The following is a 44343-nucleotide window of genomic DNA, read 5'->3' on the forward strand; positions in this document are numbered from 1 at the left end:
GCCGATGGCGGCGGGCCCACGGAGCAGGACCGGAGCGAGGGAATGCCGAGCCACGGCGAGGCACCGAATGTCAGGGGCAAATGCCCTTTGGTTACTTTGGGGCTTTTCCAAAGTGACCCGCCGTAAGGGCGGAACCCTAAGTAGCCGTTACCGCAGAAACGGATATGTACACCCTCAAAAAACCACGCCGCCTGCAACACCGCCATCGCGAGCAAGCTCGCTCCCACAGGGGGGATCAGCGGATGAAATGGATTTTGCCGCTGTCATCATTACCCATGTAAATGCCATACACCCCAGCCTGACGCTCCTCGATATAACGCTCAAGAATCTGCCGGATCGCCGGGTAGTAAATGCTGTCCCAGGGAATGTCCTCAGGCGCGAAGAACTTGTAGTCGAGGGTTTCCGGCCCGTACTGGCCGGTGATCTCCAGCGCGATGGCGCGGAAGATGATGTACACCTCGCTGATCTGCGGCACGCTGAAGATCGAGTAGGGCGAGACGATTTCCGCCCGTACGCCGCTTTCTTCCCAGACCTCGCGCAAGGCCGCCTGCTCGGTGGTCTCGCCGCTTTCCATGAAGCCCGCCGGCAAGGTCCAGGTGCCAGGGCGCGGTGGAATTGCGCGCTGGCACAGCAGATACTTGCCGTCCTGCTCGATGATGCAGCCGGCAATGATCTTCGGATTGATGTAATGGATGTAGCCGCAACCGCGGCACATCAGGCGCTCGTGCGTATCGCCCGGCGGCAGCTGTGACCTGAGGTCATTGCTGCCGCACTTGGGGCAAAAGCTCGGGCTGAACATTTCAGCGACCTATGCGCGGTTCTTTCAGCGCGATGGGCAGGGTGATCGCCGGGACGTCACCGGTTTCTTCCTGCTTGCGCTTGAGGTAGTCCAGGGCCACGGCAGCGGCAGCGCGCACGTGGTCGACGCAAGCCTGGTGGGCGGCCAGCGGGTCACCGCCCTTGATCGCCTCGACCATGCGTTCCATTTCCTGGTTGCTGGCGCCGCGACGGTTTTCCTGGGACACCGAGGTCGCGCGCAGGTAGCTGATGCGTGCCTGCAACTGGCGCAGCTGAGTGGCCGCGACATGGTTGCCCGAGCCTTCGAGCAGCACGTCGTAGAAACCCTGAACCGAGTCGATGACCTGTTGCAACTCGCCGTCTTTCAGCGCCTTGCGGTTTTCTTCCAGGGCTTTTTCCAGGGCCTTGATGTCTTTGGCCTTGGCGCGCAGGGTGAACAGTTGAACGATCAGCCCTTCGAGTACGCAGCGCAGCTCGTAGATGTCCACGGCGTCGGCCAGGGTGATGATTGCGACACGCGGGCCCTTGGCGTCGGCGAATTCCACCAGACCTTCGGATTCCAGGTGACGCAAGGCTTCACGCACGGAGGTACGGCTGACGCCCAGGCGATCGCACAGATCGCGTTCGACCAGACGGTCTCCCGGCAGGAGCTGGAAGTTCATGATGGCGCTTCGCAGTTTATCCAGCACGATTTCGCGCAGGGTAACGGGGTTGCGATTGACCTTGAAGCTGTCGTCGAGTGGCAGGCGTTTCATGGGGTCCGCTCTGATTGTGGCTGTCCATGCAAAAAGAGCACTTCGATTACGGGAATCTGGGTGCCCGGTCGGATCAAACAGCCAAGGGTTAACTGGAGGCCTCGGCATCGGCTTCGGCGAAGGCTTCACGGGCGAGCCGGAAACTGTCTACGGCAGCGGGGACACCGCAATAAATGCCGACCTGAAGCAATATTTCGCGTATTTGCTCACGACTCAGGCCGTTACGCAAGGCGCCGCGCACATGCAGCTTGAGTTCATGGGGCCGGTTGAGAGCCGAGATCATCGCCAGGTTGATCATGCTGCGCTCCTTGAGCGACAAACCCTCACGACCCCAGACATGACCCCAACAATATTCGGTGACCATTTCCTGCAAGGGGCGGGTGAAGTCGTCGGCGTTCTCGATGGAGCGATTGACGTAGGCTTCGCCCAACACCTGGGTGCGGATCTTCAGGCCTTTTTCGTATTTTTCGTTGTTCATCTGCGTAGCTCCCGTGGGCTCAAAGGCCGCCCATCAAGGTGTATTTGAGTTCCAGGTAATCCTCGATGCCGTACTTCGACCCTTCACGGCCCAGCCCCGAGGACTTGATGCCGCCAAACGGCGCGACTTCGGTGGAAATCAGCCCTTCGTTGATCCCGACCATGCCGTACTCCAGCGCCTCGCTCATGCGCCAGGCGCGGCCCAGGTCGCGGGTGTAGCAGTAGGCGGCCAGGCCGAATTCGGTGTCGTTGGCCATCTCGATGGCCTGGGCCTCGGTGTCGAAACGGAAAACGGCGGCCAACGGGCCAAAGGTTTCATCCCGGGCGACTTTCATCTGCGCGGTGACGCCGCTGAGCACGGTCGGCTGGAAGAAGCCGTTGCCCAGCGCATGACGTTCGCCGCCGCACAGCAGTTGTGCACCGTGTTCCAGCGCGTCTTGCACGTGGTCTTCGACCTTGGCCACGGCACGCTCGTTGATCAGCGGCCCTTGGGTGACGCCATCATCGAAACCGCTGCCGACCTTGAGTTGCGAAACCCGCTCGGCCAGGCGCGCCACAAAGGCGTCGTGGATGCCGTCCTGCACCATGAAGCGGTTGACGCAGACGCAGGTCTGCCCGGCGTTGCGGAATTTGGCGATCAACGCACCGTCAACGGCACGCTCCAGATCGGCGTCGTCGAAGACAATGAACGGCGCGTTGCCGCCCAGTTCCAGCGAGACTTTTTTCAGGGTCGGCGCGCACTGGGCCATCAGCAGCTTGCCGATGGCGGTGGAGCCGGTGAACGACAGTTTGCGCACCAGAGGGCTGGCGGTCAGCTCGGCGCCGATGGCGATGGCGTCGCCGGTGATCACGTTGAATATCCCGGCAGGAATGCCGGCCTGTTCCGCCAGCGCGGCCATGGCCAAGGCCGAGAAAGGCGTTTCCGGGGCCGGTTTGACAATGCACGGGCAACCGGCGGCCAGTGCCGGGCCCGCCTTGCGGGTGATCATCGCCGCCGGGAAGTTCCACGGCGTGATGGCCGCGACGACGCCGATCGGCTCCTTGGTGACCACGATGCGCGCATCGCCCTTGTGGCTGGGAATGGTGTCGCCGTAGATGCGCTTGGCCTCTTCGGCGAACCACTCGATGAAGCTCGCGGCGTAGAGGATTTCACCCTTGGCCTCAGCCAGTGGCTTGCCTTGTTCGAGGGTGAGAATTTCCGCCAGGGCGTCGGCATTTTCCAGCATCAAGGCATGCCAGCGCTTGAGCGTATTGCTGCGCTCTTTGGCGGTCAGTGCACGCCAGACGGGCCAGGCTTTGTTGGCAGCGTCGATGGCCAGGCGCGCGTGCTCGGCGCCGAGGTTCGGCACCTGGCCGATCAATTCGTCGGTGGCCGGGTTGAAGATGTCCTGACAGGCGCCATCCGGCGCGTCCAGCCACTGGCCATTGATATAGGCTTGCTGGCGGAACAGTAACGAGGCTGCTGGGCTCATGCCGGCTCCTAACAAAAATAGAATATGCACCGCGGTACCTGTGGGAGCGGGCTTGCCCGCGAAGGCGGACTGACATTCAACATCAATGTCGACTGATAAACCGCTATCGCGGGCAAGCCCGCTCCCACAGGGGGATTGTGTAGATCCATCAGGCCAGGGCGGGCAGCGGCCCCAGCTTGCCTTTGTGGTAGATCATCGGCGTGACCGGTTGCGCGGGCAGGATCAGGTTCTTCACCGCGCCGACAATGATCGCGTGATCACCGCCGTCGTATTCGCGCCACAGTTCGCACTCGATGATGGCCGTCGCCTTGGCCAGAATCGGGTTACCCAACTCGCTCAAGTGCCAGTCGATGCCTTTGGCCTTGTCCTTGCCTTTACCGGCGAAGGCATAGGCTTCGGCGGTCTGGTCGGCGGACAGCAGGTGAATCGCGAACTGCTTGCTGTCGCGCAGCACCGGGTAGGTGTCGGAACCGTAGTTGGGGCAGAACAGCACCAGTGCCGGGTCGATCGACAGCGCACTGAAGGCGCTGGCGGTGATGCCGACGATGCCGCCCTCCGGGTCGAGGGTGGTGACCACCGTGACCCCGGACGGGAACGAGCTCATCACGTCTTTGTAAATGCCGGGTTCGATCATTTTCCAGGACTCCTAGCGCATCACGAAGGGATCAGGCATCGGTGCCTGGGACAGGTTGATCCACACCGTTTTCAGCTCGGTGTAGGCCAGCACCGAATCGATGCCGCTTTCGCGTCCATAGCCGCTGTTCTTGAAGCCGCCGATCGGCGCCATGGCCGAGACCGCGCGGTAGGTGTTGACCCAGATGATCCCCGAACGCACGTCCCGGGCCAGGCGATGGGCGCGCCCCAGGTCGCGGGTCCAGATGCCGGCGGCGAGGCCGAACTGCGAGTCGTTGGCGATCGCCAGGGCTTCGTCTTCGTCCTTGAAACGGATGACCGAGGCCACCGGGCCAAAGACTTCTTCCTGCATGATCTTCATCGAGTTGCGGTCGCACTCGAACAGCGTCGGTTCGTAGAACCAGCCGTCGCCCAGATTCTCAGGGCGTTTGCCACCCAGGCGCAGGCGCGCACCTTCGGCGATGGCATCGGCCACCAGACCTTCGACCACCGCCAGTTGCTGTGCAGTAGCCATCGGGCCCATTTCGCTGCTGTCGTCCTGGGGGTTGCCGATGCGAATGCGTTGTGCGCGCTCAACCAGACGACCGACGAACTCGTCGTAGATTTCGTCCTGCACCAGCAAACGCGAACCGGAGACGCAGCTCTGTCCGGAGGCGGCGTAGATCCCGGCGATGGCGCCGTTGATCGCGCTGTCGAGGTCGGCGTCGGCGAAGATGATGTTCGGCGATTTGCCCCCCAGTTCCAGCGACAGCTTGGCGAAGTTCTCCGCGCTGCTGCGCACCACATGCCGCGCCGTGGCCGCGCCGCCGGTGAAGGCGATCTTGCGGATCAGCGGATGGCGGGTGAGGGCGGCGCCGGTGCTTGGGCCATAACCGGTGACAACGTTGACCACCCCCGGCGGAATCCCGGCTTCCAGCGCAAGGCGCGCCAGTTCGAGAATCGTTGCCGAGGCGTGTTCCGACGGCTTGATCACGATGGTGTTGCCCGCTGCGAGGGCCGGGGCAAGTTTGATCGCGGTCAGGTACAGCGGGCTGTTCCACGGAATGATCGCGGCGACCACGCCCATGGCTTCGTGCACGGTGTAGGCAAACAGGTCCGGCTTGTCCAGCGGCAGGGTGCCGCCTTCGAGCTTGTCCGCCAGGCCTGCGGTGTAGTGGAAGAACTCCGGCAGATAGCCGACCTGGCCACGGGTTTCGCGGATCAGCTTGCCGTTGTCGCGGCTTTCCAGCTGCGCCAGTTGTTCCTTGTTCTCGGCGATCAGGTCGCCCAGGCGTCGCAGCAGTTTGCCGCGCGCGGTGGCGGTCAGGCCGCGCCATGCCGGGCTGTCGAAAGCGGTTTGCGCGGCTTGTACGGCGCGTTCGACATCGGCTTCATCGGCATCGGGCAATTCGGCCCAAGGCTCGGCCAGCGCCGGGTTGAGGCTTTCGAAGGTCTTGCCGGACAGGGCATCGACCCATTCACCGCCGATGCACATCTGGAAGCGTGCGAGTGTCATGCAACGATCCCCTTGATCTGGTTTTGTTGGGAGTGCGCGGTCTGCAGAAACTCCAGCAACAGCTGGTTGACCAGGCGCGGAGACTCTACGGGCATCATATGCCGTTGCTCGGCGAGCACGGCAACGGTCGCGCCGGGAATGCGTTCGGCCAGTTGCCGGGCCATTTCCGGGGTCGAACCGGGGTCCAGTTCGCCGGTGGCGATCAGCGTCGGCACCCGGATGCCGGCCAGGTCGTCGGCGCGGTACATGTCCTGGGTGGCGAACAGTTCGTAAGTGGTCAGGTAACCCTGGGGGTCATTGCCGGCCAGGGTCTGGCGAATCGCGGCGATCTGCGCCGGGTTGGCCGCCTGGTATTCACGGCTGAACCAGCGCGACAGCGCCGCTTCGGCGTTGGCGTCCGGCCCGTGTTCGGCGGCCTGACTGGTGCGGGCGATGACTCCCGCGCGCTGTTCGGCGCTGCGGTTGAACACACTGTTGAGCACCACCAGGCCTTCCAGGCGTTGCGCGTAGTGCAGGGCAAACGCCCGCGCTACCAGCCCGCCCATGGAAAAGCCAATGACCGTTGCCTTGGGCAATTGCAGGTGGTCGAGCAGCTCCAGCAACTGGTCGGCATAGCCGAGCAGCGGTGTGCCACTCTCTGGCCGCGGACTCGCGCCATGGCCGAGCATGTCGTAGGCGATGACGCGGTACTTCGTGGCCAGGCCAACGATCTGGCCGCCCCACATTTCTTTGTTCAGGCCCACGCCGTGGATCAAGACCACGGGCTGGCCTTGGCCGGTCGCCAGGTAACTGGTGCCAGCCGGGGTGAGTTCAGCGGTGAGCCGAATCATGGAGCGCTCCTGCAATGCCTTCTTGTTGTCGTTCTGCTGGCCGGTTACTGGGCTTTTTCGGCGGCCAGTTCTTCCAGGTCGATGTAGCGGTTGCCGATGCGCGGGTGCAGGCGGCCGCCGTCGGCGCAACCCAGGACCACGACGATTTCGTCGGCACGGGGGGCGTCTTCGATCTGCATTTCCAGGGTGATGTAGTGCGAACGCAGGCCTTCGTCGTCCTTGTGCATCATCGGGATCTGGATCGAAGTGCCCGGGCCACCGCGCTTGTTGGTGAAGCTCAGGTAGCTCTTGGCCTTGACCGCTTCGCGGTAGTGGTTGCCGAAGCGCAGGGTGTGGATCACCGCCGAAGCGTGCTCGATTTCGCCATCGGCACCGACCACCGCAGCCTTGCCGTAAGCCTCGATCTTCTCGGCACCGCCGATGATGCCCACCAGGCGCTCGACCATCAGCGCGCCGAGGTCGGAGCAGTTGGCGCGGATCTGCGGTTTCAGGTCTTCGACGAAACCGTTGCCCAGCCAGGGGTTCTTCATCACCACGGCCAGACCGACCATGGTCACGGGCTTATCGGTGGCTTTGCCGCCTTCAATAAAGGTTTCTTCGACATAGCTGACGATCTTGCGGATTTCGAAACTCATGAGCTGCTCCGTAGAGGTTTGGGTGTCTGTGCGTCTGATGGTATACCATAATACCGGAAGCACAAGTCCCCGAACGGAGTTTCTGGCTGGATGGCGTGCAAAAGTGTGCGCCACCGGTCGCAGCGGACAAACGGCAGGCACGGGTTTACGTCGGGTGGGGGGAGTTTTGTTCAGGAAGGGATAAACACTTTATCTGTGGCGAGGGAGCTTGCTCCCGCGGGGCGCTTCAGTGCGAAGCTGCCAAAAAACAGGGACTGCTGCGCAGTCCAGCGGGAGCAAGCTCCCTCGCCACAGGGTAACTATTGATCTTTACAGGGGGGGTAGAAGGAGGGGGATGGCGTTACCTGCTGGTCGTCAGGACTTCGCTTCCTTGGTCCCCAGCACGTCGCGGATGTTGTCCACCACATTGCTGTCCTTGATCACATCGTTGAGCCAGCCCTCGAGCGGCATGTTGCCCCATTTGATCGCGCGTTCGATCAGGTAGGGGACAGGGCTCTGGGGTTCGGTCTGCTTGAAGAATTGCGCGATACCCGCCAGCAGGGTGAACGCCTCGTCGCGGGTCTGTGGCGTGGTGCGCAGTGGTGTGACTGGAATGTCTTGCCGGGTCTGGGTCATTGCAGCACCTGTGGGTTGTGCGCCAGCGCTTTCGGAGACGGCCGGGGTGGGCGCGGCAGGGGCCGGGTTCAGTTCGATGCCGCGATCCTTGAGCAGTTTCTCGGCCAGTTGGCCGGCGCGGGACAACACGTCGTGGAGCCCGGCAAAACTCGGCGCGTCATGGCCAAACAGCCTGTCGGCCGTGTTCTGCAGCCGTTGGCATGCGTTGAGGCTGGCGGCTATTTCGCCGGCCTTCAGGCGCAGGTGATCGGAGTCGGTCAGCACCACCGAACGCTGGAACACCTCGGCGTTGATCTTGCCTTCGTCGAGGGCGGCACGCATGGCCTGGGGGTTCTGCAACCCAAGGTTTTCCACGTGCCGGGATTCGTCATAGCGCAGCAGGCCGTACTGTTGGCCCTGGGTGATGGGCAGTCCGCCCACGACATCCGCCAGCGACGTTTTCATCCACGCCAGTCGGGCAGCGCGTTCATCGACCCCATCCTCGAGGGACGGGAAGAGGTCGGTCCAGAAATTGTCCAGTATGCGTTCGGCCAGGGTCAGGCCGAAGGTGATACCGGTGAAATGGTACTTGTGCGCCAAGGCTTCGCTGAGCCAGGCGACCAGCATCAGGTCCTTGCTCTGGCGAGCCAGGCCCTGTGCAGCCAGGGTGAGGGTCAGGTCCCAGTCGGATGACTTCAGGTCGGTTTGCCAGTCACCATGGGTCAGGTAGTCGGGGTCTGCTCGCCGTGCTTCTTTCACCTGATCGAACAAGGTGGAAAAGCTCAGGTCTTCGCCGCTCCCCTCGTTGATGGGCGCGGTCAGTTCGGCCAGCGAAAGGTCGTTGAGAAATTCAGACATGGGAAACTCTGATCAGGCTAAAAGAACACCGTGCCCGCCGGGCAGGCACGGTGCTGAAAACGAGCCGCTTGCGCGGCCCGTCGTTACCACGGTTTTATGCGAAAACCTTGTTCGAAGTGCGATCCCAGCCACCGGTGACGTTACCGCCGCCCTGGCCATCTGCACGGCTCTGCTGGGTGTAGGTGGTCTTGATGCGAGCGAAGTTGAAGCTGATTTCTTCGATCGGCAGATCACCAACGGCTTTGTCTTCACCGTTCTGGCTGCCGCCGGCGACCGCTTTCACGGACGACACCACGACTTCTTCCAGGTTGATGGTCAGGTAGGTCACCTTGTCGCCACCGGCGCGGTTCACGTTCAGCTGGATCTTGGAAATGTGCTTGCCATTGCAGCAGTGTTCGAACAGCTTGGCAGAAGCCTTGTCCACGGCTTTGCGGATTGTGAAGTCGCTCAACGATACACGCTCCGACGAAGCACCGCCCGACGAGCTGGCCGTCGCGGAAGTCGCTTGGGTGGCGCCGTACTCGTAGCCCAGCACTTCGATCCAATCCTTGTGTTTGTCGTCCAGAACTTCACCTGGAATGCCGTCGATCTGGATGTATGCGTCAAATGCCATTTCTATTTTCTCCTTACCTTCATTTAAAGGGCTGTGACTTGCGAGCAAGTCACAGCCCTTCGCTTTAACCTCTTTGAAACGATCAAGAGAGGTGTCTTATGCCGGCCCGGGCCTCTCGTCGAGATGACCCGGATGCCGGTATTTCTTCACAAGGCGCGCCTGCTCAGTTGAGTGCCCGCACTTCGATTTCTACCCGCCGGTTAGGCTCCAGGCATTGAATCAGCCGGGCCCTGGGTTGCTGCATGTCGCACTTGACCAGGGGCTTGGTGCTGCCTTCGCCGATCGCTTCCACCAACTCGCCGGGTACGCCTTTGCCCACCAGGTAGGTCTTGATGGTTTGCGCCCGCTCTCTGGAAACCTGCAGGTTGCCTTGGGGATCGCCGAGTTGATCGGCATGCCCGGCGATGATGATTTTTCCGATGTTGGGGGTGCTGAGCAGCTTGCCGGCGATCGCACTCAGCTGGCTTTGCCCTTCAGTCTTCAGGCTCTGGAAGTCGGCACGGGCGAAGGCGAACAGGGTGTCCGACTCCAGCGTGATGGTTTCGATCGAGCGCAACGACTGGGTCAGCAGGCTGTTGATGTAGTTGCGCGAGCTGGAGATCAGGAACGCGTTGTCGAGGATCCGCGGCACGTCCGGCTCGTGGATCTGGTCGCTGTAGAAGTTGATCTGGCGGCTGGCGAACTCATAGTCCGAGGCGGCGACACTGGCGTTGCCCACCTGACGGGCAATCGCCGGGTACCAGTAATCCGGGATTTTCGCTTTCAGGAACCCGGGGTCGGCCTTTTCACGCTGGGCGCGCGACAGCATGACGTAGGTGTCCAGCGTCGCCTTGCCGAAACCGGCGATGGACTGCGCCCGGTTGTCATTGGGCAGCGCCTTGGGTTCGACGCTGTCCACGCCGGTCACGGGCATCAACTCTTTGGCGTTGCGCTGATAGACCTTGAGGGTGGTCAGCAAATACAACGAGCGGGTCAGGTTGTCGGCCGTGGGCTTGAGCATCACGCTTTCCAGTCGCTCGAAATAGCGGCTGCGCACCAGTGGCTCTACCTTGTGGCCTTGATAGAGCCCCAGGCGCAGGCGCAGCGGTACACCCTGGTCGTGGTGTTGCGCGTAGTAGTGAGCAGTCCAGAAGCGCAGGCGATCCAGGGTTTGCCAGGCGGTGTACTGCCCGGTGGCCGAGTGATCGTCGGCGGCGGCTTGGGTCAGCTCTGTGGACAGGCTCTTCAGGGTGTTCTTGTTGTTGACGTACGACCAGCTCAGCAGGCTGCACAGCAACACAGCGACCAGTCCGGCACCGCCGATCCAGGCTGCCCTGCGCCGACGCTCGCGGTGGTTGGTGGTGTACAGCGCCACCAGGTGCTGGTCGGGAATGATGACCTTGCGGAACAGACTGTTGATGAACAACGGGCGCGGCTGCGCATTGCCGTCGGCGATCTCCCGGTCACCTTCCAGCGAGAAACGCTCTGTCACCTGCCGTGCATGACCGCCCAGTTCCGGCTGGTCGGCATCGAGGGCGCTGGTGAAATAGAAGCCGCGCAGCAGTTCTGCACTTTGATAAGGGTTGGCGCGCAGCAGGGCATCGACGAACAGTTGAAGCCGGGGCTTGAGGGCCGCCAGTTCCAGCGGAAACCGGTACACCGCCGAATCCTGCCGGGTGATCTGGATGTCCTGCGTGACCAGTTGCTGGCTCGCCACCTGTTGCCAATAGCTGACCAGTTCGTCCATCGCGACGCCGAAGCGCTGTCCCCAGTCGGCCTGCTCATAGCCTTTGTGGGAAAAGGTCTTGCCCATCACTTCGCCGCGGGCGGTCTCGTCCAGTTGGCGATAGAAGGGCGCAAAGCCCGGCACCAGGTCGCACTTGGTGAACACCAGGTAGACCGGCAGGCGCACTTCCAGCAAGGCATGGGTTTCCTGAATGCGTTCGCGCAGGCGCTTGGCGATGCGCTCCTGATCTTCGAGAGAGGCTTGCAGGATGTCGTGGATGCTCACCGTGACGATCAGGCCATTGAGCGGCCGTCGCTGGCGATGCTGGCGCAGCAGTTGCAGGAACGCGCGCCATTTGCCGGCCTCTTCCTGGTTGTTCATGTAGCGCCCGGCGGTGTCCAGAAGCACGGCCTCGGAGCTGAAGAACCAGTCGCAATTGCGCGTGCCACCCAGACCTGCGACCCGCACGCCTTCGCGCTCGGCGTAAGGGAAATTGAGCCCCGACTGGTAGAGCATGGTGCTCTTGCCTGCCGCGGGCTGGCCGACCACCAGGTACCAGGGCAGGGCATACAGCGCATCCTTGGGGTTGCTGCCCCGTGGCTTGTTGCTGTGCAAGCGCTCGATGCTCTGCAACAGGCGCTCGCGCAACAGGCTGACTTCCTCGCGATCCGCCGGGCTCGCGTTCAACACGGCCTGGTCGGCATCCTCGCGCAGCAGTCCTTCGAGGTTGTGATGCCGGGACACGCCGCGATAAAGCAGCAGCACATAGCCGGCGGACAGACCCAGGAACGCACCGATGCCGGTCAACAGGCTGTTGAGCGAACTGAAGCCGAACGCACGCCCGATGCCCCACACCACGAAGATCGTGAGGAAAAAGCACACCCCCAGGATGTAGGGTTGATAGCGCAAGAAGTAATACTTGATCTTGTTCATACGGACTTCGAATCCAGGGCATCGACAAAACGGTCGATAACGTCACCCAGAGGGCGGTCGATTTCGGGAAAGGCGTGTTTGCGGTGGTGCTCGTCAAAGGCATCGAATGACGCCAGCACGTCATAGCTCTGCGAGCGGTCATGGATGCCGGTCAGCAGGCGGTAGGCATCGCTGGTATTGCGTGAGGCAAAACAGATCAGCCGGGGGCGCATGAAGTCGTCCGCCAGCAGGTTGATCTGCGGCACGGCGCGTTCGGGTGTCATTTGCGTCAGCCAGGTGACCCACAAATCGGCGGTCGGGTTTTTCAACCCCCGTTCCGCCGGCAAGGGCAGGGTGATGCCGATCGGTGTGGCCTGATCGAGGTGCCTTCTCAGGGCCTGGAGCCGGGTCAGCACGGCGTTGGTGACGAACTCCGGGTAGGTGCCCTGCAGCGCGCAGGCGATGTCGCGCAGGTTGAAGTTCACCAGGAACTTGTCATGTACGCGCCGGAACAACTCGAAGTCCTGTCCTTGCAACGGGCGCAGGGCTTTGATGCGCTCGAACAGCACCGAAGTGCTTTCGCCCTGGACCGCCATGTGCAGCAGCGGTCTGATCTGCCCGCTGAACAGTTCGCCCAGGGTGAACGGATTGACCAGAGGTTCGGTTTCGCTGGCCTTGAGCGTCTGGAAAATGAAAAACGGATAGCGTCGGCCACTCGAATCCCTGGAGCTGATCAACCCACCCAGCAACCAGTTGCCGCTGCGCGCGCGATAGCTGAAAAAGCACACCGGCAAAGCGTCGAACAACGCCCGCCAGTCTTCGCGATGCTGCAGGGCGGCCAGCGCCCCTTGCAGCCAGCTATCGAACTCGCAGACCTCGTCGCCCGCACCTTGCAGGCTGACGAAGTCCGGGCTCGCGGGGACCTTGCCGAAGCAGCCGATCATTGGCCGGTTCCCGGGTTCAAGGTTCGACGGCTCACAGCGCTTGGCCTTCTTTGGCGTTGAGCGCGCTCAAGGCCTTGACGTTGGCCAGGTCGGTCAACTTGACGCCGCCGTAGTTGCGCACGGCGAGGCTGACCGGGCCGCTGCCGGTGTTCCAGCTGAAGCGTTGCTGGATGCCGTCCAGATCGCTGACCCGTGCGCTGTCGTTCATGCGCAGCAGGCCCCAGCGGCCCGGGTAGTCGAACACCGTGATGCGTTCGCCGGTCAGGGTCACCACATCCAGGCGTGCGCCCGGCGTGGTGGTGGTGCCCGGCCAGGAGAAGCGGCTCCAGCTGGTCTTGCCGTTGCGGTAGTGCTGCACCTGGCCATCGAGGGTGAAGATGATGTCGGTCAGGTTGGCCGAGGGCTCGAGCATGATCTCGAAGCCGTTGTCGCGGTCCGACAGGCTGGCGATCACCTGGCCCAACGAGCTGGCCTTGTCGATGCTGTTGACCATGTTCGGGTTGACCAGCGGCGTTGCCTTGCTGTTGCTGCTCATCCCCAGGCCTTCGCCACCGGACAGGTTGCCGATTTCGTTGCGCTTGAAGTTCGGCAGCAGCCCGGACTCCGGGTCGACGAAACGCTGCAGGTCCTTGACCGAGGCTTCATTGCGGCTGCCTGGCGCAATCGGGTAACGGTGCGCCATGACCTGTTCCCAGGGCTTGGCGATCTGCTGTGCCCAAGCCTTGGCAATCTGCTGGCCGGCCGGGTCGCGCAGGGTTTCCCAGGCAAACTGGATCGGCAGGCTGAACAGGCCCTGCAACGATTCGGACAGGCCACCCTGGCTGGTGTCGACGGTGGTCTCGACATAGTTGCGCACGCTGGTCACTTCGCTTGGCAGCCCTTCGAGGGTTTCGCTGATCAGTTGCTTGCTGCTCTTGCCAACGTCCTGGGAGCGCTGGATGTTGTTCATCCGCACCTTGAGCTTGCGCAAGGCCGCGAGGTAGCGGTCCATGATCGTGCTGTCGGCGCCTTCGGCGTTTTGCACGGCGAACACCCGCGACACAGGCTCGAAGCGCTTCGCCAGGCTGCCGTCATCGACCGCCGGCAAAGGCGAAATCAGCGTGCTGGGCGATGTGTTTTTGCCATCGAAAATCCCGCTGACGCCGCTCCAGAATCCGTCATCGGGCTTGACGCCCGCCGGCAGTGTTTCGCGGGGGGCCGGGACATCCCATTGGGTGTTGTCGTTGACCGCCGCCAGGAGGATTTTCACCGGCGAGTTTTGCACGTCGCTGAGCAGGGCCAGCTGTTGGGTCGCGTTGGCCATGTCGGTGAAATGACGAACACCGACGCTGTCGATCAGGGTGTACCAGGCCTGGGTGTAGTCGCGCTTGTAGCGCGTCATGAACTCGCGGATGAAATTGGCTTTCTGCACGATGCTGTCGCCGCCTTCGCCGTCGAGCACCCAGTCCGATTCGTTTTGCAGGTTGCCCGACACCAGTTTGATCAGCTCAGGCTTGACGAACTGTTCCCAGCCCTGGCGGGTGAAAATCGCCGGCACCGCCTCGGTGCCATACAGCAACTGCCGGCCGGGCATCGGCACCAGGTCGCTCAAGCCCACGGCCGGGAACTGACGGCTGGATTCGAGTTGCAGGCGCAGGTATTCACGGTCCACCAGCGAGCTGGAAATCATGAAGGACTTCAGGCTGTTGCGGGTTTCGCTGATGAGTTGCTCGTTACGCGACAAGGACGGTGCCTGGCCATTCTTGAGCAATTGCACGTAGACCGGCGAGTTGTCCTGAATCACCGCCGTGCTGACAGGATTGTCGGCACTGGCGGTATTGGCCCAGGCCACCGGCAACGCAGCACCGACGAACTCCGGGTCTGGATGGGTGCCGGGTTGCGTCAGCATCAGGTAGAGCTTCAGTGCGTTATAGGACTCGATGATGGACGCGACTTGTCGCTCATCCAGCCGCCCGAGCATTTCTTCGGACAACGACAGCCCGCCGGTGGTCGCCGACAAATCCGCGGCATCGCTCGCCGTGGCCGGGTTGCGCAGTGCTGCCAGCGCATCGCCGCGTGCCTTGCTGGCAGCGCCCTTGGCCGCGCCGCTCAGGCGACTGGCCGCATCACCGGTACTGCGCGGCAAGCCGTTCAGGCGGGTTGGCAGCTTCAGGCCTTGCGCACGGCCTTTGGCGGCGTCGGCCTTGGACGACGCCGACGCAAAGCTGTTCTGCGGGTCCATGGTTTTGGCGAACTCATTGAAGGCGCGCATCTGCAATTGCAGTTGCAAGGTGACAGGTTCCAGCGCCTGGGTACGCAGTTGTTGCAGATAGGCGGCTTGCGCGACGCGGTAGATGTCGTCACCGCGATACAGGCCTGCGCCCAACTGCAACGGCACGCCTTTGGCACGGTACTTCTCGATGGCCGAGAGCTGCTCACGCAACAGCTCCAGGCCTTGGCCCGAGGCGAGCAACCCGGCACGGTCCGGGGACTGTTGCAGCTCGGTCAGTTGCTCGCGCAACGTGGCCAGCCACTGACGGTTGTTCTGGAACGACAGGGCTTGCCAGCCAATGAACGCGACGCCGGCCAGTACCGCCAGACCCAGCAGGGCAGGGCTGACGGAGGTGTTCTTGCCAAGGCGCGACTGATAAAGGGTCAGGTCGCGATCCGGGAAGATCACCCGGCGGAACGTATCGGTAATGAAATAGCTGCGGTCGCTGATTTTCTTGCCGGTGCTTGGCGACCCTTGCTCATGTTCCGGTTGCTCATGTTCCGGTTGTAGGGCGAACGACTCGGCCAGGTCGTCTTCATACACCTGGCCCAACTGCTGGTCGGTCTGCAGGGCACTGGTGAAATACAGCCCGCGCAACAACAGTGGCGCACCGCTGCGACCGGTCTCGGCGAAGTGCTGGAGAAACTGCTCCAGCACCCCGGACAGTTCGGCGAAATAGTTCGGGAAGTTCAGCAGGGCGCTGTTGGCATCGGCACCCAGCGCAACCATCTGTGCGTCGACGTAGCGACGCACATGGCTGTGCAGGTTGGCCAGCTTGGCATCCAGCACCGGGCGCAGGCCCTGGTTGCGGATCTCGGACACACCGAAGGTCATGCCCAGCGGTTGCTGGCGCTCGTTCAGGTCCAGGCCTTCAAACGCCTGGCTGAAGCCCGGCAGTTGATCGGTCTTGCTCAGCATCAGGTAGATCGGTGGATTGGCCTCCAGGCAATCGTTGTATTCCTCGATGCGCGATACCAGTTGTGCGGCGAGTTTGTTGCGCTCGGCCGCGCTGCACGCCAGGAGTTCAGGCAGGCTCACCACCAACACCAGACCGTTGACCGCGGCCTTGCTGCGCTGCTTTTTCAGCAGCCGCAGGAAGGCGGCGAATTCACTGGCCGACGGGTCGTCCCGCAGGTAACGGCCGGCCGTATCGATCATCACGGCCTCGGGGCTGAAATACCAATCGCAATGCTGGGTGCCGCTTTCGGTGTCGTTGGCGCTGCTGGCAATGCTTGCGGAAAGGCCAGAGCGGGTCAGCAATGAGGTCTTGCCCGCCGCGGACATGCCGATGACCAGGTACCACGGCAAATCGTAAAGTGCCGACGAGCCGCCGCCACCGGCCGAGCGGTCGGTGCGCAGCATCGCAATCGCGTGCTTGAGGCGTTCGCGCAGCACTTGCTGATCGCGGAACTCGCCGGTGGATTTGAGCGAGCGATCGACTTCGATCTGCACCAGGTTTTCAAGGTTGTGCTCCGCCCGGATACGCTTGTACTGACGCAGCACAATGATCAGCAGGTAGAAGGCGCTGACGATCGCCATCGCCTCCGGCGCATAACCGCGCAGCCAGCTCACATGCGGCGCGACGAACCAGCAGACCGCCAGGCTCGCCAGCCACAGGGCGGGAACGAGGAACCAAAAGCTTTTCAACAAACGCAATAATGTCTTCATGTCTTCCTGACTCGGTTACCTGACCTGTGCTCAGGCACTGAACAGCTGGCTGATTTGTTCGGACAACGCGGCTACGTCCTTGGCCAGCAACCAGTCCAGCGTCAGGTAGACACCCGCGCAGACCAACGCAATCAGCGCCACGTAGAGCCAGAGGGGAACTTCATGGCGCAGCATTTGCGAGACCTGGTCGGGCAACGCCCAGTCAGGCGAGAGGGTCTTGGGCGTCTTGCGATAACGCGCGATGTCCTGGCCCAGGGTATTGGCCAGGTAACGCAGTTGATCCTTTTGCCCGAGGCTGAACTTGCCTTCGAAACCCAGGGCCAGGCACAGGTGGTAGACCTCGAGCACATCGAGGTTCTGTTTGACGTCGCCACGCAGTGCATCGATTTTTTCGAAGAAGCCTTCGCCGGCCAGGTGCACGCCGAAATAGCGGAACTGCAACGGCTGCAATTCAAAGTGCCGGCGCAACTCGTTATCCCCGGAGCGCAACACGCTTTCATCGAGGAACGCACACAAGGCGTACTGGGTGTCCTTCACCTGTTCGACGCTGTAGTTGGCGCTGCGGGCATCGCGTTCCAGTGCCTTGAAGAAGGTGTCGACACTGACCTCGAAGGCGCTGACCGACGTCACTTGCCGGCCCTTGCGCACGATCAGCGCCATGCTGATGAAGTCTTGCACCAGATCTTTGAGCGTCGGTTTTTCACGGGCGGCCGCAACGGCGCCTTGCAGTACGGCTTCGGTCATTTGAGTACCGCCATCAGTTCAAGCTTGAGGTTGGTGAAGGCGCTGGGCGCGTAGAAAGAGATGGCCTGGGCGCTCATCATTCGTTCATACACCCGGCCATGGGGCTCGATGGAGAAGTAGTGATTGTCCAGTCGCACCGGAATCGCATTGGGCAGGCGGGTCGAGTGATTGAGGGTGACGCCGGGCATGGCGCTGTTGACCACCACTTCGATGTCTTCCGGCGAGCCGACCTTGAACGCCCGTGGCACCAGCTCCAGCAGGCTTGCACCCGGCATGTCGGCGTGCACGGAGATGTAGAAGTCCGCCTCGGCCAGCCGTGGGTCGTGCAACTGCCCTTGCCAGTAAGAGGGTTTGGTCTGGGTCAGGTTGATCACCACACACTGGTTCGGCACGACGTTGTCGAGCAGCACGCGAATCATTTCATCGAGCTTGACCAGCGAGGCCGCCGGGTCGTGGTGGTCGTATTCGGGGATGTCGTTGAGCTGCGTATCCAGCGAGAACGTCAGCAAGCCGCCGGCGAGTTCGGCCAGGAACAGATACAAGCGCTCGGGGTGCAGGCGCGGATGCGCGAGCAGGTGCGCCAGGCTCGGGTGGGCACGGTTCACGGTGTTCAACAGCCAGAACAGGGTTACGTCGCTGGAGCCAAATTCGGCAATCTGGTCCGCGCGCTCGCGACGACGACCCGACAAGGCCTTGCTCTTGGATTGCAAGGCGCCGAGCAAACGCTTGCCCAGTCCGACCAGGGTGTCGTGGGTGCCCAGGTGCAGCGTCGGGTGCACGAAATGTCCGTCGAGGTTGAATCCGCCGATGTTGTTGCGCGACAGCCGGGCAATCGGGCACCAGGTGTAGCCATCGAGGTTGTCGCCGTCGATCAGCATCACCACGTTCAGGCGCAGGCTGGTGATTTCGTTTTCCAGGTCGCCTTCGTTGAGGTCCGGCAGGGTGTCGAACTGCTTGCGAAAGCGCCGCCCGGTCTTCTGCTCCTGGCCGTCCTCGACGTAATTGAGGCCGAATGGCTCGGGCAGTTTCAGCGCGGCGTAGACCTTCAGGTCGTTGCCCTTGAGCAGGTCTTTCAGGTCACGGGCCGCCGGCAGCGGGTCGTGCTGCGGTGCGTCGAACAGGCTGCCGTCGGGAAACACCAGCTTCAGTCGCTTGAGCTGCAGGGAGCCGGTGGCAAGGGCTTCCTCGTCCACTTCCAGCAACTGCACGCCCCAGTGAAAAGGCGTGTTGCGCAGGGTCGCCTGCGCCAGCTGATGCTGGTGGAACTCATCCTGATACTGGAAATGTTGTGGCAAAAGGAACATGCCTTCGGACCACATCACCCGGCTTTGCTTACTCATTGAGCGCTTTCCAATAATGAATTCAATTTCGACTCCACGGCTTTTTCCGCGGAGGCACTCGCCTGGTCCTGGGCTTTCTGCACCACGGCGTCCTGCACGCGCTCGGTCAGCGTGGGTTCGGCCGGCTGGTCGGGCAGGGCGGCGGCTTTTGCGAGCTGCTCCTGGGTCTTGGGTTTGTCCAGCACGTCGACGCCACTGACAGCGGAGACCGTGTTGTTGTCCACCAGCACACGCAAGCCGTCGGAGGAGAACCAGATGCCGTCCTTGCGCAGGGAATTGGCGTCGAACGCGACCTTCCAGCGGCTGTTCTCGTCGCTGCGGAAAAAAGCCGCGACGCCGACATAGCCTGCCGCCTTGTTCAGCGGCCACTTGTCGACTTGCCCCATGCCCGGCAACAAGGTGATTTCGCGGTTTTCGATCAGGGTATTGCCGAGGGCCTTTTGCGGGTCGTCCCACAGCGAGTCGGCATCCACCGACGCAAAGCGCTCCAGCGAAGTCAGCTGGTACACCCGCAACACCACCGAAAGCGGCTTGCCGGACGCGTCGGGATTGAGCTGGTTGCCGCCGTCGGACGTCAGGATGACCTTCTCGTTATCCTCGAACAGCATGTCGCCGGCCCAGGTATTGTCGACCCGCTTGCCGACCCGGTCGGTGACGCCGCAGGCGCTGAGTACCGTCATCATCGCCACCGCCGTCAGGCATTTGGCCAACGTCGTCCTCGCGGGACGCTTCCCTGAATATCTCTTGTCCATGACCACTACCTGTTAATGCCCGATCAGTTCAGGCGATAGGCGAAATCGCCGTCGCTGCCCAACTCGATGTTCAAACTCTGAATCGGTTTGTCCTGCGCCATGCGCTCCAGGACCCGTTGGGCCAGTTCCGGCATCAGGGTCTGGGACAAAATGTTGTCGATGTTGCGGGCGCCGCTGTCGACCTCGGTGCAGCGCGAGGCAATCGCCTTGACCAGTGCTTCGTCATAGCTCAACTGCGCTTGATGATTGCGCTCGAAGCGCTGGCGGATGCGCGCAAGCTTGAGCGCGACGATGCGCTCGAGAATCGCGTCCTTGACCGGGTAGTAGGGGACGATGGTCAGGCGGCCGAGGAAGGCGGGCTTGAACACCTGGTTCAACTCGTCACGCAGCCCTTCGACGATGTCCTGCGGCGCCGGTTGCGGCTGAGCATTGAGGCACCACTGCATGATGCGGTCGGTGCCGGTGTTGGACGTGAGGATGATCACGGTATTGCGGAAGTTGATCTCGCGACCTTCGCCGTCATCCAGCACGCCTTTGTCGAACACCTGGAAAAACAGTTCGAGCACGTCCGGGTGGGCTTTCTCCACTTCATCGAGCAGCACCACGCTGTACGGCTTGCGTCGCACCGCCTCGGTCAGCACGCCGCCCTCGCCATAGCCGACGTAGCCCGGTGGCGAACCCTTGAGGCTGGAGACGGTGTGGGCTTCCTGGTACTCGGACATGTTGATGGTGATGACGTTGCGCTCGCCGCCGTACAGGGTGTCGGCCAGCGCCAGCGCGGTTTCGGTCTTGCCGACGCCGCTCGGGCCGAGCAGCAGGAACACGCCGATCGGTTTGTTCGGGTCTTCCATGCGGGCGCGGGAAATCTTGATGCGCTTGCCGATTTCGTGCAGTGCGTGGTCCTGGCCGAGCACCCGCTCGCCCAGCAACGCCGGTAGGCGTTGCACGGTTTCGATTTCGTCGCGCAGCATCTTGCCCAATGGAATGCCGGTCCAGCCGGAAATCACTTCGCCGATGGTCCCGCCATCCACCAGGGCATGCACCAGCGGTTGCTCACCCTGGACACTGGCCAGTTCGGCGCGCACCGCGGCAATCTCCTGGGCATCCGGCGCCTGTTGTTCCGGGTGGCTGAGGGCGCCGAGTTTTTCCACCAGTTGCAGCTCGCGTTGCCACTGTTGTTCGAGGGCGTCGCGGGTCTGCTGTTCGCTTTGCAGTTCGGTATTGAGGGCGGTCAGGCGCCGGGCGTGGTCGCTGCCTTTTGCGGCTTCCTGCTGCAGTACCGCGATTTCCGCCTGCAGGTTGTCGATCTGGCGTTTGCAGTCTTCCAGCGGCCCCGGCTGCGCCGATTGACCGAGGGCCACCCGGGCGCAAGCGGTGTCCAGCACGCTGACGGCCTTGTCCGGCAACTGGCGGCCGGTGATGTAGCGATTGGACAGGCGCACCGCCTGCACCAGCGCCTCGTCCATCACCGTGACCTTGTGATGCTCCTGCATCCTGGCCAGCAGGCCGCGCAGCATGTGGATCGCCTTGTCTTCGTCCGGCTCTTCGACCTTCACCACCTGGAAGCGCCGCGCCAGTGCGGCATCTTTCTCGAAGTACTTCTTGTACTCGGCCCAGGTGGTCGCCGCGATGGTGCGCAGTTCGCCCCGGGCCAGGGCTGGCTTGAGCAGGTTGGCGGCATCGTTCTGCCCGGCCTGGCCACCCGAGCCGATCAGGGTGTGCGCTTCGTCGATGAACAGAATGATCGGGTGCAGGCTGCGTTTGGTTTCTTCGATCACCGACTTGAGGCGGTTTTCGAATTCGCCCTTCACGCCGGCACCGGCCTGCAACAAGCCCAGGTCCAGGGTGTGGATGGCGACACCCTTGAGCACCGACGGCACGTCACCCTGGATGATGCGCAGGGCCAGGCCTTCGACCACGGCGGTTTTGCCGACGCCGGCCTCACCGGTGAGGATCGGGTTGTTCTGGCGGCGGCGGGTGAGGATGTCGACCATCTGCCGCACCTCGAACTCCCGGCCCAGCACCGGGTCGATCCGGCCTTCGCGAGCGCTTTGCGTGAGGTTGATGGTGTATTGATCTAGGGCCGGGGTCTTGCCGTTGCCTTTTACCGTGCCGGCGCTGGCGATGTCGGATGTGCCCAGCGGCTTGGCCTGTTTCGACTCGGCGCTGCTTTCCACCAGCGCGCCGAGGTTGACGCGCAAGTCGTCAGCATTGATTTTCTCAAGCTCGACGGCGCTGGCGACCACCACGCGGCGCAGTTCGTCGTCATCGAGCAAGGCTTGCAACAGATGACCGGTGCGGATCTGCGCCTGGCCGAACTCGATGGACGCCAGGACCCACGCCTGTTCGATCATGCGGGTCAGGTGCGGCGACAGCGCCGGCGTGCGCGTATTGCCTTTCTTGAACGTCCCCAGTGCCGTCACCAGTTGCGCCTGCAAGCGTTCGGGCACCACGTCGTAATGACGCAGGATGGCCGGCAGGTCGTTGTCGTGGCTATCGAGCAACTGCAACAACAGGTGCTCGATTTCGACATCGTAGTGGTGTTCCGACAGGCACAAGGCCGCGGCGCTTTCAGTGGCGGTGCGGCTGGTGTCGTTGAGCTTGGCAAACAGGGACTTCAGGTTCACAGGGAGACCCCATCAAAAGGAATGTGGAAGAGGGCACAACGGGATGGCCCGACGTCGGAGTCCGGGCGCTTGAGCCAGCCGAGCCAGCCCAGCGAAACGTTGCCTTGGCGCCCCAGGCGGGCAACGGGCACGGCCCGGGGTTTGAGCCTGGGCGCGAACTGGAAGTCGAGTTCGGCTCCTACATAGAAACGCACCAGTTCCACCAGTTTCCGGTAGTCCTCGGTGCCTGGCTGGAAGCGTTGATAGTCGGCCAGCTCCAGTGGACCCATCTCGATGCGTATGCACGACTGATAGTCCCAGACCCGGTTGCCGGCGACGGCGCTTTGCCCGAGCACGGCGTTCTTGCGCCCCAGTTGCGTGCATTGGCCGGCGTCGAGTTTCAGCCAGCGACCGGCAAACGGCTTGACCTTGAACGGCAGCGAAAAATAGAAGGCCAGCATCGCTTCCAGGTTCAGTGCGTTGCGCGGTTTCTGGGCGAACAGGCCGGAGAAATAGCTGAACAGTTCACGGCGCAGGGGCGAGCCTTGCCGGTCGAATTTCTGTTTCTGCGCCTCGGGGCCAAAACCCACCAGGTTGAGCAGGTAGCGATCGAAGTCCGAAGTTCCGTTGCGTTCGTACTCGATGTAGAACTTGTACTTTTGCCAGGCCTCGTAGAACAGCGTGGTCATGCGGTGCGAAAAAATGTCGAGGAAGGCATGGGCCGCGTCATCGCGGTACTGGACGTGCCGCTCGATCAGCAGCTCGGTGTACGGGCGCGGCAACACACCCGAGGGCCCGACCAGGCCCATGAAGGTGACTTGCATCTCGGACAGCGGCAGGCCGGCCACGGACACCTTGCCTTCACGCTCGAACTGCAGATCGCTGACTTCACTGGCCGGGAAGTTGAGCGACAGCTGGGAGCGAAAACGCAGAGGGTCTTCGTGCGGTCGGGTTTCCAGGTCCATGCGCCCGGTTCTGCTGTAATGCAGGCGAAGCAGGCGCACCAATTGGAAAAACTCGAATCGGTGCGGCTCAGCCCTTGCCTGGTCGATCAGACCAGGGGTTGATCGCCGGTTCGCGGTGGCCATTGGACGACTCTCTTTTCGCGCTGCAAGGTGCGAAGGGTTAATTGGGTAAAACTGTTCATGGTGCAGTACTGACCAAAGAAGTGATCGAGCACCATGCCGAACAGAAACACACCGCTGCCGGTGTATTGGCTTTCATCGAAATTGAGGGTGATGCCGACGCCGCGCACGAAGTTCGGCCGCGGGTGGCCGATGCGCGCAACCACCGGCTCGCTGCTCACCGAGACGATGCCGTTGATCTGTTTGCGCAGTGCCGACAGGTTGCGGTAGTTGTAGAGCGACAACAGCTCCAGCAGCACTTCGCGACCACGGGACACCAGCGACATATGGTTCAGCGACAGGTGCGAAATCAACCGCCAGATCACGCCGTTGCCCAGCGGCACGCGAGCGGTGGCGGTGGGTTTGCGCAGGCAACGGATGTCCTTGATCACCGAGTTGCCCGGGATAGTGAAATCGCCGCGCTCGCCACCGAAAGGCAACATCAGCGGCAGGTCGCGATTGCTGCAGGTCAGGCGGATGCTCAACGTATCGTTGTTGGCCTCCATCAGCCCCAGTTCTCGATCCACCACCCGGATAAACACGTTCGAGCCATCGCGCTGGCCGGTCTGTATGGCTCGACGCCGGGCAATCCAGAAGCTCTGGCCCGGGCCCTGATCGCCACGGGGCTCGAAAAACGGATGGCAAGTGCCCACCTGGTCGATGCTGCCCACCTTGCGCACGCGCCGGACGCGGTCAATGGACACCACTTCGGCCGAGCTTTGCAGGCGCACATCCGGCGTCACTGCGTACTCGTGCTGGGCGTGGGTCAACTTGATCGGCTCGGCCTGCTGGCGGAACAGGTTGATGATCGGCGTGCAATTGAGCTTGAAGTTATTGCGCCCGATGTTCTGCGTCAGGCGCGCCAGGCGGTCGCTCAGGTCGTAGTCGGAGAAGTAGAAATTGACCTCGACTTTCTCGACGTCCTTGCCCGCCAGAATCCGTGCAAAGCCCGACAGGTCGAAGAACATGAACTTGTCGGGGAAGGTGAAGTACTCGTGCAACAGGCGGTAACCGAGGAACGAGCGCTCGGAGTAATCCACCAGGCCCTCGTCCAGGCCATAGCCGACGGTTTTCAGCGCGTTGGCCGGCAGGGCGACTTCGCGGGTGCGGCCCTGATCTTCGAAGGTCAGCGTGGCCTTGGCCAGGTTGTTGAACAGCAGTTCGTACAGTTGCAGCATCAACGTGCTTTCGCCGTCGAGGAAGAACCGCAGGCGGTCCAGTTCCAGCTTGCCGAACATCACGTCGCCGGTTGCCACCAGGCCGATGCGCAAGCGCGCGACCAGGTCAGCGCTGTGGCCATTGAACGCCGAACGCTCCATCTCGATGAACGATGCCTGTTGCACCGCCACCGGCCACAGCTCGACCGGGTAGCAGGTGCGGAATTTACACACCACGCCATCGATCGGGTTGGCACTGATTTCGGTATGCCGGGGCACACGGAAGGCTTCGGTGACTTTTTCCTGCTTGCCCAGGTTGAACTCGACGATCGACATCGACGGGGTAGGGCGCAGGTAGTGCGGGTACAGCACTTCGAGAAACGACTCGACGATTTCCGGCAATTCGTCATCGAGTTTTTTGTGCACCCGCGCAGACAGGAACGAGAAGGCTTCGATCAAGCGCTCGGTATGCGGGTCTTCGCAGTTATCGCCCTCGATGAGCAACCGCGAAGCGATTTTCGGATACTGGCTCGCGAACTCCTGGCCCAAAAAGCGCAGGTGCGACAGTTCCTTTTCGTAATAGGGCAGCAGATCGTCGAGCATCAGTTGAGGTTCTGCACTTTGTATTCCTGGGTGTTGACCTGCAGCACCGCGTCGAAGGACACCTGACGGGTGACGTCCTGCAGGCGCAGGACCGCGTCCACGCGAAAGGTCAGCATGCGTTGGCCGGTCTGTTGGGCAAGCAGTTGGACTTTGACGCTGCGAAAGCGCCGGTCGCCGACCGAGATCGCCTTCTCCAGTTGCCGCTGGATCAACAGACGATCCTTGGGGTCAAGCACGCTGCGACTGGTGAAGTCCGGCATGCCGTAGTCGAGGATGGTGCCGCCCAGATTGACGAAACCTTCCAGGTCGTTGGCGACCAGGGACTGGCGGGTGTTGACCAGGATCTCGAGGTCGCGAACGATGCTGGCCTTGTAATCAGCCAGCGAACACAAGCGCTGCGATGACGCTTCGATGGACTGATGCGGACGATCGTCCAGCAACCGGTCCAGCAGTGATGGCAACAGCTTGTGTTGACTACTCATATTGCCTCCCTGGCAATGCGCTCGATCAGCCGCGGGTCGATTGCGGCAATTCAGCGACCAGGCGCAACGAAGCGGTGAGCTCGTCCAGTTGGTAGTGCGGGCGCAGGTAGGTCACGGCCTTGTACACCCCCGGCTTGCCCGGCACTTCGAACACCTCGGCGCGGGCTTCGCGCAACGGGAACTTGGCCTTGGCTTCCTGGCTCGCGGTGTCGTCCAGCAACACGTAGCTCGACAGCCACTTGTTGAGGAACAGCTCTACGTCCTTGCGCGAGGCGAAGCTGCCGATCTTGTCGCGCATGATCGCCTTCATGTAGTGGGCGATGCGCGAGGTGGCGAAGATGTACTGCAACTGCGCGGAAAGCCGGGCGTTGGCGTTGGCGATGTCGGTGTTGTACTGCTTCTGTTTCTGCGCCGACTGGGTGCCGAAGAACGCGGCGTAGTCCGTGCCCTTGCAGTGCACCAGCGGAATGAAACCGAGGTCCGACAGCTCTTTTTCACGGCGGTCGGTGATGGCGATCTCGGTCGGGCACTTGAGGGCGATTTCACCGTCATCGGTCTTGAATGTGTGGGTCGGCAAACCTTCCACCAGGCCGCCACCCTCGACGCCACGAATCGCCACGCACCAGCCGTAACGGGAAAACGCATCGGTGACCCGGGTGCCCAGCGCGTAGGCGGCGTTCATCCACAGGTACTTGTTGTGGTCGCGTCCGTCGACGCTTTCGACAAAGTTGAATTCCTCGACCGGCGTGGTATCCGGGCCGTAAGGCAGGCGACCGAGCACGTGGGGCAGGGTCAGGCCGACATAACGCGAGTCTTCCGAGGCACGGAACGACTTCCACTTGGCGTATTCGACGGTGTCGAAAATCTTCGCCAGATCCCGTGGGCCGGACATGTCGGTGAACGAATCCCAGCCAAACAGCTCAGGCGAAGCCGCCGAGATGAACGGCGCATGGGCGGCCGCGGCGACGTGGGAAATCTCTTCGAGCAGGTACATGTCTTCCGGGCTGCGGTTGAACTCGTAGTCACCCAGCAGCATGCCGAACGGTGCACCGCCGAAGGTGCCGTATTCTTCTTCGTAGATCTTCTTGAACAGCGCGCTCTGGTCGAATTCGGAAGCGGCCTTGAGGTCGCGCACCAGGTCTTTCTTCGACGCGTTGAGCAAGTGGATCTTCAGCGTGGTGCTGGTCTCGGTCTGGTCCACCTGATACTTCAGGCCGCGCCAGGAAGCTTCCAGCTGCTGGAACTCACTGGCGTGCATGATTTCGTTCATCTGCTCGGAGAGCATCGCGTCGATCTCGGCGATGCGCGCATCGAGTACGGCGATCAGGTCCTTGCTCGGCGTCATTTCGCCTTCCAGGATCTGGTTGACCAGTTCGCCGATCAGGTCGCGGGTACGGGTGCGTTCAGTCTCGGAACGGGCCACGCGGCTTTCGGAAATGATGCTGTCGAGCAACGAGGATTGCGCGGTGAAGCTGTCCACTTCAACCAGCGTGCTGTCCTGTTGAGTCACGGTTTGCTTGTCGTTCATCGTCAGGCTCCTACGCTTTGCCGTCGGTGGCCGGAACGGCGGCTTCACGGCCGAATTCCTTGCCCAGGGTTTTCAACTTCTCGGTGTTCTGCAACACGTCCATCAGCAGCTCTTCGAGCTTGTCGTTGCCGCCCATCTTGTTGCGCAGGTCCGCCAGCTTGTTGCGCACTTCCAGCAGCTTGCGCAGCGGTTCGACCTGCTTGACCACGTTCTGCGGTTCGAAGTCTTCGAGGGCGTTGAAGTTGAGCTCGACGCCCAACTGCGTGCCGTTTTTCGCCAGGGTGTTGTCGACGCGGTAGGTCAGGCGCGGCTTGATGCCCTTGAGCACGCCGTTGAAGTTGTCGCGGTCGATGAAAATGAACTTGCGGTCCTTGAGTTTCGGCAGCGGCTCCAGCGGGTTGCCGGAGAAATCGCCCAGCACACCGACGACAAAGGGCAGCTCTTTCTTTTCCTGAGCGTCACCGATATCCACGTCGTAGGTGATATGGACCCGAGGCGCGCGAACGCGGTCGAGTTTGTGCTGGGTACTTTCCTTCTTCGCCATCGTGATCTCCTGTGCGAACAATTCGCTGCAAGTCGTTTGCGTGTCGGTTCAATGGGTGGCCGAGCGCGTTACATTCCTTCGATCGTCAGCAGCAGGCGCTGACGGATTTCATCGTTCATTTCCATGATGTTGGCGTGCCCCACCAGCTCTTCGAAGCTGGTGTTGCCGGCGATCTGGGTGCTGCTGCGGATCACGGCCTCGTCGGGCAACTGCGAGCGAACCGGCGAGCTGATGACGCAGAAGGGCAGGTCGCCGAACTCCTTCAAGCGTTCGAAACTGACGGGGAAACGCAGGCCTTCGAGCAGGCGGCTGATGCCGGGCGACTTGCTCAGGCAGTAGAACAGCACCAGGTAGTGCACCACGAAGCGGTACAGCTCGGCGCTGCTGCGATTGGGGTCTTTGATGACGGTGCGAAAACGGGCCAGGTCGAACGAACTGAAGCCCACCACCCAGCGCACGGGGCTGGTGATGCGAATGGATTGGCCGCTTTGGGACAGCACCTTGTCGTACTCCAGCGCAAACAGTTGCGGGGTGGTACTGAGCAGGTTGAGGGGCACTTCGAGTTCATTGACCAGCTGGAACGGAGCGGCCGAACCGATGCGGTCGAAGAACTCCTTGAGTTCCTTGAAATGGTGCTGGGTCTCGCGCCCGCTGCTGCGTTGCGCGCCTTGCAGGTATTCACCGAAAAACGCTTGCGGACGAATCAGCAAAGCCAGGGTCGCCAGATAATCCGAAGCCTGCGCCTTGAGCGCATCGGAAATGGCCCGGGTCTGGCTTCGCAGCTGGATCAATGCTTCAACATCGAAAAACGTTTGAGTCATCGGTACATCGTCCTTGAGCACTTCGCACCTTCCTGGAATAAAACCGGAGAGTATGTCGAGTGACTTGATTCTCAAATGGACATCCGTCCACGAGAAGTGATTACTGGTGTTCGTCATCAAAAAATCACAATGCCGGAAACAACCGGGAGTGTGGTGATGGCATATGGATATTGAGTTGCCAGTAACGTCGTGTATGGCAACACGTCGTATCGAAAAGTTCATTCGGGGGGCGGATTTTTTCTCGTTTTTGCTACATGTCGCAATGATGCCTTCGTGCCACTATTTGTGGGATGTGTCTGTCAGATAGTCCTGAAAGCCAGTCAATTCAAAGGTTTCAGAGGCGTAGTGGATCCAATTTTTAATTGTAAATAATTTTAAAAAGGTGAACCGGTTCACCCAATGCCCGCTTGAGGGTCTGTTAAAGAAAAGATTGAAGGATAAGTGTCATATAGCCGGCAAGGAAGTGATGGCATCTCAGGATATCCGGGATATACAAGTAGTCATTTCCATTGCTGAACGAGTGTTCGGGCAATTTGGCGTTACATACCGTCGATATTTCTGTATAACGCGCCGGGTACGAGTGCGCCCCGTAACTTTCATGTCGGGCCGTGCAATAGCGTGAGGGCTTTCGGGCCTTTGTTAAATGGAATTTATGCTCGCCACGGATGTCAGGCGACGCGACTATTGAGGCCCTGTCTCATGAGAACGTTGAAACTCATTGCCGTACTTATTCTCCTGCCGCTTTGCCTTGGTTTGTTTGGCGTCTGGGAGTTGCAACGCAGTACCGAGAGCATTCGGGACTTCGCCGAAGCCAAAGCCGAGTTGGGCGTGATGCGTCCCGAAATCGAAGCGATGGTCGCCAAGCCGTTCTCACGCTCGGCCAAGGTCGATATCAACGGTGAACGCATGGGTGTTCACCAGGCTTTGTCGCTCATTACCCAAGCCGAGCATGAACTGACCATCCTGCAACCGGTGGCAGCCGTGATGAACAACCTGGCCAAGGGCGTCATCGCCCTCGGCCTGCTGGCCTCGCTGGTCGGCGTACTGGGTCTGTCGGGGTTGCGTTGGGCCGGTGCCCGCGCGAGTCATTCCCGTGAACGATTGCTGCACACCTTCAGCCGGGTGAGCCGTCTGTTGCCGTACCTGCTGGTGGGGCACATCGTCGCCATGGGTGCGGCGGTAGCGGCCATCCTCGGTTTCGAAGGCCTGGGGCTGTGGCACATGGGGAAAATGGCCACTGGTGAATTCAAGCTGATGCTCATCGTGCTGATGCTGATGCTCGGTTTCCTGTATTCGATCTGGCAGATGGGCAAGCAGCTGCCGGTCATGCTGCGCATGTTCCAGTCCACGCCGATGAGCGTTCTGGGCCAGGTGGTCACACCGCAACAGGCGCCGGCGCTGTGGGCCTGTGTTCGCGAACTGGCGGACCAGCTCGGCGCGCTGGCACCCGAGCACATCGTGCTGGGCATGACCGAAGGCTTTTACGTCACCTCCAGCGACGTCAACCTGCTCCCGTCAGGCACCGCGCTCAAGGGCCGCACCCTGCACCTGCCGATGATGTACCTGGGCTTGCTCGATTCGGCAGAAACCGGCGCGGTCATCGGTCACGAACTGGCGCACTTCGCCGGTGCCGATACCGAGTACAGCCTGCGCTTCGTACCGATCTACGAGGGGATCGGCCGCAGTCTCGGGGTGATTGCCGAAACCATGCTGCAAAGCGATCTGCTGCAACGCACGACGCTGTGGCCGGCTTTCATGCTCGGTGAGTATTTCATGGAGCGTTTCGATCATGCGGTGAGCCACTGGAGCCGCGTGCGGGAGCTGGCGGCGGACGCGGCAGGTGCGCAGTTGACGGGGAATATCGCCATCGCTTCGGCGCTGGTGCGCATCTCTGCCATCGACCCCTTGTTGCACCAGGGTGTCTCGACCCATGTGGTCCGCGCGACCAACCCCAGTGCCGAGCACGTCCTGACCCGCGACTTGCCAGGCAGCGTACTGCAGGAGTTGACCGCGCAGCCGCTGACCCTGCCCGAGGAGGAAATGGCAGCCAGCCTGCCTCATCCGTCGGACACTCACCCCTCCAACCGCGAGCGGCTGGCGTCCCTGCAAGTCACGGTCGAAGAGGCCGTCAGCCGCGGCACCCGCCCGATCATCGCGGCACAGGCCAGCGCCGCGATGGATCACTATTTCGCCGATCCCCAGGCATTGCGTGCGCGCATTACCGAGGACTTTCTCGGCCACTACGTGGAGCAGGATGCGGCGGTTGTGCAAGCGTTGCGTAGCCATGCCGGCAATGCCACGGAGGAAGTCCGACTGCATGAAGGCGCACGATTGCGCGGGTGGATTACCCTGGGTTGCTTCTCGCTCTTCATGTTGCTGGGTTTGGGCCTGCTGATCCTGCCGTACCTGTTACCGCAGGTTTTCGTGGACGCGGATTCCACAATGAAGTTGGTTGGCATTCTGCTCTTGATCAGCATGGCGTTCCTGCTGCCACTCTCCTTGCGCATGCTCACGCGGGCGAACAAGACTGCGTTGCTACTGACGCCCGAGCACTTCGTGTTCGCCAACTTCAAGGCGCCATTGCCAATACAGCACGTCGCCGATTTTGGTCTACAAGTGGGGCACGGGGTGCACTTGAATTTGCTGCTGGAAGACGACGCCCCCATGCCTGAGTTGGCCTCGCGTTCGTTCTTTTCGCCGGATGCGAAACTCGACAAGAAGAAGCGCTGGGTCCAGTTGCAGCTGCTTCAAATCTGCCGTGACGACAAAAAACTCAAGGACCAGGAGTTGGCGGACCTGATTGGCACCTACCTGAATGCAGGCACTGCGCGGCACTTGCTGCAGCAGCGATTCGAGCAGGCTTGAAGGCTTTCAGTATTGGCAAGCGTGGGGTTCCGGGTTCAATGACTCAACAGGCTTGGAGGACGGTCCGCAGTGGCAAGCGTTCTTCAATGTCCTGGATAAGGATCATGGGCCTACCGCCTACCTGTTCAAATGTCGCCACTGCGCCACGCTGGGCGCTTACCAAGACAGCCATTGATACCCAAGGTGCTCATTCCGTGGCGACCCACAAGGATGAATCTCTGATGACCGACGATCACACCCCCGACTTCAGCAAAGTCCCCACCGGCATGCTGCCGTTCCCGCCTGTTGAAGACGTGTTTGTCGCCGATCAACTGGAGCTGGCCAACCATCTGCACCCTTTGTTCAGCTTGGATATCAGCACCGTAAACCCCGAGTGGTCGGGCGTGCTGCACATGCTCAGCCCGTTGGAACCGTACGAGGGCTTTGTCGGCGAGCTGACCGAGTGGGACGGGTGCCATGGCTACCTGCTGAAAACCAACTGGATCGGCTTCAAGGTCGAGCAAGGGCGCTATCGCTTGTGCGGCGATCCACGCTACTTCTTTCTGCACGAGGGGAATGCACAGCTGGCTGATCCTCACCCGGAGGCGAGAGCGGATCTGGAGCGGCACTACGCCGACCAGCACAGCGCTTTTGCCGCCACCGTTGAAAGGTTTAAAACCAGCGGTGTGCTGGCGCGTGAGGATAGCGAACCGTTGTATGCAGTGGAATTTGTCGCGCAACTGGGCGGCGAAGTCGATGGCTGCGCCAACTGGGTGGAGGCGGTCGAATTTCCAATGCACATCGTTGAACTGGACCCCGACCGCGGTGATTCGAATGTCTACCCCCTGAGCCCTGCGGATAACCGGTTTTTCCACGTGGCAAGCGTTCCGGGCTGGCATTACCGGACGGCCGGCGCAGACATGATCGTCATGTTCTACGAGCCGATTGAAGGCTTGGTGCTATTCACCTTCGATTACAGTTGAATCCCATGAATAAGACCGAATTGCAAACGCTTGTAGTCAGAGTTAAAAAGTATCTCGCGATTATCTTTTTGCTCTGCCTTGTAGGCGTTTTCATCTATGCGTACCTGCACAAACCGGAGTTTCCTTCTGAGATAGTCCTGAAGCAAGACTTCATTCCGGGGCAGTCGATCTACATCGTTCAAGATGCCAGGGATGCAGATGAGCCCAAAAGCCTGAGGTTCTACGTCAACAATGGCGACGGCAGGAATAATGAGACGATGAAGGTGCTCCTCGGAAAGACCCCGCCCTTCCTGGTCTCGGACACTGACTTGAAAGACGTGGTAATCCAGCGTGTCTCCAACGGCCTGTACATCAAACTCAAAGGCGCAGTCTCGAATTACCAGAGCAACCTTTACCTTGAAGACGGCGACACTTACACCACCTACCGTGTAAGCCTTGAACAAGTCGAAACGCGACCGCCCTTGGCGAGCGGTCGGTAAGCTTGCTTCAGCAAGGCAATCACTGCGCAGACAACCGCAATCGCCAGCGCCGGCCACTGCATCGGCAAATTGATGATACTGGTTGCTGGCGGGGGGCTGGTCGTATTGATGGCGTGCCTGCTGCCATTCTCGTTGCGCATGCTCAAGCGGGCGAACAAGACGGCGTTGTTGCGGACGCCCGAGCACTTGAATCTGCTGCTGGAAGACGACGCCCCCATGCCTGAGGTGGCTTCGCGCTCCTTCTTTTCGCCCGATGCGAAGCTCGACAAGAAAAAGCGCTGGGCCAGTTACAGTTGATTCAGTTCTGCCGGGGCGATAAGAAACTCGATACCCAGTATTTAATGCTATGTACGAGGAAGACTTTCCGGTGGCAACCCGTTAGGCAGCTGAATCTTCAGGCCGCGTGCGATCTGAATGCCTATGTAGAAGGCATCCCCCAGTACGCCAGCAAGTTCAGGATCGTCGGCTTCAAACTCTTTGCTGGCCCAAACGCCGATGGTCAATTGGTGCAACCGGGCTTTATCTTTTTCAACGCCCAGCAACACGTTTTTGATGAATTGCAACTGGATTAACGAGCTTGAGTAAATCTGGAATTCTGGACAGCCGTTGTATCTCTGCGCGGTGATTGTTATCGCATTGTCGATGTAGTCGAGGGCGGTTATCGGCGTTTTCAAGAGGTGGTCCCTCTCGGTACCAGCGCTTTGATTGCTGCGCGACGCCACGTATTGATCAAACATTCGAACCTGCTCTCCGATCCGGGCAGAGTCTCGATTTGAATCAACGTGTTTTCTATAGGTGAGAAATTGTTCAGATTCTGGTCCATGGGACAGCAGCGAAACAATCGCCGCACATTGCACAAGCCAATAAATTTCGAACGAGGATTCGGTGCCTCGACAATAACCAATATCCGTCCCTTTGCCGTACAGGTCACGAGCCAGTTGGCTGGCTTTATCGCGGTCTATCGTCGTCTCTGATGTCCATCCGGACCGGTCATTTGCGATGACGAATACCCGATAACGCTGCAAGAGGAGGGCATCCACAAGCGTCAGGTCCGGGCAGGCGGGGGGCATCAGCGGTACAAACACTTCTGGCTCTCGATTGATCGGCAGCCAGGACAGGTTCCTTTCCACTCGGGAAGGTGGCTTGTCCACTTCGGTCAAGGTGGCTGCATCGACAACCTGCTCGGTGGGGGCGGGTGGAGGAGCGGGCTTTTGTCCGAAAAAGGTTTTCAAGCGCTGCAGTAGTTTTGACATGGAGGTAGCCGTTCAAGGGTTTTGATTTTGAGTAAAACTATCCGCTGACAAGAATTTCCAGGGAGTACTTGCCGCTTCAGCGATTCCCATAAATCACTTCGTCCATCTCGTCATGGAGTGGGGCGCTTTCGAATAACTTTTGCGCCAGGCCCTGAATGTGTTCTGACCAGGCGACCGTTTTGACCCACTCTTCAGGCATGCCCGTCACCCCGTACAGCGCCCCGGCTATCTGGCCGGCGGTCGCTGCCACGCTGTCGGCGTCGTCCGCCAGATTGGCCGCCACCAGGATTGCATCCTTGAAGTTGTCGGTGTTCCAGACCGCCCACAGAGCTGCTTCCAGCGTATCGATGACGTAGCCGGAGGAGCGGATCTGATCGCGGGTTTTTTGTTTGTATTCGCCAGCGTTGATGATCAAGGGGCGGGGATACAAGGCGCGAACCATTGACGACAAGGTTTCTTCCTTGTCCGCGCCATTGAGGGCCAGGTGCAGTAGAGCGCCGAGCAGTTCGCAGCAATTTACGGCTTCTGCAGCCCTGTGAGTGCAGCGGCTTTGTGCCGCGCTTTCTCGCCAGGTACCGGACAAGGAGTGGCGACGGAAGATGGCGGTCGGTGCCAGCCTGATGATCGATCCGTTGCCGGCTGTGGATGGATGATCGTTGCCGTACCAGTCGACGCCCTGCGCCAATCGACCTTCAAGCGCAGCGCGAGTGGCGTTGCCAATATCAAAGCATTTTCCGTTATGGCTATTTTCGCCATTTGTATACCAGCGACAAAGCCTCTGCGTGTAGTCGCGGAAATCGAATTTATTGTTTGCCACGTAAGTGTCTGCGAGAGCCAGTGCCATGCTCGTATCGTCAGTCCACTCACCCGGTTTCAGCTTGAAGGGGCCACCGCCAACCATGTCACTGACATGTTCACGATCACGGGGCAGAAACTCGAGCGTTGTACCCACGGCGTCGCCAATCGCGAGCCCCAACAGGCAACCCTTGGCGCGGTCCAGCGCCTGCTCTTCAGTGAGGGTGCAAGGCCTGGAAGTCAGCCACTCAGGTTTCCTGTTCGGAAATCTGGGTGCGTCCGGCTGCAACATGTAATCCATGCGCTGGCGCAGTTGAGGAGAGGGCGGTGGGAGCAGGTGGTCGTATCGCTCAGTGTATTGGGTGAGCGCTTCGTTTGAGCTTCTGAGATCAAACATGTTTTTTTAACCTCTCGGTGCGAGGCAATGATGTTTCACGACAAAGCGTCCCTTATGGTAAAAGCGCTTTAATTCTTTTGGTGAGAAATGGAAAACTATTACTCCATTATTGATGTCGTCGAAGTCCATTTCGTAGAAGATATATATTTCCCATGATCCGGCTTTCTACCCTGCATAGTTTAGAAGAAGCTATTTGTAGGGTGCAGGTAGTTTGTTGCAGATTCGTTGCTCGGTTTTTGCTAGCGACTCATCAGTCTCGGCGACAGTGGAGGATGCCAAATGCGGCGATCTCCGGATGTTTTTTAATCAGGTCTTTCAGTGTCTTTTTGGGGGTGTCCCATATGCCAATAACAGTCCGTAAACTGCTTGTCCGCTATGTGCCCGTGAAGTCCAGAACTTTCCGTCGCAATGTTTTCGTCTTACCCAATTTCATCAAGCCCCGCAAAATGGCGGTGAGCAGCAAAAAATAGCTGCTCTTACCCGTGAGTCAGTTGCCGTGCCACTTGGTCGATGCGTTTCCGTACTTGATGCCGCGTTCGACATTGATGCATGTCGAAGACCATAAAAATCTAACTGCCCACGCAACGATCATGTAGCTTTGAAAGAAGTTGATCCAACTCATTGTTCTCTTGAATCATAGGTTGTCCATTGCTGTACAGAACAATATCGTTGATAGAGCCAAGACCACCATACAGTGTGATGATTTTGGATATTGCATGCGCTGTATCTCCAGGTAGCTCTGATCTGTATTGATCAATACGCTCTGCCCATTCGTTTTTTCCGCCAATGCGTAGTAACTCGGAAATTCGTTCTAAGATTGCTGTTATCTCAGCTATGTTTTTCATTTTAGAGGGCTCGATCCCATTATCTCAACGCCTTCGATTGTCCAAGGTTTAACGACGACGATTTGCTCTGTGCCGCCAACATAGAAGCCAGATTGGGAGCCAACCTCACCTATGTAAACTTCCGTGCCGGCCGGAATTTTAACGTCGAAAACAGTATCGATTGGGGATTTACCGCCCCCTGGCCATTCTGGCAGAACTGCTTTGTCGATGCGAGTTTGTAGTATCCCAGACGGGGTCTCTTGTCCGAAAAACTGTCCCAGTGGTTGTCCTTCCACCCCTGCTCTTTTTAATACAGTATCGTTTTCGAGAATCACTGAAGTGTATCGGCCTCCAGAGAAGGTCTCTGCAAGCCTTGGGTCCAGTGGCCCCGGTTCGACAGCTGAGTATGTACCTGTGATCTTCCCAAGCTTGTGACGGGGTATTTCTTCTAGCTTTTGTACGGTCTGTGGTTTGTGAGTTGGAGCATCCGGTGAGAGCTTCTCGACCTTGTTCAGAGGAGCTGGCTCCTTCACCCGCAACTCATCCCGAGCCAGCAACTTCTGCTCATTCCTTGCCAGCCAGCCCGCCAACTGCTTGTTCGATATCTCCGCCTGAAGCTTCGCGCTGCGGGTCGCGATGTTTTCCATGCTGTTCATCACACCGGCTTTCATCTGGCCCCGGGTCAGGTAGGTGACGATGGCGGTGAGCAACAGGAGTACAAGCTGCTCCTGCCCGCGAGCCAGTTGTCGTGCCGCGCGTTCGATGCGTTCCTGTACCAGTGCAGCGGAGCCGCCGCTGGGGTCGAGGCCGGACGGCTTGAGGCCTTCTTCGGCGTGCCAGGCCGTGGCGATGCCTTCCTGCAAGGTCGAGAGGCAGGCGGGCAGGCCCTGGTAAAAATATTCGGCGATGGCGGACAGGCCCAGGGCCATGAGAATCAGGTTGCCGACTTGTAACCCGATTCCGCCACCCACCATTGCTCCAGGGCCAGCGCCGACGCCAAATGCGAAGGCCCCCGCTGCGCCGCCGGCCACGGTGCCGATCGCCACGCTGCCGCCGAGAATCATCGAGACTTCTTTGACCAGTTGCAGCAGCACCGGCAGGATCTGCTCGATTTCAATCGAGGCCCACTTGCGCTTGAGGTCCATCTGGATGATCGGGTAGGAGAGGGTCATCGCCTGATGCACCGCATCGATGCGACGACCGCCCATGTAGCCGTAGGCCTGGCTCGCGCCATTGCTGACACGCCGGGTGAAGCCGTTCCAGTTGTCGTGCACGCTCTGCAAGCCGTCGTTAACGCCCTGGTTCAGCTCGTTGAATTTCTGGTCGAGGTTGCGTTCGACATCGGCCCAGCTGGGCACGTTGGCTAAAAGATCCATTTACTCGTCACTGTCCTTGGGGGAAAGGCGCTTCCTTGTTGCTGCGGTCGAGCTGTCGAATATCCGACTTCACATCATTGCCAAAGTGATGGCCATCAGCCGCACTTCAGACTGTGGGGCGGGTAGAAGATTTCAACATGGATCCCATTTTTGTTATTCGCGTTACATTCGGCAATGATGGCAATAAGGCATTGGTCGCCAACACGTGGCCGCTAACTTCCCGTTCATCCTTGATATATCAGCGTTTCTGGTCGGCCAGTGTGGCGATAATTATTTTTCAGGGATTATCCTGAACTGAGTTCCAGGTGCGTGGAAGTGCGCGCATATATGGCGTGCGGGTTGACACAGTGCATGACATGGGTGTCTCCTTCCCGCGTTCGAGCATCTGTGATGCCTGCAAAAGTGTGACAAATTTCTCAGATATTTTACTGAGTGATGGCACTTTCATACTGTCTTGCGGTCGCAGTTTCTGGCGCCTGTTTCGTGTGAGGAATTTCACTCGGCGTTTAAACAACCCCGATGAAAATGAAGCGTTTTTACAGGCAGTCGCTTACAAGACTTGCAAATTGCCACAGTCCGAAAACATGGGGCGGCGAGGTGTTCGCCCTGATCGATGATGTGGCAAACAGGGTTTTGACCCTCTTATCTGATTCGTTATGCGCAGTGGTTGAGAGAGGGCGGTAGCTTTCCACTGTTTTCAAGGAGATACACATGTTGATGGACCTTGCCGCAATGCTTTCCCCGCAGAATCGGCGCCTGTTCAAGTTCAAGAACCTCGCCAACCCCGAACAGCAATTGTTGCTTGAGTCCTTCAAGGGGACTGAAGGTCTGTCGCGTGCGTACAACTTCGAGTTGCTGCTGGTGTGCCAGGACTCCGACGTCGAGCTGAAGTCGATGATGGGTCAGCACGTGGTTCTGGAAATCGAGCTGGCAGACACCACGCCTCGTTACCTGGCGGGCTACCTCACGCGTTTTGCCAGTATCGGCAGCGACGGTGGCATGGCCCGCTACACGGCGACGCTGAACCCCTGGTTCTCCATGCTGAAGAATCGTTTCGACACGCGCATTTTCCAGGGTTGCACGGTGGAAGATGTCGTCACCCAGGTGTTTGCCTTGTGCACCGCGTTTTCCCGGCACGAGTTCCGCCTGAGCAAACCGCTCAAGCATTACACCTACATCACCCAGTACCGCGAATCCGACTTCAACTTTGTCCAGCGCCTGCTGGAAGAAGAGGGGATGTTTTACTACTTCGAGCACACCGCCGAAGGCCACACCATGATCATCTGTGACGACTCCACTACGTTGGTGCCGTTGCCTGAGCAGCCGCAGATCCGTTTCCACACGGCATCGGTCACCGAGACCGCCGACTCCATCACCCAATGGAGCGGCAACCGCCAGTTGCAGTCGGGGAAGATCGCGGTCCAGACCTTCGATTATCGTCAGCCGTCCAACCGCTTGCCGGTCGCCATGAAGAGCCTGAACAAGCAGGGCGATGTCGACGAATTCGAAATCTATGACTTCCCCGGCCAATACACCCACGGCACCTACGACGAAGGCGAAGCGCTGCTGCGGTTGCGGGTCGAAGCTCTTGAGCTCAAGGGCAAGAGCTTTCATGGCGCCAGTAACTGCCGCGCGATGAAGCCCGGTTATACCTTTGAACTGCTGCAGCATTACGATCACGATCAAGGCTCAGCCGATGAGCGTCAGTTCCTGCTGATGAGCGTCGAAAGCGAAGGCCACAACAACTACCTAAACGGGCACCAGGCGAGCTACTACAACACCTTCTCCTGCGTGCGCAAAAAGATCGTCTTCCGCCCTCAGCTCACCACCCCGCGCCCGACCATCTCGGGTCCGCAAACCGCGATCATCGTCGGCCCGCCGGGGGAGGAAATCTTCACCGACGAACTCGGCCGCGTGAAGGTGCAGTTTCACTGGGACCGCAAGGGCGAGCACAACGACAAGAGCTCCTGCTGGGTCCGCGTCGCGCAGTCCGGTGCCAGCGGCGGCTTCGGCAGCATCCAGATTCCCCGGGTAGGCGATGAAGTCGTGGTGGTGTTCCTCGACGGCAACCCCGACCGCCCGCTGGTCATGGGCAGCCTCTACAACAGCCAGAACACCCCGCCCTGGTCGTTGCCGGCGAACAAGACCCAGAGCGGTTTTTTGACCCGGTCGATGAAGGGTGACGGCGGCACGGCGAACTTCTTCCGCTTCGAAGACAAAGCAGGTGCCGAGCAGATCATCATGCATGCCGAGCGCAACATGGACACCGAGATCGAGGTCGATGAAGTCCATACCGTCGGTAGCAATCGCACGATCAAGGTCGGTGGCACGCACACCGAAACGATCAAGAAAGACACGGTGATGAATGTCCAGGAAGGCTCGCTGACGATTCAGGTCGACAACCAGTTCATTCAGGTCAGTGCCAATCAGCACATCATTCTTCAGGTGGGGGACAGCAGCATCACCCTCACGCCGGACGGCATCGAGATCAAAGGCAAGGCGATCACCACGACGAGCACCGGCACGACCCAGATCACCGGTTCCGAGGTCAGGGTCAATGACTGAGGTAACGGCGCCATGACCAGGGTCAGTCTCTACGATCGCATTTCCGAAAAGCGTATTGCGCGGGAGGAGGCCGAACGCCTTGCCCAGCAGAACGCGCTCCTCGTCCAGCCCGAGCCCGAGCCGGAACCCGAGCCGGTGGTGGCGCTGCAAGACACGCCCAGCAGTTTCACCTTCGGTGGTTTCAACCTGGCATTTCCGACGGGGTTCAACTTCCGCGAAGTCCAGACCACCCTTGAGCACGAAGGCGAGCCGGTCAGCCTGACGATCAGGCGTCGTGATGTGCAACAGGGGCAGACCCTGGAGCAGCTTTTCGAGGCCTCGGTGCAGGCGTTTCGCCAGGAGCATCCGGACGTGCGCATTATCCGCCAGCGCGATGTCCGCGTGGCCGGCAGTGCGGCGAAGGCCGTGGATCTGCATTTCAAGACCGGTCATGCCGATCGTCACGCGCGCCTTGTCGGTGCCCTGGTGCCTGTCGCCGGGCGTGACGATGGACAATGGCTGAGCATTGCTTGCGAGATTGATCCGGCCCGGCCCGTGCTCAGTCTGTGGCTGGTTGATTTTGACGGCATGCTCGACGGCCTTGCCGTGCGCTGAACGCCTAATTTTTTTGATTCAAGGAAGTTACCCAGAATGGATTATGAGTTGCAGGAAGGCAGCATCGCGTTGCCGCAAGGTTTTCAGGACCGCACGGTAAACATGTTTGTGTTGGGGGCGAGTATTCCAGCACCGTTGAGCATCACCATTTCCCGTGACACATTGCTGCCCGGCGAGGTGCTCAAAGCCTACGTCGAGCGTCAGATCAAGATGCTCGCGTCCAGGCTGCGTGGCTATACGCTGCTGGGCAAGAAGGCCGTTGCATTGTCGACCACGGCGCCGATCGAGGGCGTGCAGATCGATGCGTATTACATGACCGATGGCCGACCCTTCTATCAGCGCCAGGCGGCGTTTCTGATCGAGCCTGGACGCGCGATCATTTTTTCCACCACAGCCCAGGCTGACTTCAGCAGCGAGCAGAATCAGAACTGGATAGACCTGCTGGCGAGCTTTCAGCCTCGCCAGCCCGGCGGCCCCAAGACCGACTCCAGCGCACAGGAGTAACGGCCATGTTCGAAGCCGCAAGGTTTGGCGATGAACTGTCGCACACCAGCGCCCTGGGCGGGTTTCTCATTGGCGCGGCGCTCGGTATTGCGCTGATTGCCACGGTGGCGATCGCGACGTTCACCTGTGGGTTTGGCGTGGCCTTGTTGGCGGGTTTGGCCGCAGGCGTCGGAGGTAGCCTGCTCACCGCGGCCGGGGAGAAGATAGGCAGTATGTTTTCTTCACCCGCGGGGACGATCGTCACTGCGTCGCCCAACGTCTTCATCAACAGTCGCAAGGCTGCCCACGTCGAAAAGAGCACGGGTGCCTGCGACAAGCATCCCGGTCCGGTAAAGGTCGCCGAAGGTTCGACCAACGTCTTCATCAACGGCACGGCCGCCGCCCGCAAGGGCGACAAGATGACCTGCGGCGCGACACTCTCCAGCGGCTCGGACAATGTCTTCATCGGTGGCGGAACCTATCGCTACCTGCCGGTGGACGACGAGATTCCCGGTTGGCTGCGGACCACGGTCGACATCCTCATGGCGGTCGCCGGTGCAGCGGGCGGTATCGCTCAATTGATCAAGGCCGGGACCCAGGCCGGCATGAAAGCCATCATGCCCTGCGCACTGAAATTCACCGCCGGGTTTGTCGCCGGTGAGGTTGCCTCGCGTTACGTCGTGGGACCGGCCATCGAGCGCGCGGTGGGTGGCCTGATCGGCAACCCCGTCGACGCCACCACCGGCCGCAAGGTCATTACCGACGAAACCGACTTCAGCCTGCCGGGCCTGATGCCGATCCAATGGTCCCGTTTCTATGCCAGCGACCTGAGTGTCGACAGTGCGCTCGGCAAGGGCTGGGTCTTGCCTTGGGAGCAAAGCCTGCGTCGCAGCGGCACCTTCGTGTACCTCACCGACAATCAGGGGCGCAGCGTTCCGTTCGTGGACGTGCAGCCGGGGGAGCGCATCTACAATCCCCATGAACAGGTGTATCTGGTCTGCACCGAAGGCGGTCATTATCTGCTGCAAACCCTCGACAACAGCTTTTTCTACTTCGGCGAAGTCGCGGACGACAATGTCCCGGTACCGCTGCAACGCATCGAAAACGCCCTGGGCCACTTCCTGCACTTCACCCGCACCGCCGAGGGCACACTCACCGACATCAGCGCCACCGGGGGCGTGCGGGTGCACCTGCATTACGACAACCCGCTGGGCCGCCTGACCGACGTCAGGCGTGTGGTCGACAACGAGGCCGTTGAAACCCTGGTGCAGTACCGTTACGACGACAACGGCCAGCTCGCTGAAGTGATCAACCGCAACGGCGATTCGCTGCGTCGTTTCAGCTACATCGACGGCGTGATGACCAGCCACAGCAACGCCCTGGGCCTGACCTGCAACTACCGTTGGGAACACCTCGAAGGCCAGCAACGGGTAGTGGAACACTGGACCAGCGATGGCGAACGTTTCCAGTTCCGCTACGACATCAAGGGCCGCACCACCCGGGTCACCGACGTGCTCGGGCGCGAAGCCGAGCTTCACTACAACGCCGATCATCGCGTCACCGCCAGCCGCGATTTCGGGGGCGAGCACTACGTCATCGACATCGATGACACGGGCAACATGACCGGCCTGACGCTGCCTGACGGCAACAGGATCACGCTCAAGTACGACGAGTACGCACGCCTGCTCGAGGAGACCGACCCGCTCGGGCGCACGATCAAGTACCGCTATCACCACCTGACCCCGCTGGTCACGCAGGTGGACTACCCCGACGGCAGCACCTGGCAAGCCCGCTACGACGACAAGGGCAACCTCATCGCCGAAGTCGACGCCCTCGGTCACACCACCGAATACCTCAACGGCGATGACGGCCTGCCGCACACCATCATCGATGCGACCCGCAAGTCCAAATACCTGTGGTGGAACACCCTGGCCCAGGTCGAGCGCTTCCAGGATTGCTCGGGTAAAAACACCACGTATCGCTTCGACGAGCGCCAGCACCTGGTCGCCGTCACCGACGCGCTGGGCCAGACCACCACGCTGGAACGCAAGCCCGACGGCGAAGTGCTGCGTATCCATCACCCGGACGGCAGCGCCGAATCGTTCACCTACAACGCCCTCGGCCAGGTGCTCAACCATACCGACGGCAAAGGCCAGACCACGCGCCTGCTACGCACCGCCCGGGGCCTGCCGAGCAGCCGCCAGGACGCCAAGGGCCAGCGCATTCGCTACGAGTACGACCCGGCGATTCGCCTGACTGCACTGATCAACGAAAACAACGCGGCGTACCAGTTCGCCTACGATGCGTCCGACCGGTTGATCGAAGAAAAACGCATCGACAACCTGACCCGGCGCTTCAGCTACAACCTCGGCGGGCAGCTGACCCAGATCGACGAAAGCGGCTACGGCGAACGCGGCGAGCGGCCACAGCGCCGCACCGAATTCGAGCGCGATGGCACTGGCCGGTTGCTGGCCAAGCTCAATGCCGATGCCCGTCAGGATTACGCGTACGACGACGCTGATCGCCTGCTGTCGATCCAGCGCCTGCCGACCGCGCAGGGCAAGCAACTGGGCGTCAGCGAAGAAACCCTCGAATTCTCCTACGATCTGCTCGGCCGCCTGATCCAGGAGACCACAGCGCAAGGCGCCTTGTCCTACGAATACGACCCACTGAGCAACCTCACCACGCTGACGTTGCCCACCGGCCAACACCTCAATCACCTGTACTACGGCAGCGGCCACCTGCACCAACTCAACCTCGACGGCCAGCTCATCAGTGACCTGGAACGCGATGACCTGCATCGCGAGGTGCTGCGTACACAGGGCAAACTCACCAGTTGTTTTGGCTACGACGCGATGGGTCGCAAGAGCTGGCAGTTCGCTTCGCGCCTGCCGGCGGAAAAGCTCTCGCAAATTCACAATCCAGGCATCCAACCTGCGCTGTTGGTCGAACACGCCTACAACCCGATCCACCGCCGTCACCACTACGACCCGGCCGGCGAACTGACCCGCACCCTCGACAAACTGCGCGGCGAGATCAAGTACGAGTACGAAGCCAACGGCCAGTTGCACAGCCGTGACACGGGCAAGCTGGTGGACAGTGAGGAGTTCAGGTACGACGCGGCAGCGAACCGGCTGAACTTCAACACCAGCCAGTTCGACCACGTCAAGGACAACCGCCTCAAGCGCTGGCGGGATCAGGAATATGCCTACGATGCGTGGGGCAACCTGATTGAGAAACGCAGCGGGATGGGTACGCTGCAGACGTTTTGTTATGACTGTGAGAATCGGCTGGTGCGGGCCGAGACGCTGGTCAATGGCAAATTGGAGAGTATTGGTTCGTATCGGTACGACAGCCTGGGGCGGCGGGTTGCCAAGGTTTCAGATATCAAGGGTCGGACCGAGCAGAA

General features: G+C 60.5%; 35 protein-coding genes. 8 read left to right on the top strand and 27 right to left on the bottom strand.

Annotation, left to right across the window (positions count from 1 at the left end; translation table 11 throughout):
- Positions 1-235 precede the first annotated feature (235 nt).
- From PMI34_RS10455 to PMI34_RS10345, 23 genes are all read right to left on the bottom strand, one after another.
- Positions 236-799, bottom strand: a complete 564-nt coding sequence (locus tag PMI34_RS10455; protein ID WP_008051309.1) for an NUDIX hydrolase — start codon at positions 797-799, stop codon at positions 236-238.
- Position 800: 1 nt separating this feature from the next.
- Positions 801-1553: a GntR family transcriptional regulator gene (locus tag PMI34_RS10450; protein WP_007978695.1), complete on the bottom strand. Its 753-nt coding sequence runs from the start codon at positions 1551-1553 to the stop codon at positions 801-803.
- Between the two features lie 88 nt (positions 1554-1641).
- Positions 1642-2031 carry a carboxymuconolactone decarboxylase family protein gene (locus PMI34_RS10445; protein WP_007991919.1) on the bottom strand — a complete coding sequence of 130 codons (390 nt, stop codon included), beginning with the start codon at positions 2029-2031 and terminating at the stop codon, positions 1642-1644.
- Positions 2032-2050: 19 nt separating this feature from the next.
- Positions 2051-3502, bottom strand: coding sequence for an NAD-dependent succinate-semialdehyde dehydrogenase (locus PMI34_RS10440; protein WP_008051311.1), 1452 nt, complete (start codon positions 3500-3502; stop codon positions 2051-2053).
- A 148-nt stretch (positions 3503-3650) separates the two neighbouring features.
- Entirely contained in the window at positions 3651-4136 is a 486-nt protein-coding gene (locus tag PMI34_RS10435; RefSeq protein ID WP_008051313.1) for a flavin reductase family protein, read from the bottom strand.
- Between the two features lie 12 nt (positions 4137-4148).
- Complete coding sequence (locus PMI34_RS10430; RefSeq protein ID WP_008051314.1) at positions 4149-5630, bottom strand: aldehyde dehydrogenase; 1482 nt, start codon at positions 5628-5630, stop codon at positions 4149-4151.
- Positions 5627-6460 carry an alpha/beta fold hydrolase gene (locus PMI34_RS10425; RefSeq protein ID WP_008051317.1) on the bottom strand — a complete coding sequence of 278 codons (834 nt, stop codon included), beginning with the start codon at positions 6458-6460 and terminating at the stop codon, positions 5627-5629. Before PMI34_RS10425 ends, PMI34_RS10430 begins: the two co-directional genes overlap by 4 nt.
- Before the next feature lie 44 nt (positions 6461-6504).
- Positions 6505-7095, bottom strand: coding sequence for an amino acid synthesis family protein (locus PMI34_RS10420; protein WP_007978708.1), 591 nt, complete (start codon positions 7093-7095; stop codon positions 6505-6507).
- 354 nt (positions 7096-7449) lie between these two features.
- On the bottom strand, positions 7450-8547 hold the full coding sequence (tssA, locus tag PMI34_RS10415; RefSeq protein ID WP_008051321.1) for a type VI secretion system protein TssA: 1098 nt from the start codon (positions 8545-8547) through the stop codon (positions 7450-7452).
- Between the two features lie 94 nt (positions 8548-8641).
- A complete protein-coding gene (locus PMI34_RS10410) occupies positions 8642-9160 on the bottom strand; it encodes an Hcp family type VI secretion system effector (RefSeq protein ID WP_008051323.1) in 519 nt (172 codons plus the stop codon).
- Positions 9161-9323: 163 nt separating this feature from the next.
- Complete coding sequence (gene tssM, locus PMI34_RS10405) at positions 9324-11798, bottom strand: type VI secretion system membrane subunit TssM (RefSeq protein WP_008051325.1); 2475 nt, start codon at positions 11796-11798, stop codon at positions 9324-9326.
- On the bottom strand, positions 11795-12721 hold the full coding sequence (tagF, locus tag PMI34_RS10400; RefSeq protein ID WP_008051327.1) for a type VI secretion system-associated protein TagF: 927 nt from the start codon (positions 12719-12721) through the stop codon (positions 11795-11797). The genes tssM and tagF overlap by 4 nt, the downstream gene beginning before the upstream one ends.
- A 31-nt stretch (positions 12722-12752) precedes the next feature.
- Positions 12753-16640: a type VI secretion protein IcmF/TssM N-terminal domain-containing protein gene (locus PMI34_RS10395; protein ID WP_008051328.1), complete on the bottom strand. Its 3888-nt coding sequence runs from the start codon at positions 16638-16640 to the stop codon at positions 12753-12755.
- A 30-nt stretch (positions 16641-16670) separates the two neighbouring features.
- A complete protein-coding gene (icmH, locus tag PMI34_RS10390; protein WP_008051330.1) occupies positions 16671-17384 on the bottom strand; it encodes a type IVB secretion system protein IcmH/DotU in 714 nt (237 codons plus the stop codon).
- Positions 17381-18724, bottom strand: coding sequence for a type VI secretion system baseplate subunit TssK (gene tssK / locus PMI34_RS10385; RefSeq protein ID WP_007978722.1), 1344 nt, complete (start codon positions 18722-18724; stop codon positions 17381-17383). The genes icmH and tssK overlap by 4 nt, the downstream gene beginning before the upstream one ends.
- Entirely contained in the window at positions 18721-19476 is a 756-nt protein-coding gene (gene tssJ, locus PMI34_RS10380) for a type VI secretion system lipoprotein TssJ (protein WP_008051332.1), read from the bottom strand. Before tssJ ends, tssK begins: the two co-directional genes overlap by 4 nt.
- Before the next feature lie 23 nt (positions 19477-19499).
- Complete coding sequence (tssH, locus tag PMI34_RS10375) at positions 19500-22103, bottom strand: type VI secretion system ATPase TssH (protein WP_008051335.1); 2604 nt, start codon at positions 22101-22103, stop codon at positions 19500-19502.
- Positions 22100-23170, bottom strand: coding sequence for a type VI secretion system baseplate subunit TssG (tssG, locus tag PMI34_RS10370; protein WP_008051336.1), 1071 nt, complete (start codon positions 23168-23170; stop codon positions 22100-22102). The genes tssH and tssG overlap by 4 nt, the downstream gene beginning before the upstream one ends.
- Positions 23134-24966: a type VI secretion system baseplate subunit TssF gene (tssF, locus tag PMI34_RS10365; protein WP_008051337.1), complete on the bottom strand. Its 1833-nt coding sequence runs from the start codon at positions 24964-24966 to the stop codon at positions 23134-23136. Before tssF ends, tssG begins: the two co-directional genes overlap by 37 nt.
- Positions 24966-25448, bottom strand: coding sequence for a type VI secretion system baseplate subunit TssE (gene tssE / locus PMI34_RS10360; RefSeq protein WP_008051339.1), 483 nt, complete (start codon positions 25446-25448; stop codon positions 24966-24968). The genes tssF and tssE overlap by 1 nt, the downstream gene beginning before the upstream one ends.
- Positions 25449-25473: 25 nt before the next feature.
- Positions 25474-26976, bottom strand: coding sequence for a type VI secretion system contractile sheath large subunit (tssC, locus tag PMI34_RS10355; RefSeq protein WP_007978737.1), 1503 nt, complete (start codon positions 26974-26976; stop codon positions 25474-25476).
- A gap of 10 nt (positions 26977-26986) precedes the next feature.
- On the bottom strand, positions 26987-27520 hold the full coding sequence (gene tssB, locus PMI34_RS10350; RefSeq protein ID WP_007978739.1) for a type VI secretion system contractile sheath small subunit: 534 nt from the start codon (positions 27518-27520) through the stop codon (positions 26987-26989).
- A gap of 68 nt (positions 27521-27588) precedes the next feature.
- Complete coding sequence (locus tag PMI34_RS10345; RefSeq protein ID WP_008051342.1) at positions 27589-28341, bottom strand: hypothetical protein; 753 nt, start codon at positions 28339-28341, stop codon at positions 27589-27591.
- Positions 28342-29040: 699 nt separating this feature from the next.
- On the opposite strand from PMI34_RS10345, the gene PMI34_RS10340 reads away from it, so the two are divergent.
- The 4 genes from PMI34_RS10340 (at position 29041) to PMI34_RS10325 (ending at position 32944) form a co-directional block, all read left to right on the top strand.
- On the top strand, positions 29041-31206 hold the full coding sequence (locus PMI34_RS10340) for a M48 family metallopeptidase (protein WP_008051344.1): 2166 nt from the start codon (positions 29041-29043) through the stop codon (positions 31204-31206).
- 221 nt (positions 31207-31427) lie between these two features.
- Positions 31428-32168 carry a hypothetical protein gene (locus tag PMI34_RS10335; RefSeq protein WP_008051346.1) on the top strand — a complete coding sequence of 247 codons (741 nt, stop codon included), beginning with the start codon at positions 31428-31430 and terminating at the stop codon, positions 32166-32168.
- Between the two features lie 5 nt (positions 32169-32173).
- Positions 32174-32647: a hypothetical protein gene (locus tag PMI34_RS10330; RefSeq protein WP_008051348.1), complete on the top strand. Its 474-nt coding sequence runs from the start codon at positions 32174-32176 to the stop codon at positions 32645-32647.
- A 72-nt stretch (positions 32648-32719) separates the two neighbouring features.
- The gene (locus PMI34_RS10325; protein WP_008051349.1) at positions 32720-32944 is read left to right on the top strand and encodes a hypothetical protein; all 225 of its coding nucleotides are present in this window, start codon (positions 32720-32722) and stop codon (positions 32942-32944) included.
- Positions 32945-32991: 47 nt separating this feature from the next.
- On the opposite strand, the gene PMI34_RS29355 is transcribed toward PMI34_RS10325, so the two are convergent.
- The 4 genes from PMI34_RS29355 to PMI34_RS10315 all read right to left on the bottom strand — a co-directional run bounded on the left by PMI34_RS29355 (position 32992) and on the right by PMI34_RS10315 (position 37292).
- Positions 32992-33900, bottom strand: coding sequence for an immunity protein Tsi6 family protein (locus PMI34_RS29355; RefSeq protein ID WP_008051351.1), 909 nt, complete (start codon positions 33898-33900; stop codon positions 32992-32994).
- Between the two features lie 76 nt (positions 33901-33976).
- The gene (gene tri1 / locus PMI34_RS10320; RefSeq protein WP_008051352.1) at positions 33977-35092 is read right to left on the bottom strand and encodes an ADP-ribosylarginine hydrolase Tri1; all 1116 of its coding nucleotides are present in this window, start codon (positions 35090-35092) and stop codon (positions 33977-33979) included.
- A gap of 569 nt (positions 35093-35661) precedes the next feature.
- Entirely contained in the window at positions 35662-35937 is a 276-nt protein-coding gene (locus tag PMI34_RS28815; protein ID WP_157222731.1) for a DUF6966 domain-containing protein, read from the bottom strand.
- The gene (locus PMI34_RS10315) at positions 35934-37292 is read right to left on the bottom strand and encodes a DUF6861 domain-containing protein (RefSeq protein WP_008051354.1); all 1359 of its coding nucleotides are present in this window, start codon (positions 37290-37292) and stop codon (positions 35934-35936) included. Before PMI34_RS10315 ends, PMI34_RS28815 begins: the two co-directional genes overlap by 4 nt.
- Before the next feature lie 711 nt (positions 37293-38003).
- Between PMI34_RS10315 and PMI34_RS10310 the strand changes: the two genes are divergently transcribed.
- The 4 genes from PMI34_RS10310 to PMI34_RS10295 all read left to right on the top strand — a co-directional run.
- The gene (locus PMI34_RS10310) at positions 38004-39857 is read left to right on the top strand and encodes a type VI secretion system Vgr family protein (protein WP_008051359.1); all 1854 of its coding nucleotides are present in this window, start codon (positions 38004-38006) and stop codon (positions 39855-39857) included.
- A gap of 12 nt (positions 39858-39869) precedes the next feature.
- Positions 39870-40451 carry a DcrB-related protein gene (locus PMI34_RS10305; RefSeq protein WP_008051360.1) on the top strand — a complete coding sequence of 194 codons (582 nt, stop codon included), beginning with the start codon at positions 39870-39872 and terminating at the stop codon, positions 40449-40451.
- 36 nt (positions 40452-40487) lie between these two features.
- Positions 40488-40955: a DcrB-related protein gene (locus PMI34_RS10300; RefSeq protein WP_008051361.1), complete on the top strand. Its 468-nt coding sequence runs from the start codon at positions 40488-40490 to the stop codon at positions 40953-40955.
- A 5-nt stretch (positions 40956-40960) separates the two neighbouring features.
- On the top strand, positions 40961-44343 hold a 3383-nt coding region (locus tag PMI34_RS10295; protein WP_008051362.1), incomplete at its 3' end, for a DUF6531 domain-containing protein.

It is taken from the genome of Pseudomonas sp. GM74 (assembly GCF_000282455.1).
In the GTDB taxonomy this organism is placed as follows: Bacteria; Pseudomonadota; Gammaproteobacteria; order Pseudomonadales; family Pseudomonadaceae; genus Aquipseudomonas.

Excerpts from the sequence above, each read along its gene's own strand:
- PMI34_RS10335 (WP_008051346.1), top strand. The coding sequence starts at position 31,428 with ATGACCGACGATCACACCCCCGACTTCAGCAAAGTCCCCACCGGCATG.
- tssK (WP_007978722.1), bottom strand. The coding sequence starts at position 18,724 with ATGAGTAAGCAAAGCCGGGTGATGTGGTCCGAAGGCATGTTCCTTTTG.
- PMI34_RS10425 (WP_008051317.1), bottom strand. The coding sequence starts at position 6,460 with ATGATTCGGCTCACCGCTGAACTCACCCCGGCTGGCACCAGTTACCTG.
- PMI34_RS10395 (WP_008051328.1), bottom strand. The coding sequence starts at position 16,640 with ATGAAGACATTATTGCGTTTGTTGAAAAGCTTTTGGTTCCTCGTTCCC.
- PMI34_RS10325 (WP_008051349.1), top strand. The coding sequence starts at position 32,720 with ATGATACTGGTTGCTGGCGGGGGGCTGGTCGTATTGATGGCGTGCCTG.
- PMI34_RS10440 (WP_008051311.1), bottom strand. The coding sequence starts at position 3,502 with ATGAGCCCAGCAGCCTCGTTACTGTTCCGCCAGCAAGCCTATATCAAT.
- PMI34_RS28815 (WP_157222731.1), bottom strand. The coding sequence starts at position 35,937 with ATGAAAAACATAGCTGAGATAACAGCAATCTTAGAACGAATTTCCGAG.
- tri1 (WP_008051352.1), bottom strand. The coding sequence starts at position 35,092 with ATGTTTGATCTCAGAAGCTCAAACGAAGCGCTCACCCAATACACTGAG.
- tssJ (WP_008051332.1), bottom strand. The coding sequence starts at position 19,476 with ATGGACAAGAGATATTCAGGGAAGCGTCCCGCGAGGACGACGTTGGCC.
- PMI34_RS10305 (WP_008051360.1), top strand. The coding sequence starts at position 39,870 with ATGACCAGGGTCAGTCTCTACGATCGCATTTCCGAAAAGCGTATTGCG.
- tagF (WP_008051327.1), bottom strand. The coding sequence starts at position 12,721 with ATGATCGGCTGCTTCGGCAAGGTCCCCGCGAGCCCGGACTTCGTCAGC.
- tssC (WP_007978737.1), bottom strand. The coding sequence starts at position 26,976 with ATGAACGACAAGCAAACCGTGACTCAACAGGACAGCACGCTGGTTGAA.
- tssE (WP_008051339.1), bottom strand. The coding sequence starts at position 25,448 with ATGAGTAGTCAACACAAGCTGTTGCCATCACTGCTGGACCGGTTGCTG.
- PMI34_RS10430 (WP_008051314.1), bottom strand. The coding sequence starts at position 5,630 with ATGACACTCGCACGCTTCCAGATGTGCATCGGCGGTGAATGGGTCGAT.
- tssB (WP_007978739.1), bottom strand. The coding sequence starts at position 27,520 with ATGGCGAAGAAGGAAAGTACCCAGCACAAACTCGACCGCGTTCGCGCG.
- tssM (WP_008051325.1), bottom strand. The coding sequence starts at position 11,798 with ATGAACAAGATCAAGTATTACTTCTTGCGCTATCAACCCTACATCCTG.
- tssF (WP_008051337.1), bottom strand. The coding sequence starts at position 24,966 with ATGCTCGACGATCTGCTGCCCTATTACGAAAAGGAACTGTCGCACCTG.
- PMI34_RS10435 (WP_008051313.1), bottom strand. The coding sequence starts at position 4,136 with ATGATCGAACCCGGCATTTACAAAGACGTGATGAGCTCGTTCCCGTCC.
- icmH (WP_008051330.1), bottom strand. The coding sequence starts at position 17,384 with ATGACCGAAGCCGTACTGCAAGGCGCCGTTGCGGCCGCCCGTGAAAAA.
- PMI34_RS10330 (WP_008051348.1), top strand. The coding sequence starts at position 32,174 with ATGAATAAGACCGAATTGCAAACGCTTGTAGTCAGAGTTAAAAAGTAT.
- PMI34_RS10410 (WP_008051323.1), bottom strand. The coding sequence starts at position 9,160 with ATGGCATTTGACGCATACATCCAGATCGACGGCATTCCAGGTGAAGTT.
- PMI34_RS10300 (WP_008051361.1), top strand. The coding sequence starts at position 40,488 with ATGGATTATGAGTTGCAGGAAGGCAGCATCGCGTTGCCGCAAGGTTTT.
- PMI34_RS10445 (WP_007991919.1), bottom strand. The coding sequence starts at position 2,031 with ATGAACAACGAAAAATACGAAAAAGGCCTGAAGATCCGCACCCAGGTG.
- PMI34_RS10455 (WP_008051309.1), bottom strand. The coding sequence starts at position 799 with ATGTTCAGCCCGAGCTTTTGCCCCAAGTGCGGCAGCAATGACCTCAGG.
- PMI34_RS10450 (WP_007978695.1), bottom strand. The coding sequence starts at position 1,553 with ATGAAACGCCTGCCACTCGACGACAGCTTCAAGGTCAATCGCAACCCC.
- PMI34_RS10345 (WP_008051342.1), bottom strand. The coding sequence starts at position 28,341 with ATGACTCAAACGTTTTTCGATGTTGAAGCATTGATCCAGCTGCGAAGC.
- PMI34_RS10340 (WP_008051344.1), top strand. The coding sequence starts at position 29,041 with ATGAGAACGTTGAAACTCATTGCCGTACTTATTCTCCTGCCGCTTTGC.
- PMI34_RS10315 (WP_008051354.1), bottom strand. The coding sequence starts at position 37,292 with ATGGATCTTTTAGCCAACGTGCCCAGCTGGGCCGATGTCGAACGCAAC.
- PMI34_RS10420 (WP_007978708.1), bottom strand. The coding sequence starts at position 7,095 with ATGAGTTTCGAAATCCGCAAGATCGTCAGCTATGTCGAAGAAACCTTT.
- tssG (WP_008051336.1), bottom strand. The coding sequence starts at position 23,170 with ATGGCCACCGCGAACCGGCGATCAACCCCTGGTCTGATCGACCAGGCA.
- PMI34_RS29355 (WP_008051351.1), bottom strand. The coding sequence starts at position 33,900 with ATGTCAAAACTACTGCAGCGCTTGAAAACCTTTTTCGGACAAAAGCCC.
- PMI34_RS10310 (WP_008051359.1), top strand. The coding sequence starts at position 38,004 with ATGTTGATGGACCTTGCCGCAATGCTTTCCCCGCAGAATCGGCGCCTG.
- tssA (WP_008051321.1), bottom strand. The coding sequence starts at position 8,547 with ATGTCTGAATTTCTCAACGACCTTTCGCTGGCCGAACTGACCGCGCCC.